The 56,988-nt window shown below is 64.1% G+C and carries 52 protein-coding genes (1 of these 52 only partly in view); 19 read left to right on the top strand and 33 right to left on the bottom strand.

Annotated elements, in window-relative coordinates; all coding sequences use genetic code 11:
- The 3 genes from recA to H2052_RS02025 all read right to left on the bottom strand — a co-directional run.
- Nucleotides 1-664 carry the 5' portion of a recombinase RecA gene (gene recA / locus H2052_RS02035; RefSeq protein ID WP_293777397.1) on the bottom strand. The gene continues 398 nt to the left of window position 1, outside the view, so only the first 664 of its 1,062 coding nucleotides appear in the window; the start codon lies at nt 662-664; its stop codon lies off the left edge, out of view.
- A 100-nt stretch (nt 665-764) separates the two neighbouring features.
- Nucleotides 765-3,233, bottom strand: a complete 2,469-nt coding sequence (locus H2052_RS02030; protein ID WP_293777395.1) for an ATP-binding protein — start codon at nt 3,231-3,233, stop codon at nt 765-767.
- Between the two features lie 90 nt (nt 3,234-3,323).
- Nucleotides 3,324-3,521, bottom strand: coding sequence for a hypothetical protein (locus H2052_RS02025; protein WP_293777393.1), 198 nt, complete (start codon nt 3,519-3,521; stop codon nt 3,324-3,326).
- A gap of 118 nt (nt 3,522-3,639) precedes the next feature.
- Between H2052_RS02025 and H2052_RS02020 the strand changes: the two genes are divergently transcribed.
- The gene (locus H2052_RS02020) at nt 3,640-4,917 is read left to right on the top strand and encodes an MFS transporter (protein ID WP_293777390.1); all 1,278 of its coding nucleotides are present in this window, start codon (nt 3,640-3,642) and stop codon (nt 4,915-4,917) included.
- Nucleotides 4,914-5,828 (top strand): cysteine synthase A, encoded by a 915-nt coding sequence (gene cysK / locus H2052_RS02015; protein WP_293777388.1) that lies wholly within the window; start codon nt 4,914-4,916, stop codon nt 5,826-5,828. The genes H2052_RS02020 and cysK overlap by 4 nt, the downstream gene beginning before the upstream one ends.
- On the opposite strand, the gene H2052_RS02010 is transcribed toward cysK, so the two are convergent.
- The 6 genes from H2052_RS02010 to hisI form a co-directional block, all read right to left on the bottom strand.
- On the bottom strand, nt 5,795-6,814 hold the full coding sequence (locus H2052_RS02010; RefSeq protein WP_293777386.1) for a D-alanyl-D-alanine carboxypeptidase family protein: 1,020 nt from the start codon (nt 6,812-6,814) through the stop codon (nt 5,795-5,797). The genes cysK and H2052_RS02010 overlap by 34 nt on opposite strands.
- A 278-nt stretch (nt 6,815-7,092) precedes the next feature.
- Nucleotides 7,093-9,270, bottom strand: a complete 2,178-nt coding sequence (locus H2052_RS02005; protein ID WP_293777937.1) for a 3-hydroxyacyl-CoA dehydrogenase NAD-binding domain-containing protein — start codon at nt 9,268-9,270, stop codon at nt 7,093-7,095.
- A gap of 25 nt (nt 9,271-9,295) precedes the next feature.
- Nucleotides 9,296-10,507, bottom strand: a complete 1,212-nt coding sequence (locus H2052_RS02000) for an acetyl-CoA C-acetyltransferase (RefSeq protein ID WP_293777384.1) — start codon at nt 10,505-10,507, stop codon at nt 9,296-9,298.
- 20 nt (nt 10,508-10,527) lie between these two features.
- On the bottom strand, nt 10,528-12,330 hold the full coding sequence (locus H2052_RS01995; RefSeq protein ID WP_293777382.1) for an acyl-CoA dehydrogenase C-terminal domain-containing protein: 1,803 nt from the start codon (nt 12,328-12,330) through the stop codon (nt 10,528-10,530).
- Nucleotide 12,331: 1 nt separating this feature from the next.
- Nucleotides 12,332-12,754, bottom strand: a complete 423-nt coding sequence (locus tag H2052_RS01990; protein WP_293777379.1) for a MerR family DNA-binding transcriptional regulator — start codon at nt 12,752-12,754, stop codon at nt 12,332-12,334.
- 32 nt (nt 12,755-12,786) lie between these two features.
- The gene (gene hisI / locus H2052_RS01985) at nt 12,787-13,095 is read right to left on the bottom strand and encodes a phosphoribosyl-AMP cyclohydrolase (protein ID WP_293777377.1); all 309 of its coding nucleotides are present in this window, start codon (nt 13,093-13,095) and stop codon (nt 12,787-12,789) included.
- An 81-nt stretch (nt 13,096-13,176) separates the two neighbouring features.
- Between hisI and H2052_RS01980 the strand changes: the two genes are divergently transcribed.
- The 5 genes from H2052_RS01980 (at nt 13,177) to H2052_RS01960 (ending at nt 19,486) form a co-directional block, all read left to right on the top strand.
- Complete coding sequence (locus tag H2052_RS01980) at nt 13,177-14,400, top strand: mechanosensitive ion channel family protein (RefSeq protein WP_293777374.1); 1,224 nt, start codon at nt 13,177-13,179, stop codon at nt 14,398-14,400.
- A 117-nt stretch (nt 14,401-14,517) separates the two neighbouring features.
- On the top strand, nt 14,518-15,972 hold the full coding sequence (gene purF, locus H2052_RS01975; protein WP_293777935.1) for an amidophosphoribosyltransferase: 1,455 nt from the start codon (nt 14,518-14,520) through the stop codon (nt 15,970-15,972).
- A 1-nt stretch (nt 15,973) separates the two neighbouring features.
- Nucleotides 15,974-16,645 (top strand): SDR family NAD(P)-dependent oxidoreductase, encoded by a 672-nt coding sequence (locus H2052_RS01970; RefSeq protein WP_293777339.1) that lies wholly within the window; start codon nt 15,974-15,976, stop codon nt 16,643-16,645.
- Between the two features lie 88 nt (nt 16,646-16,733).
- Nucleotides 16,734-18,659 carry a CocE/NonD family hydrolase gene (locus H2052_RS01965; protein ID WP_293777336.1) on the top strand — a complete coding sequence of 642 codons (1,926 nt, stop codon included), beginning with the start codon at nt 16,734-16,736 and terminating at the stop codon, nt 18,657-18,659.
- A gap of 134 nt (nt 18,660-18,793) precedes the next feature.
- Nucleotides 18,794-19,486 (top strand): hypothetical protein, encoded by a 693-nt coding sequence (locus tag H2052_RS01960; protein ID WP_293777333.1) that lies wholly within the window; start codon nt 18,794-18,796, stop codon nt 19,484-19,486.
- A 15-nt stretch (nt 19,487-19,501) separates the two neighbouring features.
- Here the strand turns inward: H2052_RS01960 and H2052_RS01955 are convergent, their stop codons facing one another.
- The 3 genes from H2052_RS01955 to recR form a co-directional block, all read right to left on the bottom strand.
- Nucleotides 19,502-19,897, bottom strand: a complete 396-nt coding sequence (locus H2052_RS01955) for a DUF983 domain-containing protein (protein WP_293777330.1) — start codon at nt 19,895-19,897, stop codon at nt 19,502-19,504.
- Entirely contained in the window at nt 19,897-20,442 is a 546-nt protein-coding gene (gene def / locus H2052_RS01950; protein ID WP_293777328.1) for a peptide deformylase, read from the bottom strand. The genes H2052_RS01955 and def overlap by 1 nt, the downstream gene beginning before the upstream one ends.
- 69 nt (nt 20,443-20,511) lie before the next feature.
- Complete coding sequence (recR, locus tag H2052_RS01945; protein ID WP_293777326.1) at nt 20,512-21,108, bottom strand: recombination mediator RecR; 597 nt, start codon at nt 21,106-21,108, stop codon at nt 20,512-20,514.
- A gap of 68 nt (nt 21,109-21,176) precedes the next feature.
- On the opposite strand from recR, the gene fmt reads away from it, so the two are divergent.
- The 3 genes from fmt (at nt 21,177) to H2052_RS01930 (ending at nt 23,413) form a co-directional block, all read left to right on the top strand.
- Nucleotides 21,177-22,079: a methionyl-tRNA formyltransferase gene (gene fmt, locus H2052_RS01940; RefSeq protein WP_293777324.1), complete on the top strand. Its 903-nt coding sequence runs from the start codon at nt 21,177-21,179 to the stop codon at nt 22,077-22,079.
- Nucleotides 22,079-22,819 (top strand): tRNA pseudouridine(38-40) synthase TruA, encoded by a 741-nt coding sequence (truA, locus tag H2052_RS01935; RefSeq protein WP_293777322.1) that lies wholly within the window; start codon nt 22,079-22,081, stop codon nt 22,817-22,819. The genes fmt and truA overlap by 1 nt, the downstream gene beginning before the upstream one ends.
- A gap of 231 nt (nt 22,820-23,050) precedes the next feature.
- Nucleotides 23,051-23,413: a hypothetical protein gene (locus H2052_RS01930; RefSeq protein WP_293777320.1), complete on the top strand. Its 363-nt coding sequence runs from the start codon at nt 23,051-23,053 to the stop codon at nt 23,411-23,413.
- A 4-nt stretch (nt 23,414-23,417) separates the two neighbouring features.
- On the opposite strand, the gene H2052_RS01925 is transcribed toward H2052_RS01930, so the two are convergent.
- From H2052_RS01925 to H2052_RS01865, 13 genes are all read right to left on the bottom strand, one after another.
- Entirely contained in the window at nt 23,418-25,337 is a 1,920-nt protein-coding gene (locus H2052_RS01925) for an XrtA/PEP-CTERM system amidotransferase (RefSeq protein WP_293777318.1), read from the bottom strand.
- A 3-nt stretch (nt 25,338-25,340) separates the two neighbouring features.
- Nucleotides 25,341-26,876, bottom strand: a complete 1,536-nt coding sequence (gene xrtA, locus H2052_RS01920) for an exosortase A (protein ID WP_293777315.1) — start codon at nt 26,874-26,876, stop codon at nt 25,341-25,343.
- Entirely contained in the window at nt 26,873-28,105 is a 1,233-nt protein-coding gene (locus H2052_RS01915) for a TIGR03087 family PEP-CTERM/XrtA system glycosyltransferase (RefSeq protein WP_293777312.1), read from the bottom strand. Before H2052_RS01915 ends, xrtA begins: the two co-directional genes overlap by 4 nt.
- A gap of 4 nt (nt 28,106-28,109) precedes the next feature.
- Complete coding sequence (locus tag H2052_RS01910) at nt 28,110-29,162, bottom strand: FemAB family XrtA/PEP-CTERM system-associated protein (RefSeq protein ID WP_293777309.1); 1,053 nt, start codon at nt 29,160-29,162, stop codon at nt 28,110-28,112.
- Nucleotides 29,159-30,037 (bottom strand): XrtA system polysaccharide deacetylase, encoded by an 879-nt coding sequence (locus tag H2052_RS01905; protein ID WP_293777307.1) that lies wholly within the window; start codon nt 30,035-30,037, stop codon nt 29,159-29,161. The genes H2052_RS01910 and H2052_RS01905 overlap by 4 nt, the downstream gene beginning before the upstream one ends.
- Complete coding sequence (locus tag H2052_RS01900; RefSeq protein WP_293777305.1) at nt 30,034-31,113, bottom strand: XrtA/PEP-CTERM system-associated ATPase; 1,080 nt, start codon at nt 31,111-31,113, stop codon at nt 30,034-30,036. Before H2052_RS01900 ends, H2052_RS01905 begins: the two co-directional genes overlap by 4 nt.
- A gap of 71 nt (nt 31,114-31,184) precedes the next feature.
- Nucleotides 31,185-32,798, bottom strand: a complete 1,614-nt coding sequence (locus tag H2052_RS01895) for a hypothetical protein (protein ID WP_293777303.1) — start codon at nt 32,796-32,798, stop codon at nt 31,185-31,187.
- 79 nt (nt 32,799-32,877) lie between these two features.
- Entirely contained in the window at nt 32,878-33,861 is a 984-nt protein-coding gene (locus tag H2052_RS01890; RefSeq protein ID WP_293777301.1) for an XrtA-associated tyrosine autokinase, read from the bottom strand.
- A gap of 38 nt (nt 33,862-33,899) precedes the next feature.
- Nucleotides 33,900-35,420: an XrtA system polysaccharide chain length determinant gene (locus H2052_RS01885; RefSeq protein ID WP_293777298.1), complete on the bottom strand. Its 1,521-nt coding sequence runs from the start codon at nt 35,418-35,420 to the stop codon at nt 33,900-33,902.
- Between the two features lie 95 nt (nt 35,421-35,515).
- Entirely contained in the window at nt 35,516-36,154 is a 639-nt protein-coding gene (locus H2052_RS01880; RefSeq protein ID WP_293777295.1) for an XrtA/PEP-CTERM system exopolysaccharide export protein, read from the bottom strand.
- Nucleotides 36,155-36,319: 165 nt separating this feature from the next.
- Nucleotides 36,320-37,549, bottom strand: a complete 1,230-nt coding sequence (locus tag H2052_RS01875; protein WP_293777292.1) for a pyridoxal-dependent decarboxylase, exosortase A system-associated — start codon at nt 37,547-37,549, stop codon at nt 36,320-36,322.
- Nucleotides 37,546-39,036: an acyl-CoA ligase (AMP-forming), exosortase A system-associated gene (locus H2052_RS01870; RefSeq protein ID WP_293777289.1), complete on the bottom strand. Its 1,491-nt coding sequence runs from the start codon at nt 39,034-39,036 to the stop codon at nt 37,546-37,548. Before H2052_RS01870 ends, H2052_RS01875 begins: the two co-directional genes overlap by 4 nt.
- A 3-nt stretch (nt 39,037-39,039) precedes the next feature.
- The gene (locus H2052_RS01865) at nt 39,040-39,690 is read right to left on the bottom strand and encodes a hypothetical protein (RefSeq protein WP_293777286.1); all 651 of its coding nucleotides are present in this window, start codon (nt 39,688-39,690) and stop codon (nt 39,040-39,042) included.
- Between the two features lie 106 nt (nt 39,691-39,796).
- On the opposite strand from H2052_RS01865, the gene H2052_RS01860 reads away from it, so the two are divergent.
- From H2052_RS01860 to H2052_RS01850, 3 genes are read left to right on the top strand one after another with little or no spacing between them, the layout of a single operon-like run.
- Complete coding sequence (locus H2052_RS01860; protein WP_293777283.1) at nt 39,797-40,066, top strand: acyl carrier protein; 270 nt, start codon at nt 39,797-39,799, stop codon at nt 40,064-40,066.
- Nucleotides 40,067-40,744: a hypothetical protein gene (locus H2052_RS01855; RefSeq protein WP_293777280.1), complete on the top strand. Its 678-nt coding sequence runs from the start codon at nt 40,067-40,069 to the stop codon at nt 40,742-40,744.
- Nucleotides 40,741-41,508 carry a hydrolase 1, exosortase A system-associated gene (locus tag H2052_RS01850; protein ID WP_293777932.1) on the top strand — a complete coding sequence of 256 codons (768 nt, stop codon included), beginning with the start codon at nt 40,741-40,743 and terminating at the stop codon, nt 41,506-41,508. The genes H2052_RS01855 and H2052_RS01850 overlap by 4 nt, the downstream gene beginning before the upstream one ends.
- 39 nt (nt 41,509-41,547) lie before the next feature.
- On the opposite strand, the gene H2052_RS01845 is transcribed toward H2052_RS01850, so the two are convergent.
- From H2052_RS01845 to H2052_RS01830, 4 genes are all read right to left on the bottom strand, one after another.
- The gene (locus H2052_RS01845) at nt 41,548-42,576 is read right to left on the bottom strand and encodes an alpha/beta hydrolase (protein WP_293777277.1); all 1,029 of its coding nucleotides are present in this window, start codon (nt 42,574-42,576) and stop codon (nt 41,548-41,550) included.
- A gap of 234 nt (nt 42,577-42,810) precedes the next feature.
- Nucleotides 42,811-45,168 (bottom strand): TonB-dependent receptor, encoded by a 2,358-nt coding sequence (locus H2052_RS01840; protein ID WP_293777275.1) that lies wholly within the window; start codon nt 45,166-45,168, stop codon nt 42,811-42,813.
- A 272-nt stretch (nt 45,169-45,440) separates the two neighbouring features.
- On the bottom strand, nt 45,441-46,277 hold the full coding sequence (locus H2052_RS01835; RefSeq protein ID WP_293777273.1) for a hypothetical protein: 837 nt from the start codon (nt 46,275-46,277) through the stop codon (nt 45,441-45,443).
- A gap of 45 nt (nt 46,278-46,322) precedes the next feature.
- Nucleotides 46,323-46,688 (bottom strand): DUF6152 family protein, encoded by a 366-nt coding sequence (locus H2052_RS01830; RefSeq protein WP_293777271.1) that lies wholly within the window; start codon nt 46,686-46,688, stop codon nt 46,323-46,325.
- A 542-nt stretch (nt 46,689-47,230) separates the two neighbouring features.
- Between H2052_RS01830 and H2052_RS01825 the strand changes: the two genes are divergently transcribed.
- Together H2052_RS01825 and H2052_RS01820 are read left to right on the top strand one after the other, a co-directional pair.
- Nucleotides 47,231-48,565 (top strand): DUF4185 domain-containing protein, encoded by a 1,335-nt coding sequence (locus tag H2052_RS01825; RefSeq protein WP_293777269.1) that lies wholly within the window; start codon nt 47,231-47,233, stop codon nt 48,563-48,565.
- 161 nt (nt 48,566-48,726) lie between these two features.
- The gene (locus H2052_RS01820; protein WP_293777267.1) at nt 48,727-50,037 is read left to right on the top strand and encodes a hypothetical protein; all 1,311 of its coding nucleotides are present in this window, start codon (nt 48,727-48,729) and stop codon (nt 50,035-50,037) included.
- Here the strand turns inward: H2052_RS01820 and H2052_RS01815 are convergent.
- Entirely contained in the window at nt 50,034-51,386 is a 1,353-nt protein-coding gene (locus H2052_RS01815; protein WP_293777265.1) for a hypothetical protein, read from the bottom strand. The two genes, H2052_RS01820 and H2052_RS01815, sit on opposite strands and share 4 nt — an antisense overlap.
- A 199-nt stretch (nt 51,387-51,585) precedes the next feature.
- A complete protein-coding gene (locus tag H2052_RS01810; RefSeq protein WP_293777263.1) occupies nt 51,586-53,658 on the bottom strand; it encodes an FAD-dependent oxidoreductase in 2,073 nt (690 codons plus the stop codon).
- Between the two features lie 141 nt (nt 53,659-53,799).
- Here H2052_RS01810 and H2052_RS01805 point away from each other — a divergent pair, with 141 nt between their 5' ends.
- The 4 genes from H2052_RS01805 to H2052_RS01790 all read left to right on the top strand — a co-directional run bounded on the left by H2052_RS01805 (nt 53,800) and on the right by H2052_RS01790 (nt 56,198).
- Entirely contained in the window at nt 53,800-54,201 is a 402-nt protein-coding gene (locus H2052_RS01805) for a RidA family protein (RefSeq protein ID WP_293777260.1), read from the top strand.
- A gap of 208 nt (nt 54,202-54,409) precedes the next feature.
- A complete protein-coding gene (locus H2052_RS01800; RefSeq protein WP_293777257.1) occupies nt 54,410-54,898 on the top strand; it encodes a hypothetical protein in 489 nt (162 codons plus the stop codon).
- On the top strand, nt 54,895-55,584 hold the full coding sequence (locus H2052_RS01795; RefSeq protein ID WP_293777255.1) for a HupE/UreJ family protein: 690 nt from the start codon (nt 54,895-54,897) through the stop codon (nt 55,582-55,584). The genes H2052_RS01800 and H2052_RS01795 overlap by 4 nt, the downstream gene beginning before the upstream one ends.
- The gene (locus tag H2052_RS01790) at nt 55,581-56,198 is read left to right on the top strand and encodes a hypothetical protein (protein ID WP_293777253.1); all 618 of its coding nucleotides are present in this window, start codon (nt 55,581-55,583) and stop codon (nt 56,196-56,198) included. The genes H2052_RS01795 and H2052_RS01790 overlap by 4 nt, the downstream gene beginning before the upstream one ends.
- Before the next feature lie 340 nt (nt 56,199-56,538).
- Here H2052_RS01790 and H2052_RS01785 read toward each other — a convergent pair whose 3' ends face one another.
- Both H2052_RS01785 and H2052_RS01780 read right to left on the bottom strand, forming a co-directional pair.
- On the bottom strand, nt 56,539-56,772 hold the full coding sequence (locus H2052_RS01785; protein ID WP_051035681.1) for a helix-turn-helix domain-containing protein: 234 nt from the start codon (nt 56,770-56,772) through the stop codon (nt 56,539-56,541).
- Between the two features lie 4 nt (nt 56,773-56,776).
- Nucleotides 56,777-56,988 (bottom strand): DUF2274 domain-containing protein (locus H2052_RS01780; protein ID WP_293777250.1); only part of this gene is annotated, 212 nt, incomplete at its 5' end.

Raw genomic sequence — 56,988 nt, 5'->3', positions numbered from 1 at the left:
CGTTACCGCCCGTCGTCGTCTCCGGGTTGCCGTACATAACGCCGATCTTCATGCGCACCTGATTGATGAAGATGACGATGCAGCGCGAACGACTGATCGAACCCGTGAGTTTCCTGAGCGCCTGGCTCATCAGGCGCGCTTGAAGGCCGACGTGGCTGTCGCCCATCTCGCCCTCGATTTCCGCCCGCGGCACCAGAGCGGCAACGGAGTCGACGACGAGGATGTCGATGGCGTTCGAGCGTACCAGCGTGTCGGTGATCTCCAGCGCCTGCTCACCCGTATCGGGCTGCGAGACGATAAGGTTCTCGATATCCACACCGAGCTTCTTGGCGTAAACGGGATCGAGGGCATGTTCAGCGTCGATGAACGCCGCCGTACCGCCGCCCTTCTGCGCTTCGGCGATCGCATGAAGCGCCAGCGTCGTTTTGCCCGAGCTTTCCGGGCCGTAGATCTCGATGACGCGGCCGCGCGGAAAACCCCCGACACCGAGCGCAAGATCGAGCCCGAGCGAACCGGTCGAGATGGAATCGATTTCCATGGCATCGCGCTGGCCGAGTTTCATTGCCGAGCCCTTGCCGAATGCCCGGTCGATCTGCGCCAGAGCCGCGTCGAGAGCCTTTTGCTTGTCCATGCCTGATTCCACCACCCGAAGCGCTGATGCCATTGTCTGGTCCCTCCTAGTGGGCTGACGAAGCCGTTTCAATGAGGGATCGTGTACGTGTTTTGTTCCAAGCGCGCAAGCACTTTTGTTCTATTTTCGTTCTTTACTTGGCAGCGACCGTCTCAGGGTTCGTGCGCGCCTTGCCGCGGGCGATCTCGTGCCGCACCTTGTCGGAAAGTTCCTGCACAGAGAACGGCTTGGCGAGAAATGCCACGTCGGGGACGTCGATCGACTTCCTCAGCTGTTCCTCGGCGTAGCCGGACATGAAGATGATCTTGAGGTCCGGGAAGGTTTTTCGCGCGTGCTGGACAAGCGTAGGCCCGTCCATCGTGGGCATCACCACGTCGGAAATCAGCAGATCCACCCCCTCGGGCATTCGTTCCAGAATCTCCAGCGCCTCTTCGCCGTGCCCGGCGGTCAGCACCTCGTAGCCCTTGCGCGTCAGCGCGCGCTCGGCGACGGCGCGGACCATCGCCTCGTCCTCCACGAGCAGGATCTTGCCCTGCCCCCACGGATCGCCGCCGTCCGCGCCCGCGGCGGCGGCCGCGGCCTCCGGCAGCGCTTCCTGCGCGGGCAGGTAGATCGTGAACGTGGTGCCGCCGGCGACGACGCTGTCTGCAAAGATGTAGCCGCCCGACTGCTTGACGATGCCGTACACCGTGGAAAGGCCGAGGCCGGTGCCGCGCCCGACTTCCTTGGTGGTGAAGAATGGCTCGAAGATCTTGCCGAGAATCTCGGGCGAGATGCCGGTGCCCGTGTCCTTCACAGCGATCGCGACATATTCCCCCGAAGGCATTCCCTCGCGGTCGAGCTTCTTCGCCTCGCGCGCCGAAACCGCGAAGGTCGAGATCGTGAGCTCGCCGCCTTCGGGCATCGCATCGCGCGCGTTCACGGCGAGGTTGACGATCACCTGCTCCATCTGGCCGGGGTCGGCGCGCACCGGCGCGAGGCTGCGGCCGTGCTTCACGGTCAGCGTCACCGTCTCGCCGAGCAGGCGCTTCAGGAGATGGCTGAGTTCACCGACGATGTCCGACACGTGGATGAGCTGTGGGCGCAGCGTCTGCTGGCGCGAGAAAGCGAGCAGCTGGCGCACGAGGTTCGCGGCGCGGTTCGCGTTCTGGCGGATCTGGTTGATGTCGTCGAAATCGCTGTCGCCCGGCGTGTGGCGGAGCAGCATCAGGTCGCAGTAGCCGATGACGGCGGTGAGGATGTTGTTGAAGTCGTGCGCGACGCCGCCCGCGAGCTGGCCCACGGCCTGCATCTTGGTGGCTTGCGCGATCTGTTTTTCGAGTTTCAGCTGTTCCTGATTGTCCTTGAGCGACAGGACGACGGCCGGGCCACCCGCGCCCGGCGCCTTGCCCACGGTGAGCGCCACAGGCTCCTCGGGCTTGTGCTTCAGCCGGACGCGCAGGTCGCGCGCCCGCTCGATGGAGGCGGCCGCGCGGCGCACCGCGTCCGACACCATCGTCTTGTCCTCATCGACGACAAGATCGCTCGGGTAGCGCAGTTCGCTCCCCTCCTCGACCCCCGCGATGGCGGCGAAACTCTCGTTCATGAACGTGAAGCGGCCGTCGCGATCGGCGAGCGCGAGCCCGATGGGCAGCACCGAAAGCAACGCAGGCAGGCTGTCTGGCACAGGCGTCACGGCCTCCGCCGCCGCGCTGCCTTCGCGCAGGATCAGGAACACGTAGGCGCTTGTACCCGCCTCTTTCTGGTTGCCGAGCGGGAGTTCGATGAGGCGCACGGGAATGCTCGCGCCGCCGCCGGTCTTCATGCGCCGTGCGCCGTCCTCCCCCGCCTCCAGAATATCGACGAGGTTGGTCGGCACGCGCCCTGCGGTGCCGGTGATGGCGTTCTTGAAGGCGCCGTTCGCCGCGATGATCTCGCCGGAGGGGTCGGCCATAACAACCATTAGCCCGGCGCTGCCGAGCCAGATGCCCGCCGGACCTTCGAGCAGCGCGACCGTGTCGTCCATTGCCTTCTCGGCAGTGCCGCGCCTGAGCGTCCACAAGAGATAGTTCCGCGCGGTATCGGCGGGCCGCACCGACACGCGCAGTTTGCGACGCGCACCGCTGACGGCCTGTTCGATCTCGGCAAAGCCGTTTCCGTCGCGCCGTGCCTGCTCGGCAATGTTGGTTAGGCGGCGGCGGCTCGCCTCGTCCTCGCCCGCAAGGTCGAAGGGCGAAGGATAACCGTCGCAGCGTGTGCCGTAAGCGGCATTCGCGCAGACGAGCTTGCCCTCCGCATCGGTCACGGCGAGCGCATCGCTGCGCGAATCGAGCGCGGTGCGCATCATCGTCCAGTCGATGCCCCCCGCGCCCCGCCGCGCCCTGCCCAGCGCCGAGAAATAGGCGACGACCGCTGATGCAAGGATCATCGCACCGTAGAGAGAGGCGATTTCCCACGAATCCATCGCCCATCCCACGAGCACGGTGGAAACGAGGCCGAGCAGCACCGCGCCCGCTATCACCAGGGCCATGTGGCGCTGCGCACCGGGCAGGCGCGGCCATTCGATCGGATCGGGAAGATCCTCGCTGCTGGCTGGAAACCGGGAGTCGGTACGCATCGTCATCGTGTCGTGGTCATCCGCGCAAGGCCGCTTCCGGTCAAGCCCGCTCGCGCGGAACGGATGCTGGGCCGGGCCGGCCACACGATCGACACTTCAGACGGGCATCCGCAGCAGGTCGCGGTAGGCCGCGATCAGCCTGTCGTCTGCAACGCAGGGCGCGGCGGCAGGCATGGCGCGCAAAGCGGGCTGCACGAGCACGGGCGGCAATGCCCTGCGCGACGTCTGGGGGTGAAACGCACCCGCCAGCTTCGCGACGATGATTTCCGCAAGAGAGGGCCCGCGCTCTGTCATGCCTCACCTTCGCCGGTTCATGGATAATTTCGGGTTAACCTCTGGATGAAGTTTTTCCCGTGGCTCCAGCAGTTTCTCTGCTTTGCACAAAGCCGTGCAGCCGTCTAAGCGCATCGCCATGACCCCCGCCGACGCCGAGGATAGAACGTCCGTCTTCGCGATACCCGATTATCGCTATTTCTGGATCACCAAGCTCGCCTCGACGACGTCGCAGATGATCCTCGTCATTGTGATCGGCTGGATGGTCTACGACATCGCGCGCGAGACGATGCCGGAGCGCGAGGCCGCATTCCTGCTCGGCATGGTGGGCCTTGCTCAGTTCCTGCCGCTGTTCGTGCTGTCACTCGTCGTCGGCTACATCGCCGACCGGGTGGACCGCCGCTACATCGTGCGCGGGGCGCTCGCACTTGAAATGCTGTGCGCGGCGGGCCTCGGCGCGCTGGAACTCACGGGCGACATCACGATTCCCGCGCTCTTCATCGTGGCGGCATTGCTCGGTGTCGGGCGGGCGTTCGCGTCGCCGGCGCTTTCGGCGCTCGCGCCCAACCTCGTCCCGGTGCGGATGCTGCCGACCGCGATCGCGTGGAACTCGATCGGCTGGCAGGTGGGCGCGATCGGCGGTCCGGCGATGGGCGGCTATCTGTATGCAGCGAACCCTGCCGCGCCGCTCGTCGTCTCGGCGGCGATGCTGACGATCAGCCTCATCGCCATGTTCCTCATTTCGCGCGTGCCGCTGCCGACAGCCGAAGCCACGGCGAGCCCGATCGAATCGGTGATGAACGGGCTTCGCTACGTGCGCGACAACAAGGTGGTGCTGGGCGCGATCTCGCTCGATCTCTTCGCCGTGCTGCTCGGCGGCGTCACAGCGCTGCTGCCTGTATACGCGCGCGACATTCTCGCCGTCGGCCCCGAAGGTCTCGGCCACCTGCGTGCCGCGCCTGCCGTGGGCGCGGCCATTGTGGCGCTCTGGCTCTCGCGGCGGCCGCTCGCGCGGCATGTCGGCATCAAGATGTTCGTGTGCGTCGCCATCTTCGGCATCGCGATTGTCGTCTTCGGCCTGTCGCGCGACCTCTGGCTGTCGCTCGGCGCCCTCGGCGTGCTCGGCGCGGCGGACATGGTGAGCGTCTACGTGCGCTCCTCGCTGATCCAGATCTACACGCCGGACGCGATGCGCGGCCGGGTGTCGTCGGTCTCGATGCTGTTCATCTCCGCGTCGAATGAGCTGGGCGAGGCCCGATCCGGCCTCACCGCCGCGTGGTTCGGCCCTGTCGAGGCGGTGGTGATCGGGGGCATCGGCACCATCGTCGTTACCGCACTCTGGGCTTGGCGCTTTCCAGAGCTTCGCCGAGCCGATAGTTTTGATGTTCCGGGCGCACTCAAGGAGAGATCGACATGAAGGCAGCAAGCATACTGGAAACGATCGGCGGCACGCCGCACATCCGGGTGAACCGCCTGTTCGGACCGGACGCATCGGTGTGGGTGAAGTCGGAGCGGTCCAACCCGGGCGGCTCGATCAAGGACCGCATCGCGCTCGCGATGATCGAGGACGCTGAAGCTTCCGGCGCACTCAAACCCGGCGGCACGATCGTGGAGCCCACCTCGGGCAACACGGGCATCGGCCTTGCGATGGTCGCTGCCGTCAAAGGCTACCGCCTCGTGCTGGTGATGCCCGAATCGATGTCGCTGGAACGTCGCCGCCTCATGCTCGCTTACGGCGCGACCTTCGACCTGACGCCGCGCGAGAAGGGCATGAAGGGTGCCATCGAGCGCGCCGTGGAAATCGTCGGCTCGACCCCCGACGCATGGATGCCGCAGCAGTTCGAAAACCCCGCGAACGTCACCGCGCACGTGAAGACGACGACGCAGGAAATCCTCGCCGATTTCCCGGACGGGCTCGACGCGATCATCACCGGTGTCGGCACCGGCGGGCACATCACCGCCTGCGCCAAGGTGCTGAAGCCGAAGATGCCCGGCCTCAAGGTTTATGCCGTGGAACCGACGCTCTCCCCCGTACTCTCGGGCGGCCAGCCGGGTCCGCACCCGATTCAGGGCATCGGCGCGGGCTTCGTGCCAGGCGTGATGGATACGGCGCTGCTTGACGGCATCATCCAGGTCGCGCCGGACGACGCCAAGGAAATGGCCCGCCGCTCCGCGCGCGAGGAAGGAACGCTTGTTGGGATTTCATCGGGCGCGACACTCGCCGCGATCCGCCAGCACCTCGAAAAGAATCCGAAGCACCGCGTGCTCGGCTTCAACTACGACACCGGCGAGCGCTACTTGTCGGTGCCGGACTTCTTGCCGGAGTGAGCTGACGCCGACGGCGTCGGCGTCTGGTCGCTGCGGATCGCGCTACGCCAGACGCTGACGTCGTCGGACGAACCCTGCTCCGTCACCGCCTGCTGGAAGTCCAGCATCTGCGGTACTTCGTTCATCGACATGGCGACCGTCAGGTGCTCGCCCTGGCGCCGTTTCTTCAGCACGTCGAAGCCGGAGGCGAGCAGTGCTTCGATATTGTTGTTCCGCGCAGCCGACGTCGGCGCGCCGAGCACGACCGCGATCAGCCGGCGCCCATCGCGCACCGCTGACGCGGCAAGCGTGAAGCCGGAGGCATTTGTGTAGCCGGTCTTGATCCCGTCGAGACCGACGAACTTGCCGAGCAGCTTGTTATGATTGGGCATCACCGTGCCCTGGAAGTTGAACTGCTGCTCCGAAAAATACGGATAATACTGCGGGAAATCGCGGATCAGCGCCTTCGAAAGCGTGGCGAGGTCGCGCGCAGTCGTGTGGTGCGCGGCGTTCGGCAGGCCCGAAGCATTGAAGAAGGCACTGCTGTTCATGCCGAGCGCCTTCGCCTTCTCGGTCATGGCGCGCGCGAAAATGACCTCAGAGCCATCGAGCCTTTCGGCAAGCGCGACCGCGACGTCGTTTGCCGACTTGGTGGTGAGCGCGCGAACCGCCTGTTCCACGGTAATCCATCCGCCACGCGGCACACCAAGCTTGGAGGGCGGCTGCGCCGCGGCGTTGGCCGAGAAATAGACCTTGTCGCTCATCTTCAGCTCTTTGCGCTCGAGCGCATCGAACGTCAGGTAGAGCGTCATCACCTTGGTGATCGAGGCGGGGTGGCGGGCTTCATCGGGATTGCGCGCGTAGAGCACCTCGCCGCTGTCCGCATCGACAAGGATGGCTGCATACTTGGAAACGGAAACAAGGCTGGCGGCTGTGGCCGGCTGGGGCGCGATTGGCACACCCACAAAAATGGAAACAATGAACGCGACGATCAAATGCAGACGCATGATCGCTAGTCTCCCACCCGCCGCCCGCGCCCCCGCGCAGGCTACTCAAACTCCACTACCGTGCCAGAATGAGGCAAATGCGCCATTCTGAAAAGCCCTTTAAACGAACGGAGCCGAAACGTGCGACGACCTGAGTCAAATCTGCGCCGTTCCGAATCTCGTTAAGCGCCTTTGACGTCAAACATGCGGATTCAAACTTAAGAAGCGCTGAACATATTTTCCAAAGCAAAAGGGGCCGCCGTTTCCGGCAGCCCCGCGCAAATCTGAAAGCCTGTTGCTTAGGCCGCCTGTTTCAGCTTCGCATTGCCGTAGAAGGTCTCACCCTTCGCCGCCATGTCGCGCAACAGCTGCGGCGGCGCGAAGCGTTCACCGTATTGCTGCGTCAGGCGATCGAGCGTGCGGACAACCTCGTCGAGGCCGATCGTATCCATCATGCTGAACGGTCCGCCGGTATGCGGCATGAAGCCCCAGCCGAAGATCGCGCCAAGATCGCCGTCCTCGGGCGTCTCCAGCACGCCTTCCGCGAAGCAGCGTGCGCATTCCACGAGCTGGCGGTAGGTGAGCCGGGTTTTGACCTCCTCCGGCGCAGGCTGTTCGCCACCAGCCTTCTGGCCGAAGGTCTTGCCCAGGTCAGCCCACAGCACCTTCTTGCCGTCTTCGGGATAATCGTAGTAGCCCTTGCCCGCCTTGCGACCGAGACGGCCGAGCGCGACCATCTTCTCGATGACGTCATCGGCCGCGGTGCCCTTGTAGGCATCGCCGAGGTCTTTCTTCGTCTGCAGCATGACCTTATGGCCAAGTTCGATCGAAACCTCGTCGAACACCGCGAGCGGCCCCACCGGCATACCCATCTGCTTGCCGATATTCTCGACGAGCGCTGGGTTCACGCCCTCGCCGACCATCACCGAACCTTCGGCCGTGTACGTTCCGAAGCAGCGCGACGTGTAGAAGCCGCGGCTGTCGTTGACGACGATCGGCGTCTTCTTGATCTGCGCGACGTAATCCAGCGCCTTTGCAATGGCTTCCGGTCCGGTCTTCTCGCCGACGATGATCTCCACGAGCGGCATTTTCTCAACCGGCGAAAAGAAGTGTACGCCGATGAAGTTTTCAGGTCGCGTCCACGCCTTGGCGAGGCTGGTGATCGGCAGCGTCGAGGTGTTGGAGCCGAAGATCGTGTCGGCACCGACGACAGCTTCCGTCTTCTGCGTCGTCTCCGCCTTGATGGCGCGATCCTCGAACACCGCCTCGATGATGAAGTCGCAGCCCTTCAGGTCCGCGAAGTCGGTCGTCGGGAGGATGCGGGCAAGGATTTCGTCCAGCTTCTCCTTCGGCAGCCGCTTCAGCTTGTCCGCGGTGTAGGCTTTACCCTTCTCCGCCGCTTCGATGCTGCGGTCGAGCAGCACGACCTCAATGCCCGCGCGCGCTGAAACAAGCGCGATGCCCGCCCCCATCATGCCTGCGCCGAGCATACCGAGCTTCTTCGTCGGCATCCTCGCGACACCTTTCGGACGCCGCGCGCCTTTCTCGGCCGCCTGCTTGTTGACGAACAGGCTGCGGACCATGTTCATCGCCTGCGGATCAGCGGCGACCTTGGCGAAATACTTGCTCTCGATGCGGATGGCGAGGTCCATGGGCACCTGCGATCCTTCATAGACCGCCGACATGATCGCGCGCGGCGCGTTCATGTTGCCGTTGGTCATCTTGAGCACCATGGCGTTCCCGCCCACGAACGTCTGGATGAAGGCCGGGTTGAACTGGCCCACGCCGCCGGGGAACTTGAAGCCCTTCTGGTCCCACGGCTGCTCACCCTTCGTCGGGTTCGCCTTCACCCAGGCCTTGGCCTTAGCGACAACCTCGTCGGCGGGGGCAAGCTCGTTTGCGACGCCGAAGCCGAGGGCTTCCTGTGGCGACATGGATTTGCCCTGAAGCAGATACATCGAAGCCGCCTGAATCCCCATCAGGCGCGGCAGGCGCTGCGTGCCGCCCGCGCCGGGGAACAGGCCGACCATCACTTCGGGCAGACCCAGTTGCAGCTTCGGATTGTCGGCAACGACGCGGTAGTGGCAGGCGAGGCAAAGCTCGAGACCGCCCCCGAGCGCGATGCCGTTGATCGCCGCCGCCACGGGCTTGCCGCTCGTTTCCAGACGGCGGAACAGGCGGTTCAGCGTGAACACGCCATCGAACAGCTTCGCCATATTCGGTTTGCCGCCGACGCCTTCACTACCTCCGGAGAGCGCGCCGCCCATGCCCTTGAGGTCGGCGCCAGCCATGAAGCCGCTCGGCTTGCCGCTGGTGATGACGGCGCCCTTGATGGCTTCGTCCTTCTCGATCATCCCGATCATGGTGTCGAAGTCGCGCGTCAACTCGGCGGTGATGACATTCATCGATTGGCCGGGCACATCGATCGTGAACAGCGCGACACCGTCGGCGTCGAGGTCGTACTTGATGGTTTCCATGGTCATTCTCGTCCCCTCCGCTCGCTCAGATACGCTCGATGATCGTGCCGGTGCCCATGCCCGCGCCGACGCACAGGTTGATGAGAGCAGTGCCCTTGCCCGTGCGTTCCAGCTCGTCGAGCACGGTGCCGAGGATCATGGCGCCGGTGGCGCCCAGCGGATGGCCCATCGCGATCGCGCCACCGTTCACGTTGATCTTGTCATGCGGGATATTCAGTGCCTGCATGTAGCGTAGCACGACGCTGGCAAAGGCCTCGTTCAGCTCGAAAAGGTCGATGTCCGAGGTGTCCATGCCCGCGCGCTTCAGCACCTTCCGCGCGACGAACTCGGGGCCGGTGAGCATGATCGTCGGCTCTGAGCCGACCGAGCCCATGGCGCGGATGCGCGCACGTGGCTTGAGGCCGTACTTCTCGCCCATCGCCTTGCTGCCGACGAGCACCGCGGCGGCGCCGTCAACGATGCCGGAGCTGTTGCCGGCGTGGTGCACGTGGTTGATGCGCTCGACCTCCGGGTACTTCATCAGCGCGATGGCATCGAAGCCCGGCATCGTCTCGCCCATGTCGGCGAAACTGGCCTTCAGGCTGCCCAGCGACTGCATGTCGGCTTCGGGGCGCATATGTTCGTCGCGGTCGAGAACGACCTCGCCGATCACGTCGCGCACCGGCACGATGGAACGCGCAAAGCGGCCTTCGTCCCACGAGCGTTTCGCGCGCTTCTGGCTCTCAACCGCATAGGCGTCCACATCGTCGCGCGAGAAGCCGTATTTGGTCGCGATGAGGTCGGCGCCGATGCCCTGCGGCGCGAAGTAAAGTTTGTGCGCCACGGCAGGGTCCATCGCCCACGCGCCGCCGTCGGCGCCCATCGGGATGCGGGACATGGATTCGACGCCGCCGCCGATCGCGAACTCGGCCTCGCCCGCCATTACCTTGGCGGCGGCCATGTTCGTCGCTTCAAGGCCGGAGGCGCAGAAGCGGTTGATCTGCACGCCTGCGGTCGTCTGCGCATAGTCAGCGTTCAGCACGGCAACGCGCGCGATGTCCGATCCCTGCTCACCGATCGGCGCGACGCAGCCGAGCACGACGTCGTCGACATCGGCGGTGTCGATGGGGTTGCGGTCGCGCACGGCCTGCAACACCTGCGTCGCAAGCTGGATCGGCGTGATTTCGTGCAGGCTGCCGTTCGATTTGCCGCGTCCGCGCGGTGTCCTGACGGCATCGTAGATATAGGCTTCGGCCATTGGGTTTGCTCCTTTGTCTGTCAGGCGCGCGCGAATGCGTCGGCCGGAAGTGCCATGAGTGTCTCGGCGCCGGTTTCCAGCTTGCGGCGCAGGGCGCCCGCATCCGGCAGGTAGCGAGCACTATAGTAGCGGGCGGTCGTCAATTTAGCCTCGTAGAAAGAGGAGTCGGACGCGCCCGCTGCCAGCGCCGCCTGCGCCGCGCGCGCCATCTTCAGCCACATCCAGCCGAGCACGACGACGCCCATCAGATGCATGTAGGGCACGGCAGCCGCACCGGCATTGTTGGGATCTGCCATGCCGTTCTGCATCAGCCACATCGTCGCCGTCTGCAGCTCGTTCCCGGCCTTCTCCAACGCTTCGGCCATTGGCGCCAGCGCGGCGTCCGCCTTCGCGGCGGCAACCTCCTCGCCGATCGCGGCAGCGAGCAGCATCAGCCCCTTGCCGCCGTGGCGACCGAGCTTGCGGCCCACAAGGTCCATCGCCTGAACGCCGTTGGTGCCTTCATATATCTGGGCAATGCGCGCATCGCGGACGAACTGCTCCATGCCCCATTCGCCGACATAGCCGTGGCCCCCATACACCTGCTGCGCGTTCACCGCCGTCTCGAAGCCCTTGTCAGTCGTGTAGCCCTTGATGACGGGGGTGAGCAGGCTGATCAGCTCGTCGGCGTTGGCGCGTTCCTCCTCGGTCTGCGCCTTTTTCGAAAGGTCGACCTGCAGCGCCCCCCACAGCAGCAGCGCGCGGGCGCCCTCGGTAAACGCCTTGCCGTCCATCAGCATACGCCGCACGTCCGGGTGAACGATGATCGGATCGGCTTTCTCGCCGGGCTCGGCCGGGCCGGTCAGCGCCCGCCCCTGTCGCCGCTCCAGCGCGTAGGTGACGGCGTTCTGATAGGCGACCTCGCCCTGCGAAAGCCCCTGCAGCCCGACGCCGAGCCGCGCCACGTTCATCATGATGAACATGGCTTCCAGCCCGCGCTCCGGCTCGCCGACGAGATAGCCGGTCGCCTCGTCGTAGTTGAGCACGCAGGTCGCATTGCCGTGAATGCCCATCTTATGCTCGATGGCGCCGCAGGAAACGCCGTTGCGTGCGCCGAGGCTGCCGTCGTCGTTCACTAGAAACTTCGGCACGATGAACAGCGAAATGCCCTTCACGGTGTCGGGCGCACCCTCGCGCTTCGCCAGCACGAGGTGGATGATGTTCTCCGCAAGGTCGTGCTCGCCCGCCGAGATGAAGATCTTAGTGCCGGTGATCCTGTAGCTGCCGTCGCCTGCGTCCACCGCCTTGGTCCGGATCAGACCGAGGTCGGTGCCGCAGTGCGGCTCGGTCAGGTTCATGGTGCCGGTCCACTTGCCGGAAACCATGTTGGGCAGGTACTTCTGCTTCTGTTCGTCCGAACCCTTCACCTCGATGGAGGCGATCGCGCCGGCAGTGAGACCGGGGTACATCGCGAACGCCATGCCGGCGGAGCTCAGATACTCCTCGAACGCCATGCTGATCGTGTACGGCAGGCCCTGCCCCCCGAACTCCGGGCTCATGTGCAGCGTGCCCCAGCCGCCCTCGACGAAGGCCTGATAAGCTTCCTTGTAGCCCTTCGGCGTCGTCACCGAGCCGTCCTCATGGCGCTTGCACCCCTCACGGTCGCCCGAGAAGTTGATCGGCTGCACGGCGCCTTCCACGAATTTTGCGCCTTCCTCAAGGATTGCGGCCACCATGTCGGGCGTCGCTTCCGAAAAGGTCGGCAGATTCGAATAGCGGTCGAGGCCGATCACCTCGTCGAGGATGAATTTGGTGTCGCGAACGGGCGCGCGGTAGGTGGGCATGTCAGGACTCCCCGGATTTGGCATTCGAGGGCAACAGGCCCTCCACAACGGCTACAAACTCCTGAAGCTCGGTGATCGTAGCATCGATATCGTTACGCTGGTTGGTCAAAACGCCGATCTGGCGGCGGCAAAGCTCCAGCGTGCGCTCCCGCTGACGGACGCGCCCGTCCCCCGCGTGGTAAAGGTCGAGGATTTCCTTGATCTCGGCAAGGCTGAAGCCGACGTTCTTGCCGCGCAGGATCCACGCCAGCCGGGCGCGGTCGCCGCGTGAATAGACGCGGCTCTGCCCCTGCCGCGCAGGCTCGATCAGCCCCTCACCCTCATAGAAGCGGATCGCGCGCGGCGTCACGCCGAACTCGGCGGCGAGATCGGTGATGGTGAAGGTTTCGTCCTCGCGAACGGCTTCCATCGGGCGCTGCGGCATGAGCGCCTGATTAGTTGACGTTTACGTAAACGTCAACCTACCTGCGTAAAGAAGCAGGTCCGTGCTCCGGTGTGGCAGGCAGGTCCGGCGGGCTCCACCTTCAGCCAGACCGCATCCTTGTCGCAATCGACATGGACCTCCACGACCCGCATCGTGTTCCCGCTCGTCGCGCCCTTGTGCCAGAGTTCCTGCCGCGAGCGCGACCAAAAGTGCGCCTCGCGCGTCTCCAGCGTCTTCGCATAGGCTTCGGCGTTCATGTGCGCGACCATCAGCAGTTCGCCGGTGGTGCTGTCGGTCACAATGGCCGTTACCAGCCCTTTATCGTCGAATTTCAGGTCCATCTGCTCCGCTTAGCGCGGGACCCGGCGGGTGGCCATAGCCGCCGCACTATGAAATAACGCCTGCTCAACCGACAGGAGGATATGATTTTCGGGTTAGACTTCGCTTTCACCGACCAGCCCTGGCTGCAGACCCTCACCGCGCTCGCCATTCTCGGCATCGTCGCTGCAGCCGCCAACTGGCTTTCCAAGGTCATCGTTCTTCAAGGTCTCAGTCGCGCACTGGCGCTCAGCCGGTTCGGGCAGGAGAAGCAGGCGCTTTCGCGCATCGCGTGGCGACTATCCTACCTGGTGCCGTCGATCATCGTGCAGATGGGCATTGCGGGCGTCCCCCACCTTTCGGAAACCACGCTCACCATCGTCCGCAATGTCGCGGTGGCCTTTTCGATCGTCACTATCGCGATGGCGATCAGCGCGGCGCTCACGCTGCTGAATGACGTCTACCAGCGCCGCGAGGATGCCGCCCAGCGCCCGATCAAGGGCTATGTGCAGGTGGGCAAGATTCTCATTTATTGCGCAGCAGCCGTGCTCGTCGTGTCGGCGCTGATGGACCGGTCACCGCTCATTCTGCTCTCCGGCCTCGGCGCGCTCGCCGCGGTGCTGATGCTGGTGTTTCAGGATACGATCCTTTCGCTCGTCGCCTCCATCCAGATCGCCTCGAACGACATGCTGCGCGTCGGCGACTGGATCGAGATGCCCGGTCAGAACGCGGACGGCGACGTCATCGATATTGCGCTTCATACCGTAAAAGTTCGCAATTGGGACAAGACCATCACCACCATCCCGACCAGCCGCCTCATCAAGGATGCGTTCAAGAACTGGCGCGGCATGTCCGAATCCGGCGTGCGCCGTATCAAGCGCGCCGTGCTGATCGATCAAACGAGCGTGGGTTTTCTGGACGAAGAGCAGATCGGCCGCCTGAAGCGTTTTGCGCTCATTGACGCCTATCTTGCCGAAAAGACGGAGGAAATCGGACGCTGGAACCGGAAGCGGGTTGCCGCCGAGCCCGTGAACACGCGGCGGCTTACCAATCTCGGCACGTTCCGGAACTATGTAGAGGCCTATCTACACGCGCATCCGCGCATCGAAACCGGGCAGACCACGATGGTGCGCCAGCTTTCGCCAACGCCGACCGGACTGCCGCTGGAACTTTACTGCTTCACCAACACGACCGCGTGGACGGAATACGAGGCGATCCAGTCCGACATCTTCGATCACCTGATCGCGATCCTGCCGGAATTCGGCCTGCGTCTATTCCAGGAACCCGCGGGGTACGACCTTGTCGGAGCCTTCGATCGCGCGGCCTGACCATGTCGCTGGCAACATGGCAGCCATGCATATGTGACAACCCCGCGACAAACCGGGCAAGGCACCCTATATGGACGCTCGAATCGCCCGCCCGCCACGGAGCGCCAAATGTTTGACATGATTTCGCACCCCTTCGACGACGACAAGCTGAAGGAAGAATGCGGCGTTTTCGGCGTCTGGGGCGCCGAGGGCGCAGCCGCGCTCACGGCGCTCGGTCTCCATGCGCTCCAACACCGGGGCCAGGAGGCCGCCGGTATCACGAGCTACGACGGCAAAACCTTCCACAGCCACCGCGCGATGGGCCACGTGGCGGGCAACTTCGACCGCGACGAGGTGATCCGCGAGCTGCCCGGGGAGGCCGCCATCGGCCACGTCCGCTACTCAACCACCGGCGCCTCGGCGCTGAGGAACGTGCAGCCGCTGTTCGCCGAACTGTCCACTGGCGGCTTCGCGGTCGCGCACAACGGCAACATCTCGAACGCCTCGCACGTCCGCCGCGAGCTCAACCGCCGCGGCTCGATCTTCCAGTCGACGAGCGACACCGAGGTCATCATCCACCTCGTCGCCACCTCCACCTACCGGCCCCTGCTCGACCGCGTCATCGACGCGCTGAAGCAGGTGGAAGGCGCCTACAGCCTCGTGATGTTGACCGACGAGGGCCTCATCGCCTGCCGCGATCCGCTCGGCATCCGCCCGCTCGTGATCGGCCGCCGCGAGGATTCGTATATCCTCGCCTCCGAAACCGTCGCGCTCGATGTCTGCGGCGCGACGTACCTCCGCCAGATCGAGCCCGGCGAGATGGTGGTCATCAACGACAAGGGCTTGCGTTCGCTGCGCCCATTCCAGGCGATGCGCCCCCGCCCCTGTATCTTCGAGCACGTCTACTTCTCGCGCCCCGATTCGCTGCTTGATGGCCTCTCGGTCTATCAGGTCCGCAAAAACATCGGCGCGCAGCTCGCGATCGAAAGTCCGGTCGACGCCGACGTGGTGATCCCGGTGCCCGATAGCGGCAACCCCGCCGCCATCGGCTACGCGCAGCAATCGGGCCTCCCATTCGAACTCGGCATCATCCGCTCGCACTATGTGGGCCGCACCTTCATCCAGCCCGGTGATGCCATCCGCAACCTCGGCGTCAAGCTGAAGCACAACGCCAACCGCGCCGTCATCCAGGGCAAGCGCGTCGTCCTCATCGACGATTCGATCGTGCGTGGCACTACCTCGGTGAAGATCGTGCAGATGATGCGCGAGGCTGGCGCTGCGGAGGTCCACATGCGCGTCGCCTCCCCGCCCACGCGGCACAGCTGTTTCTACGGCGTCGATACGCCCGAGCGCGCGAAGCTCCTCGCCGCGCAGATGGATGTCCAGCGCATGCGCGACTACATCAAGGTAGACAGTCTCGCGTTCCTGTCGATCGACGGCCTTTACCGCGCACTCGGCGAGGACATGCGCGTCGAGGAGACGCCGCAATATTGCGATGCGTGCTTCACCGGCGAGTACCCGACGCGCCTCACCGACTATGAGGAGTCGGGCGCCGACGACCAACTCACCCTGCTGACGGAACGCGCGGGCTGACATGACCGATATCGAAAAACCCGTCGCGCTCGTCACGGGCGCCAGCCGCGGCATCGGCGCGGCGACGGCGAAGGCGCTTGCCGCCGCAGGCTATCACGTGCTCCTCACAGCGCGCACCGAAGGCGGGCTCGAAGCAACCGAAACCGCAATCCACGAGGCGGGCGGCACCGCCACGATAGCGCCCTTCGACATCACCGACGGTGATGCGATCGATCGGCTCGCGCAGGCGGTCGGCGGGCGCTGGCAGCGGCTCGACGCGCTGGTGCTGAACGCGGCCATCCTCGGCGATCTCATGCCCGTCAGCCATATGGAGCCGAAGGACTTCGAGAAGCTGTTCAAGACGAACGTCACGGCGAACTACCGCCTGATCCGTGCCTTCGATCCCCTGCTCCGCGCCAGCAAGGACGCCCACGTCGTCGCGGTGACATCCGGCGTTGCGTCAACGCCCCGCGCCTATTGGGGCGCCTACGCCGCCAGCAAGGCCGCGCTTGCGAACCTCGTTCAAACCTACGGCCTCGAAGTTGCCGCGATCAGCAGGATCAAGACGCACATCTACAATCCCGGCGGCACCGCCACCGCGATGCGTGCGAAGGCCTTCCCCGGCGAAGACCCGGCCACGCTGAAAACCGCCGAAACGGCTGCGGCGGAGATCGTGTCGCTCTTCACCGCCTGAATCCCAGGCTCATATTTTCCAAACAGAGAATAACTTGCCCGATGAGGAATCGGCTTTATGGTTGCGCCAAGACCATAGGGGGATTCACATGCTCGCACGCCGCTGCCTTGCCGCCCTGCTCGCGACCACGCTCGCCGCCACCGCGCTTCCGTCCGCCGCCGCCGAGCCCCTGCCAAAGAGTGACATTCCCGCCGATTTCAAGCCGTCGGACGCCCACAAGGACTTCACGATCCGCGAGGTCCAGATCCCGATGCGCGATGGCGTGAAGCTGCACGTGAACCTCGTTATCCCGAATGGCGCGAAGGACGCTCCGATCATCTTCTCGCGCACGCCTTATTCGGCGGACCGCGCGATCACCGGCCTTGCCTCCAACACCTACAAGCTGGCGCTTCCCGTCACCTATGCGGAGCTTGCGGACGCCGGCTACATCATCGCGGTGCAGGACGTGCGCGGGCGTTATCGCTCCGAAGGCGACTATGTCGTCGCCCGGCCGCTCGTCGGCCCGCTCAACCCCGCGGACACCGATCATTCGACCGACACCTGGGACAGCATCGAATGGCTGGTGAAGAACGTGCCCGAGACGAACGGCAAGGTCGGCACGATCGGCGTCAGCTACGGCGGCTTCACCACGCTGATGAGCCTTGTGAACCCGCACCCCGCGCTGGGAGCCGCGGTTCCGATCAATCCGCTCGTCGACGGCTGGATCGGCGACGACTGGTTCCACAACGGCGCCTACCGCCAGAGCTTCCTCGACTGGGTCTACCGGATGACCGCCGACAAGTCCTCGAAGTACGGCCTCCAGTTCGATCGCTACGACACGTATGAAAGCTGGCTGAGCGCGGGTTCGGCGAGCGACATGGCGAAAAAGCTCGGCATCGAGGAGTTTCCCGTCTTCAAGAAGGTCGCCGCGCACCCGGCCTACGACGCCTACTGGCAGGGGCAGGCGCTCGACAGGATCCTCGCCAAGGAACCGCTCAAGGTCCCCACGCTCCACGTGCACAGCCTGTGGGATCAGGAAGACATCTACGGCGCCCCCGCCGTCTACAAGGCGATGGAGCCGAAGGACGCGGGCAATGCCCGGAATTACATGATCATCGGCCCGTGGCAGCACGGCCAGAGCAACATGCCGAGCGGCACGAAGCTCGGCGCCATCGATTTCGGCAGCAACACCTCGGCCTGGTACCGCAGCGAGGTGCTGATCCCCTTCTTCGACGCGCACCTGAAGTCCGACGCGCCGAAGGCCGATCTCGCGCCCGTCACTGCGTTCGAAACCGGCGCCAACGTCTGGCACCGCTACGATCGCTGGCCGATGTCCTGCGCGAGCGGCTGCCCGTCGCAGTCGAAGCCGATCTATTTGCAGGCAGACGGCGCGCTCGGCTGGAAGGCGCCCACCGTGCGCGCCGCCTTCGCCGAATATGTCTCAGATCCCGCGCGCCCGGTGACATACCGCGAGCGGCCGATCCTCTCCACGTACAACCCCAACACCTCATGGGGCCGCTGGCTGGTGGACGACCAGCGCTTCGCCGAGGCGCGGCCCGACGTTGTCACCTTCGTCAGCGAGGTGCTCACCGAAGACGTGCGCCTCGCCGGCCAGCCGATCGCGAAATTCTTCGCCTCCACGAGCGGCACGGACAGCGACTGGGTGGTGAAGCTCATCGACGTCTACCCGGCCGAATACGCCCCCGCGCCGGAAATGGGCGGGTACGAACTCGCCGTCTCGATGGACATCCTGCGCGGCCGCTACCGCGACGACCCGACGAAGCCGAGCGCAATCCCGGCGAACAAGGTCGTCTCCTACGAAATCAAGCTGCCGGACGTCAGCCACAGGTTCCTGAAGGGCCACCGCATCATGGTGCAGATCCAGTCCAGCTGGTTCCCCCTCTACGACCGCAACCCGCAGACTTACGTGCCCAACATCTTCTTCGCGAAGCCTGAGGACTACAAAAAGGCCACGCAGCGGATTTATACGTCAGCGCAGTACCCCAGCCGCATCGAACTGCCGGTGGTGGAATAAGCCCACCCGACGCCCGCCAGCTCCATCTCCTCGCCCTTAAAGGGAGAGGATACAAAGCCTTGCTGGCGAGCCGGCTAGGCGAAGTTGGAGAGGGTGCGGGGGCGTGCGCTCAGCCACTTTAAGCATCATCTTAATTGTCCGGCGCCCATGTTGGCGAAATGAGCAAAGGACCTGGGCCGATCGACAGTCGCCGCTGGACGGGTGACATTGATTACAGGCCGAAACCAGCATTGGTGCCAGCCCTGCCATCACGCTTTGTCGGGCCAGTCGTGCTGGTGCTTGTGGCGAGCGGTTTGATGTTCGCCGCCTCCAGCCTGATTTGGGTTGTCTCAGGATCGCCTATGGTCGTTGCCCCGCCAATGAAGGTCGCGACGCTCAAGTTTCCGCTGTTTGCGGCGCTCAGCACGCTGTTTCTTCTTCGTTCGCGGCGCCGTCAGGCGTTCGTCTGGGCAATAATCGTCTTCAGCTTCAGCCTCTTTCTGGCGCACCAGTTTGGCTACCTGCACGATCTCAACAACCGGCGCACGGAGAAGCAGGCCACTTACTTTGTCGAGAACATCTCACGGCCGGGGTATGGGGGGCGCAGAGAGTCCCGTATCTTTCCGGAACTCCGATTGTCGACGGAACGCGGCGCTCACATTTCCGTCTCCACGACGCAGGCCTTCGCAAAAAGGCTCACCAGTGGGGACAGTTGCCTAAAAGCGAGGATTTCACGCGGTCGCTACGGCTTCACTTTTATGGAGCCCGTTGCCCTATTGTCGTCTGGTGATGGCACAGCGTCATTCCTCGTCGTAGCTGAAAATCGCAAACGTTGTTTCAGGCTTTGACGGGACAGCCGTCCTCTACTCCGCCACCTCATCCCCAAACCCGTGCAGCCGCTTGGCCCATTGATACCCGATCACCGCGCCCTTCACGGGTTGCAGCATCGCGAGCGCGAGCACGGCGGTGAGGGTGATCCAGATCGGGATCTGCCATTCGTAGGGCACGTCAAACGCCGCGTTCACCTCGTACATCGTCGGCACGAGGATGTGGCCGAGCAGGAGGATGACGATGTAAGGCGGGAAGTCATCGGCCTGGTGGTGGTGCCATGCCACGCCGCATTTGGGGCAGTCGTCCACGGGTTTCAGGAAGCTGCGGAACAGTTTCGCCTCGCCACAGGCCGGGCATTTGCCCGCGAGCGCGCGCGGCAGGAAGGTCCGGAAGCTCCGGTTTGCGTCTTCAGCGGTTTCAATGGTCATCAGGCGGCCTTCGCACCCTTGCGGAGCTTCGCAAGCTTTTTCAGGAGCATGTCGCGCTTCAGCTTGGAAAGATGGTCCACGAAGAGGATGCCTTCGAGGTGGTCCATTTCGTGCTGCAGGCAGGTGGCGAGCAGGCCGTCGATTTCTTCGTCATGCGCCTTGCCTTCATAATCCAGCCACGTGGCGCGGATGCGCGCGGGGCGGTCTACGTCCGCATATTGCTCGGGCACCGAAAGGCAGCCCTCGTTATAGGTCGCCAGCTCCTCGGATTCCCACGTGATTTCCGGGTTCACGAAATAGAGCGGCTTTTTCACGCGGTTCGCCGGCACGTCTTCCGCGCCCTCGGCCGGTTCCTGCAGGTCGATCACCAGCACGCGCTTCGCCACGCCCACCTGAATGGCGGCAAGGCCGATGCCGGGCGCTTCGTACATCGTCTCCAGCATGTCGTCCATCAGGCGGCGGAGGTCGTCGTCCACGCGCTCCACGGGCTCGGAAATCTGCCGCAGCCGCGCGTCCGGCGCCTCGAGAATGGGTAGAATGGCCATGAATGCTAGCTAGGTATGCGGGTGCGCGGGGTCAAGATGCCGGAGTGTCACACGCGGGCGCGGGGTGCGCTACCCGATCGGCCGCCGCGCGCGCAGCGCCTGCGCGATCGTGCCTTCGTCGAGATAGTCCAGCTCCCCGCCCACCGGCACGCCGTGCGCGAGCTGCGTCACCGAAACGCCGCAGTCCGCCAGCCGCTCGGCGAGGTAGTGCATCGTCGTCGCGCCTTCCATCGTGGCGTTCATCGCGAGCACGACCTCCTCGATGCCGCCCGCGTTCACGCGCGCCATCAGCGGCGCGATGCTGAGGTCGCCCGGCCCGACGCCTTCGAGCGCGGAGAGACGCCCACCGAGTACGTGAAAGCGGCCCGGAAACAGCCGCGCGCGGTCCATCGCCCACAGGTCCGCCACTTCCTCCACCACGCACAGCAGCTTCGCGTCGCGGCGCGGATCGGTGCAAACGCCGCAGGGGTTCGCCGTGTCCACATTGCCGCAGATGGCGCAGGTGGCGAGGTTTTCCTCCACCGATTGCAGCGCCGCGATCAGCGGTTTCAGCGCGATTTCGCGGCGTTTCAGCAGGTGCAGCACCGCGCGGCGGGCCGAGCGGGGGCCGAGACCGGGAAGCCGGGAGAGCGCTTGGCTGAGCGCGTCGATTTCGGGGGACGACATACGGTGCCCATCTATCGGCGTGCGCGGGCGTCTTGCAAGTGCCCCGCGCGGCGGCTAGCGGATCGGGGATGCGGATTGTCTTCATGGGAACCCCGGCCTTCGCGGTGCCGGCGCTCGAGGCGCTTGTTGCTGCGGGGCACGATGTCGCCGCCGTCTACACGCAGCCGCCGCGCCCCGCGCAGCGCGGCAAGCAGCCGCAGGCGTCGGTGGTGCAGCAGGCGGCGGAGCGGCTGGGGCTGCCCGTGCGCTTTCCGGTGAACTTCAAGGACGAGGCGGATCGGGAGGCCTTCGCGGCGCTCGGCGCGGATGTTGCCGTGGTCGCGGCGTACGGGCTCATCCTGCCGCAAGCGATTCTGGATGCGCCGCGTCGTGGGTGCCTCAACATCCATGCGTCGCTTCTTCCGCGCTGGCGCGGCGCCGCGCCGATCCAGCGCGCGATCCTTGCTGGGGATGCGGTGACGGGCGTCACCATCATGCAGATGGAACGCGGCCTCGATACCGGCCCGATGCTGCTCACCGCAGAAACGCCCGTGGACGCCAAGACCGCCGGAGCGCTGACCGACGAACTGGCCGCGATGGGCGCGAAGCTGATCGTTGAAGCGCTCTCCCGCGATACGCTGGTTGCCAAGGCCCAGCCCGCCGAAGGCGTCACCTACGCGCACAAGGTCGACAAGGCCGAATCCGCGCTCGATTTCACCCAGAGCGCCATCGAGGTCGAACGCGCCGTCCGCGCCTTCAACCCCGCCCCCGGCGCCTTCACGCTGCTTGGGCAGGAACGCCTGCGCATCCTCGCCTGCGATGTGACGGATGCCAGCGGCGAACCCGGCGTCACCATCGACGACCAGCTCACCATCGCCTGCGGCACCGGCGCGATCCGCCCCACGCTCGTTCAGCGCCCCGGCAAGCGCGCGATGGACGTCGCCGAGGTGCTGCGCGGATTCCCGGTTCCGGCGGGCACACGGCTCGGCTGATGCAGCGTTTCAAGCTGACCATCGAATACGACGGCCGACCCTTCGTGGGCTGGCAGCGTCAGGACAATGGCCCCAGCGTGCAGCAGACGCTGGAGCAGGCGGTCTTCGCCGTGACACAGGCGGAAACCATCGTCTACGGCTGCGGCCGCACCGACGCGGGCGTCCACGCCGAAGGCCAGGTCGCGCATGTCGACATCGGCAAGCCACTCGCCGCGTTCCGGCTGCAGGAGGCGCTGAACGCGCACCTCCGCCCTGCCCCGGTCGCGGTCGTAGCCTGCGAACCCGCCGCGCCCGATTTCCACGCCCGTTTCGACTGCACGGGCCGCCGCTACCGCTACGACATCATAAACCGCCGCGCGCCGCTCACGTGGCAGTCCGGCCTTGCGTGGCACGTCGCGCGCCCGCTCGATGCAGACGCGATGCATGAGGCCGCGCAAATCCTCGTCGGGCGCCACGACTTCACGACCTTCCGTTCAGTGCACTGTCAGTCCACGAGCCCGGTGAAGACACTCGATCGCCTTGAGGTCGTTCGAAGCGGCGACCGAATTGCGATTCACGCCGCCGCCCGCTCGTTCCTCCATCATCAGGTTCGCTCGATGGTCGGCTGCCTGAAACTGATCGGCGACGGCAGCTGGAGCGCGGACGATCTTCGCCATGCCCTCGACGCGGCAGATCGCACGGCGCTTGGGCTCAACGCCCCACCCGATGGTCTTTTTTTCGCTGCCGCTCATTACGGGTAAGTGTCGAAATCCTTTACGTTTTCGCACGCTTTATTCCGGTTCTGTCACGAGCTCTGACGTAACACCCTTGAAATACGCATTTTTCCCATTTTGGCACAGTCCATGCATTTGTTCCGCCAGAAATTGAAGAGTAACAAACTCTCAAGTCCTAAGTCTTAGGGAAAGAAACCGGTGGCGCCTGTCGCAGCTTCGAAAACGGAGCCATGGCAGCCGCCGGATGAAGGGTTGAAAATGGCGTCACACGTCCGCACGGAACGGCACACAGCCGCGCGTAACACGATTCTGCTCTGGCTCGCCGGAGTCATTCTCTTTGCCGGAATCGGGCTTCTGCTCACCTATCACGCGCTGCGTGACAGCTCGATCTATGCCAGCACGATGACCCCTCTGATGTCGGAGCGGGATCAGACGCGCCCGGCCCCGATGCTGAAGACCGTGAAGGTCCGCCAGACCGATGCAGCCGCCGATATCGCGCGCGCGCATTCAAGCGCGGTCGCTTCGGCGAAGAGCGGCACGGCACCGGAAGCGGCTACACAGCCTGCGGAAGCCGAGACTGTCGAAGCTTCGGCCGACGTACCCGCAGCGCCGGCTCAGTAAACCATCAGGCTGCGAGCGCTGCCGCCGGCGTGGCGGTGAGCGCGGCAAGCGAACCTTCCAGCATCAGCATCTGCCACAAGAGCCGGCTGTGATCCGCGCGGCCGCTGCGATGTGCCGCGGCGCAGGCCGCAAAATAGTTCATGTCGAACCAGCCGCTGCCGGCGACATGGGAACCGCTGGCGAGCGCGGCGACACGATCGGCGAGCGCGCCGCGGAACCAGCGATCGATCGGCACCGAAAAGCCCATCTTGCGCCGGTAAAGGATGTCCTTGGGCAGATAGGGCTCCATCGCCTTCTTCAGCAGCCACTTGCCCTCTCCGCCGTGCAGACGGAAGTCACTCGGCAATCCGGCCATCCAGCCGACGAGCTCGTGGTCGAGAAGCGGCTCACGCGCCTCCAGGCTCACGGCCATGCTGGTGCGGTCCACCTTGGTGAGAATATCGCCGGGCAGCCAGATCATCATGTCGGCGTACTGCGCGCGGCCGAGCATGTCGTCGGCGGGCGCGTTCCGCATCGTGTCCGTGTAGAGCGTTCCTGCCCAGTAGCCGCCGATCTCACGTTTCAGCGCATCCGAGAACAGGCGGGAGCGCATGCGGTCCGGCGTCACGCTCACGGCGTGGAAATAGGCCTCGGCGCTGTCCATCGCGATGGCCTCGAATGTCGATTTCGCGCGCAGCACGCGCGGCGCCCAGTCGAGCTTCGGCCAGGCCCGGCCGAGCCGCCCGAAGACGGTCTGGCGCAACCCCGGCGAAAGCGCCCCGCGCACCCGCTCCTCGTTCATGTAGAGCCGGTAGCGGCGATAGCCCGCCATCGCCTCATCGGCGCCGTCCCCTGAAAGCGCTACCGTCACGGTCTCGCGCGCGAGTTCGCTGACGCGGTAGGTCGGCAGCGCGGAGGCGTCAGCAAACGGCTCGTCAAAGGCACGCACAAGCGTGTCGATGAGGCCGTAATCGTCAGTCGTGACCGTTCGCGCGCGGTGGTGCGTCGCGTAACGCTTGGCAATCGCTTCGGCGTGGCCTGTCTCGTCGTAAGCCGGATCGTCGAAGCCGATCGAGCAGCTGTTGACCGGCGTATCGATCAGCCCCGCCATCAGCGCGACGACCGCGCTTGAATCGACGCCGCCCGAAAGGAACGCGCCCACCGGCACGTCCGCGACCAGCCGCAGCGCCACCGCCTCGCGCATCCGCGCGGTGAGTTCCTCGGCCAGCGCCTCGGGCGAGCCCTTCACGCGGCCGTCGAACGCAATGTCCCAATAGCGGCGCGGGCGTGCGGGCGCCGCGTTGCCCCAGCGCAGCGTCAGCGTATGCCCGGCGGGAAGCTTCTTCACCGCGCCGAGCAGGCACTTGTCGTCTGGCACGTAGCCGTAAGCGAAATAGTCCTCGATCGCGCGCGGATCGATGGCGCGGGACAGCCCCGGCCACATCAGCAGCACCTTCATCTCCGATCCGAAGATGAACCGTCCATCACCGAGATCGGCATAATAGAGCGGCTTCACGCCGAGCCGGTCCCGCGCGAGGAACAGCGTACGTGCGGTCTCGTCCCAGATCGCGAAAACGAACATGCCGCGCAGCTTGTCAACGCAGGCCTCGCCCCATGCGCGCCACGCCTCGATGATCACCTCGGTGTCGCTGTCGCGCCTGAACGTGTGGCCGAGCGCCTGCAGTTCCTTCCGCACCTCGCGAAAATTATAGATTTCGCCGTTGAAGGTGATCTGGATCTTGCCGTCCGCGCTCGGCATCGGCTGCACGCCGCCCGCGATGTCGATGATCGAGAGCCGCCGATGGCCGAGCCCCACACCCGGGGCGCGGTAAAAGCCGCTGCCATCGGGACCACGGTGCGCGATCACATCGGTCATGGCGCGCAGCACCGGCTCCGGGATCGTGCGATGCTCGCGTTGATCGAAATATCCGGCGATGCCGCACATGGCCTAGCGCTCCACCGTGGCGGTCTCGATCGCGGTATCGACCGGTCCGAGCGCCGCCGCAAAGCGTTCGATCGCCGGCATGGCGCTCACCAGTTCGTCACGCCGATCGGCGGATATGACGAGCGTGCCCGCCATCGTCTCACCGCCGAGCAGCCGCGACTTCAGCCCCTCGATCTTGGCCACGTAGTCGCTTCCGGTCAGTTTGCCGTTCACAAGGAAGAACTGCCAGTTGTCGCGCACCGTGCTGCCGTTCTTGATCTGCTGCGCGCGGCCGTTCGCCGGCCCCTTTTCATTGCGCGCCCACGACCATTCGGTCTCGGGCGGAAGCAGGCCCTGCTTGTAGCCGATGAGCTCGCCGTCCTCGGTCTGCCGGTCGAACACGCCGATGTAGAGGTCGATCGGCTGGCCCTCCCCATCGACGTAGCGCGCGATGGCTTCGGCGGAAATGCCTTTGTAATGCGGCTGCCAATCCGGCTGCCCTTCGATGCGCTGCCAGCCCGGCACGTCGGGAAGCACGACCGCGGCAGTCTGGGTATCAGGTGCACGGTTCGCGACGACGAGGCCGTAGACGGGGCCCGCCGCCATCGCGGCAATGCCAAGCGCCGCCGCAACAACGGCCGCGCGTGGCGCGGACGGTGCCGGTGGCGCAGGCTGCAGCCGCGCCGGATCGAACGCCGGATCGTCAACTGGGCGGTCGAAGAAGCGCCAGCCGATAGCGACCAGCAGGAACATCACGATCGCGAAAAATATCCAGCCGTAGATGATATGATCGACGCCCGCCGCGAAGCCCGGCGTCGTCAGGTGCGAGATGTAGATCGTGCCGAAGGCGCGGATGCCGTTCGCAAGGATCGACAGCGCGATTGCCGAGAGAACGAACAGGATGCGCCGCGTCCAGCTCTTGAAGCAGAGGTTCGCGACAAGCACGCTGAATGCGATCATCGCGATCAGGAAGCGCACGCCAGAGCATGCCTCAGCGACCTCGAAATTGCCGTTGGGGATGGCGATGAACACGCCGTCGATGAAGGCGGGAATGCCCGACCATTCGAGCAGCTTGATGCAGATCGCCGCCGTGACCGTCTGCAGGATCGGCACGAGCTGCTCGCCGGCCGGGATCATGAACAACGCGAAGAACAGCACGAACGCAAGGCCGCGCGACACTGTGAGCCCGAATACGAGCGGAACGCTGACGATGAGCAGCCCGACGACCGCCATATGGCGCAGCAAAGCGACGCCTGACGCCTCGCCCACCAGCCAGCCCGCGCCGCCGATCACCATCAGGATCGCCGCCGGATACCAGGGCTTCGGCGTCAGTGCGGAAAGTTCGCAGCGACGCTGCCAAACCAGGTAGCCAAGGATCGGCGGGATCAGCAGGCAGTGCCCGAACGTATCGGTGTTCCACCAGAGGTCGAAGATGTGCGCGACATCGTTGCGAAGCAGCAGCAGGATCGCCGCCGCTACCGCCACCCACGCGATGATCGCCGGGCGCCAGCCCTTCCCGGTCGCACCCGTCCGGGCTTCGAACTCGCTCATATCGTTCATGCCGCTTCCACTTTCGAGTCTGCCGCGCCGAGCCCGAGCCACGCGTCGAGCTTCCCGAGCTGCGCCGGCCAGGCGTAGCGGCTTTCGACTTGCCGCCGTCCGTTTTCGGCAAGGCGCGCGCCGAGCGCCGGGTCGTCCAGCACGGCGCAAACACCAGCAGCGAAGGCTGCCGCGTTGTCGCGCACGAGGAGATCGCGTTCCGGCTCGGCATCGATGCCGGACCAAGCCGCCTCGGTGGCCACCACGGGCCGCGCCATCGCCATCGCTTCCAGCACCTTGTTTTGCACGCCGCGCGCGATGCGGACAGGCGCCACCGTCACGTCGGCGGCCGCGACATAGGGCCGGACATCGGGCACGCGGCCGGTCACGACAATGCCTTCGCGGCCGGCGAGCGCCTGCACCTCAGACATCGGCTTGCCGCCCACGATGAAGAACCGCGCTTGCGGATAACGCTTGCGGACAAGCGGCAGGATGACGTCGGCGAACCAGTAGACGGCATCGACATTAGGCCGGTAATCCATCGCGCCCGTGAACACGAGTTTCGGCCCGGCCTCTTCGCCGAGCGGCGCGAAATCCGCATTGGGCGAGAAATAGGCAAGGTCGACGCCGTTGTGCAGCGTGTCGACCGTGTGCGCGTAGGAACCGGCGATGCGCTTGAACATCGCGGTTTCAGCCTCCGAAACGAACAGGCTGACGTCGACATGACGTGCCACCTGCTTCTCGAATGCCTGCAGCAGCTTCGCCTCACGCGCATAGAGCCAGGATTTCGGCCAACGGCTCTCCTTCGCGTACTGCGCGAACTTGTCTGAATCGATATCGACAAAGTCCATCACCGTGCGGCGGCCCTGCGACGTATGCCCGAGCGCATAGGGGGCCATCTGGCTCGAAAACACGAACATGCGGTCGATGTTGTGTTGCTTTACGCGGTCCCACACCCAGCGCTTCATGGCACGGTCGTCGAACAGCGCGATGCTGAGCGCCTCGCCCTTGCGCCAGCCCGCCCATGCGCGCTTCAGCCTGTCCTTGGGGTCCAGCGGGATCAGCTTCACGGACTTGCAGACGCTCGCCAGGAAATCGGCGTGCTTCATGTCCTCGGGATCGTCGACGAACGCCCCGAGATGCACGGGCGCGCGCTCAGCGATGTATTTCAGGATATTCCACGACCGGATCTTGTCGCCCTTGTCGGGCGGATAGGGAATGCGGTGTGCAAGGAACAGAAGGTCGCCCATCGCTCTAGCCCAGCGACCGCGAGACGAGCGGCCCCATCCGGTTCGCAAGCCACAGCGGCAGGCGGCTCCACACCTCGGTCATCAGCTTGTATTTGGGGTTGTTCGGATTGACGTCAGGCATCGTGCGCCCTTCTGCCAGCCGGTATTCGTAGACGAGCGGTTGCGGCTCGAAGCCCCAGTTCTTCTTGAAGGCGAACGCACCGGTATCGTACTTCGAACGCCCGAAATCGAATGCCCGCCGTCCGCGCGCCACGGCGTGCTCCATCAGCATCCAGTACATGTGATCGTTGGCACGCAGCGCTCGCGCCGCCGCCGTCCCGCCGCCGTAATAGGGATAGACCGTCTCCGCGTCGTAGAGCGACAGCACGGAAGCGACAGGCTCATCCTGATGGTAGACGGTAAGAATGTCCGCATCCGCACCGAAATGACGGATAATCTCGGCAAACAGCCGCGCCGGAAACACCGGCGTGCCGAGGTTGCGGACGCTTTCCGAATAGACGGCGAAATGGTCCTTAAGCGCCTTGGCGTCAGACGCCACGCGCACACTAAGGTCCATCGTCAGCGAGCGGCGCACTTCGGCGCGCTGCTTCCTCGGGATCGCTTTCAGGTTCGCCTCGCTGTCGGCCTCGAGCGGACGCGCGAAGTTCGCGTAGGTCTCCGTCTTCACCGCCCAGTCCGGATGCAGCGCCTCGGTGCCGCGATATTCGAGCACGCCGATGCCTGCAGCCTCGGCGATCGCCCACGCCGCCTTGTCGAGCGCCGCAAGCGCGCGCGGATCGCCCGCGAGTGGCCCGCCCCGCACGGCAAAGGCATTCGAGATCAGCGCGGAGCCGAACAGACCGGATTTGAGCGCGATCAGCGGCAGCACCGCATCCCCGGCCATCAGGTAGTGCGGCGTGTGCCCAAGCGCGTCGCGGATCGCCCTGCCCCATGCCGCGCGGTGAAACGGCGTCGCGCCCGGATGCTTAAGAGCAGCGGCGTCGAACGCCTCGGCCGCCCCGGCATCGTCGAGGTCGATTTCCGTCACGGTCGGCGCGATCGGGCTTTCCGCGTTCATGCCGCCGCCTTCAGCGTCTCGCGGCCGAGGAATACGCGGTCCATGCGGTCCCAGCGGAACCGGTCCAGCAGGCGCGCGAGCTTGGCCTCCATCACGTCAAGGTTGGTATAATGGCGGATACGCGATTTGAGCGGCGCGCCCGGCACCACGGGCTGCTCAGGGTCGATCTCCCACGGGTGGAAGTAGAACACCGTGGCTTCGCCCTCGACGCGGTTCACACGGTCGATCGCCCATTCGGAAAGACCGTAAGGCAGCAGACGGAAAAAGCCGCCGCCTCCGCACGCCATGCGGCGACCAGCATATTCCACCGTCGTCACCGGCACCTCGATCATGTCGGACCCCGCAACCGGCCGGTGCGGGAAGCGCGGCGCTTCCGGCCAGCCGTAATGATCGTGACGGATCGGCGCGACCGAAGAACTGTACGCGTACCCCTCTTCGGCGAGCACCTCGAGCGCCCAGCGGTTGCCGCTGCCGATCGAGAAACTCGGCGCGCGGTAGCCCTTCACCTCGGCACCTGCGGCATCTTCGATCAGCGCGCGCGCCTTGCGGATGTCGGCGCGGAAGCTCTCCGGCGTGAATGTGTGCACCCGGTCGTGTGCGTAGCCGTGGTTGGCGATCTCGTGACCGTTCTCGACGATACGGCGCATCAGCGCCGGCTCACGCTCCGCGACCCAGCCGAGCGTGAAGAACGTCGCCGAGACACCCTTGTCGGCGAAGAGCTGGAGCGCGCGTTCGGTATTGCGGACCACGCGGCTATCCCAGTGCGGCCAATCCTCGCGGCGGATGGTCGTTTCAAACGCGCCGACCTGAAAGTGCTCTTCCACGTCGACCGACATCGCATTGCAGACGCCGCGGTTCGCCACCGCGCAGCTCATGCGCTTCGGCTGACGCCGTACGGGCCGCGCTCGACCTCGTTCTGTTCGACGAGATCGGAAAGAATCCGAAGCACTTGCCGAAGATTACGGTCGTTTTCTGAAGCATAATGTTCAAGGCGATCAATACGCGCGAGCAAACGATCGTCGAGCGCTCCGGCAGCGCCGCCACCCATCGCGACCACGGGCTGCATTTGCTGCGCCGGAGGCACGGCGGCGAGCGAACCGCTGTTCGGCTGGATGATCTTTTCGCGGTCTCGGGGTGCATTGTCGCGCTGCAGGTCGTCGGTCACTTCGCGCACGATCGATTCGTCGATCTCGTGCTTTTCTTCAAGCGCACCGAACAGCAGAACGCGCGCGCACAGATTGTTCAGCTTGCGCGGGACGCCGCCCGAATAGTCGAAAAGCGCGTCATAAGCATCCTCGGTGAAGGCCGGATCCCCGGCCCAGCCGCACAGCGCCAGCCGGTTCTCGACATAGGCCGGAATTTCGTCGCGGCGCATCGGCTCCAGATGGTGCGAGGCGATCACACGTTGGCGAAGCTGTTCAAGCTCGGAGGAACTGGCGAGTTTTTCGCGGAATTCCGGCTGCCCGAGCAGGATCGTCTGGCTGAGCGGCTGCGCGCCCGCGCTGAAGTTGGAGAGCATTCGCAACTGTTCGAGCGAGCCGATCGGCAGGTTCTGCGCCTCGTCGACGATCAGCAGCACGCGGCGGCCCTGCTGGTGCTGCACGCGCAGGAAATTCTCGATGCGCGTGAGCAGCGTTGCGACATCAAGGTTCTCGGCGTTGATACCAAGGCCCGTCGCGATCATCTTCAAAAGGTTGTCGGCATCGACGAGCGAAGTGACGATGTTGGCGACGACCAGCTTCGAGCGGTCGATGGTCTGCAGCAGACGGCCGACAAGCGTCGTCTTGCCCGCGCCGACATCGCCGGTGATGATGATGAAGCCCTCGCCCTGGCCAAGGCCATAGGTGAGGTAGGCCATCGCCTTTCGGTGCGTCTGCGTATCGACGTAGAAGCGCGGATCAGGCGTCAACTGGAACGGGCGTCCGTTCAGATTATAGAACTCGGTGTACATGCTTTTGCCTGTGTTCCTCGAAAACGCCCCTCAGCTTAACTCGAAGTCGTGACGTTTCAGTCAATCCGCCGTCAGAAATTGTATCTCACGCCCACGGATGCCGTGAAGGTTGACGAATCCCGGCGTGATTCCGTGATGCGGTGCGTCCCGTAAAGCGAGGCATTGCCCCGCAGATTCTTGCTCAGGCGGCGCGAATACTGCGTGCCGAGCGTGAACTGCGTGTCCTTGCGCTGGGCCGAGAGCGCATAGCTATTGCGAGCCAGCAGTGCATCAAAGCCGAGGGATTGAAGTTCGCCAAGACGGAGCACAACACGACCGCGCGTGCCGAAGGACACATCATTGCCGAAGAGACCGGTGGGAAGCTCCATCTCGGTCGGCGCCTGCAACTGCTGCGAATCCACATAACGCCGCTTGTCGTAGTAGACCGTCGCCGACCAGGTCAGCGCCTCAAGCTTGCGAGAAACCATGAGCAGCCCACGATCCGATTTGAAGGTCGCGGGGGTCAGCGACTGCGTGAAGCCGCCGAGGCAGCCGCCATCCTCCGAATCCGGATCGACACCGATGACGCAGAACGGAACGCCGAGCTGATCAAGCCCCCCCACACGCACCACATTATACGGAATGCCGTTGAAGGACTGCGTCAGCAGACGACTGAAGCTGTTCAGCGTCTGCTGGAAATTGGCGCGAACGTTCAAGCCCCCGCGCGAGCGGTGATTGAAATCGAGGAAAAAGTTTGCGGAGCCATAACGTTCACCGGCCCGGAATTCGAACGACGTCCGGCGAGACGGCGTGTAGCGGAACCCCGCATTCCAGTAAGCGCCGCTGAAGTCATAGGCTGAGCGGCGCGGCATCGTCGGATCGACCTGGAATTGCCCATCCTCATCAAGAACGGGCAGCCCTGTCTCTTCATCGAAAAGAATGGAGTCCTGAGTATTTTCAATATCTTCGTAGCCACCGCTGCCAATAAGCTCGAGCTTGCGAGACAGGCGGAAACTGAGTTCGCCGCCCGCGCTGTAGCCACGGTATTTCTGGTTGAGCTGATCGACGTCCTCGTGCGTGCCCTGCGCATTCAGCGACCAGTTGATGGTGTTGGTCGCGCGCGTGGATGCAAGCGTCACGCTCGCTGTTTGCGAAATGGAATCACTCAGCCGTGATCCGATACCGTCGCTGGGATCAAGGCCGATACTGCCGGGGTTGCTAAGCCCCTCGCGCGGCGAGTCAGCGGAAACGGCGCCCAGGCGATAGCGGCCCTGGAACGTTGCGAGGTCGCCGATCCGCTGCTGAATGCTCGGCTCGACATAGCCCGAGAAGATTTGCGTCTGGTTGCCGCTCTCGTCGTCGGGGTTGATCGCGTTGAAGCCGCGCACGTCGGTCGCGTATTGCGACGCCGTGCCTCCGGCGTTGAGCAGAAGGAAATCGTCAATCAGCTCCGCGCGCACGTTGGCGTTCGCGTTATGACGATCTTTCTGGCTGATATTCCCGAATTCCTCGAACCGCCGCGTATAGCGATAACTGATGTTGCCATCGACGCGGTTGGTATTGAGCAGAGCGGCAAAGCCCGCACCGGCTTCCAGCCATCCCCGCGCATCGCGGTCCGAGCCATCCGACAGGACCTGCCGGAGCGATACGAACGGATTGACCTCAACGTCGGCGTATGCGGACGACGGCACCATCGCCGTCAGCATGGATACGACCACGCCTGTCGCTGCCAGCGTCCGGCAGCGTCCTGCCTCCCGGCCCCCACCGCTCATTGTTGTGCCCATATCAGCTTCCATAGCCGTAATAGGTGCCAAAGCGCCTGCCGACACCGGCATAGCGCACCTTGTTGAGAAGCATCTGAACGTGCTCACAGCCATTCATCATCGAAAGACCGTCGCGAAGCTCGGTCTCGCGCGTGTTTTCGGCTTCGACCACGAACATCACCTGACCCACGTGCATGGCAAGCACCGAAGCCGCGGAAGACGCGAGCGCCGGCGGGGAATCGAAGATCACGATGCGGTCGCTGTAGCGCTTGGCGATTTCCTCGACCATGTCGCCCATGCGTTCAGACGCGAGCAGCTCGGTCGTCAGGTTATGCTGGCGTCCGGCCGGCAGTACCGAGAGATTTTCGATGTTGGTGCGGATCAGGCAGTCCGAGAGGTCGAGTGACGGATCGGCGATCACATCGACGAGCCCTTTGCCGCCTTCAAGGCCGAGCGTCGAGAGAATCTCGGGCTTTGCGAAGTCGGCATCGACGAGCAGAACGGTGAGATCCCGCTCCGAAGCGATCGAAAGTGCAAGATTGGTCGCGCAGAACGTCTTGCCTTCATTCGGCTGAGCCGAGCACACGAGGATGAGATTGCCGTTGCGGATTGCGTTCTCGCCGCGTGCCATGGCGTTGATGAGGAGTTGCCGCTTCACGATGCGGAACTCTTCGGCGGTGGCCGTTGCGGGCGCGTCAGGCACCACGTAGCCAAGATCGCGGAGTTCAGCGAGATCGATAACGCCGCGGCGGCTGGTGCGATTGCCGTCGTCCGCCGGCAGGTGCACCACTGGTGTTTCCGGCGTGGCGAATTGCGGCTGCGGGGCAATCGCCGCCGCCGCAGGCGCTGCCGGTGCAGGCGCGCGCGGCGCAGGAGCCGCTGCCGCAGCCGGCGTTACTGTGGAACGCGGCGTCGCGGGCTTCGCAGCCACACCCTGATCAAGCCGTCCGGCGGCCCGCTCAAGCAGCGAGGCGCGCGGCGTTCCGGACGGTTTCTCTTCACTCATCGTCATTACCTTCCGCGCACACAGCCAGGGCCAGGGCGTTAAACGAGTTCATACAGCAGCAGTGCAAGATAGATCACGATGAGCCCAAGGCTGAGCACGCCGAACCCCCACAGCCACACCCTGTTCTGGGCGCGCTGGTTGTCCGAAACGATCTCCGTGACCGAACCCAGCACCGGATAGTCGAAGCGCTTTTCGAGCTGTGCCGCCGTGATGTAGGTCGTGTGCAGCTGGCTCAGCAGGAACGAGAGCGCAGCGCCCGCACCGAGACCGACCAGCAGCACCAGGCTGAGGTAGAGCGGACGGTTCGGCGCGATCGGCTCACGCGGCTGCGAGGGCGGATCGACGACGCGGAACTTCACCTGCTGCGTCTTGGTCTCGACGTCGCTGCGAAGGCGGATTTCCTCGCGCGATTTGAGCAGCTGATTGTACTGCGATTGCAGCACCTCGTAATCACGGTTCAGCTTGGCCTGCTCGGCAACGATGCCGGGCTGCTGGACCTGCCGTGACGACATCTGGGAGATCGCGTTCTGCAGCTGCGCACGCCGCGCTTCCAGCGCTGCAACGGCGGACTGGCGTTCGAAAACCATGCTTCTGAGGTTGACGTAGACCGGATTCGCCTGCGCCGCCTGCTGGCGGAGCGCAGGGTCTTTCGCCTCGCGCGCAGCCTGCTGTTCGAGACGGCGGACCTGCGCCTTCGTGGCGATCACGTCAGGGTGCTGATCGGTCCAGCCGCGCGCATACATGTCGCTGAGGCTGCGACCCAGCGCCGCGATCTGCTGCTGCGTCGGGCTGGAGCCCATCGAGGCCCCTTCGATCACGAACGACGGCGCATTGATCGTTGAAGGCGTGCCTCCGATCTGGCGCTGCAAGGCCTGAAGCGAGTTCCGCGCCTGGGCAAGCTCGATCTCGACATTGTCCAGATTGTTGCGCGACTGCGCCAGGCGCGTCGAGATGTTCCCCTCGCCCGGGAGCATTCCGAGGTATTTCTCCTCGAACTCCGCCTTGCGACGCTCCGCCTCCTCGAGCTGACGCTCACGCTCGGCGAGCTGATCCTCGAAGAAGCGGATCGCCTCGTTGATGTCGTCACGGTCTGACGCGACATTCTCTTCCATGAAGATCTGGATGAGATTGTCGACGACGCGCCGCGCGAGATTGGCGTTCTGGGCGTTGCTGCGCGAGGGGTCATCCGACTTGTAGACAATGGTGAACAGGTCAGCCTGCTGGCTCTGCACGGAGATGTTGTTCGTCATCCGCGTGATGAGCTCGTCCAGCTCCTGATCGCTGTCGAGACCGACATCGAGTTCGGTGCGGCGAACGACCTTCTCCATGTTCACGCGCGACGTCAGCGTGCGCCGAACCACGTCCACTTGCCGAAGCAGGTTGGTCCCCTGATAGCCCAGTTTTTCGGGGATCAGCGATGCCCAGTCGACATAAACGCGCGCTTGCGATTCATAGGTGTTGGGAATCGTCGCCACGAACACCCAGCCGATGAGGCAAACGGCCCACATCAGCGCAAGCCCGTACCAGCGTTTGCGCCAGACCCCGTAAAGGGTCGTCATCACTTCTTCCTGGATCGAATTCATGGCTTTCGCGGACCGCCTGCCTGACAAGGATGAATGGCCTGGGGCCGATCTCCGTACCTATTCCGGAAAGCTTAGAAAAAGCTTTCCGGGATGATGATGACGTCACCGGGCTGCACGGCGATGTTCGCGTTCGTCTTGCCGCCTTTCAGCAGGCTTTCGATCTTGACCGCATATTCCTTCTGCGTGTTGCTCGCCTTGTCGTAGCGGATCAGGCGTGCGCTGTCGCCGGCGGCATATTCGGTCAGACCACCGACTGCGATCATCACGTCGAGCAGCGTCATGTTCGAACGGAACGGAATCGCCTGCGGGCGCGCCGCTTCGCCAACGACGCGGACCTGCTGCGAAAGCGGTCCGTTGAAGTTGTTCACGATCACCGAAACGATCGGTTCCTGAATGTAGGTCGCGAGCTTCTGCTCGACTTCGCGGGCGAGCGCCGAGGGCGTCTTGCCCGTCGCCACCATGTCCTCGATCAGCGGCGTCGTGAAGCGGCCGTCAGGACGCACCGTCACCGATGTCGACAGCTCCGGGTTACGCCACACGAAGATGCTGAGGGAATCGAGCGGGCCGACGACGTACTCGGCGCCAGGGCCATCCTCGGAGGCCTGGAATTGCGCGGGCGGCAAGGTCGGCAGCCCGCTGTTCGAAGCGCAGGCGGACAGCGCAAGGGCTACCGCCAGGGCCGGAACGACCACATTAAAAGATTTCGCCATCTGAGATGAGTCCCCTCTTCAAACGCCCCCGCGTCCGCGGGAGACAAAATCAGGCCGACACGCCCTATGCGTGCCGGCTGGCCGCCTTTCCGCCCCTGAACCGATACCGCCTAAAGGTTACGGCATCGTTCGTTTCCCTGCCTTTCCAATAGCAAATTTTGCAATTTATGCAAGCATTTCGGCGGGAGGGTCGTGGCTCAGGAAGGCTGTCGGGCTAGCGGTAAGGCCATAGGCGCCTGCCATGAAAACCGCAATGACGTCACCAACCTCGGTGGCAGGAAGCATGACCTTGTCGCCGAGTCTGTCGAGCGGCGTGCAGAGGCACCCGACAACGTTGAGGCTTTCGGCGTCCGGCGCACCGAAACGGCTTGCGTTTGCAAGGGGATAGTTGCGCCGGATGACCGTTCCGAAGTTGCCGCTGGCCGCCAGCTGATGGTGCAGGCCGCCGTCGGTAATGATGAAGACCTCGTCCTGGCTCATCTTCCGGTCGATGGCGCGTGTCAGATAGACGCCACTTTCGCCGACCAGATAACGCCCGAGTTCCACGACGAACCGTGTTTCCGTCAGGATGGGATCGCGCGCCGCAAGCGTATTGCCGAGCGCGCGCCCCACGGCGGCGAGATCGAGCGGCTGATCGCCCGGAAAATACGGCAGGCCGAAGCCGCCGCCGAGATTGACGAGCGGCGGCGGCACGGCCGCGTGCTCCGCAAGGTCGGCCACCAGATCGAGCGTCTTCCCCTGCGCGTCGATGATCGCCTCCGCAGAGAGGTTCTGCGACCCGGCGAATACGTGAAACCCACAAAAATCCGCACCTTCCGCCGCGATTTCGGCGAGCAGCGCCGGCACCTTGTCAGCATCGACGCCAAACGGCTTCGCCCCGCCGCCCATACGCATCCCGGAGGCCTTGAGGTCGAACGGCGGATTGACGCGCACGGCGGCGCGCACCTGTTTTCCGAGCCGCTGACCGATCGCAGCAGCGCGCGCGAACTCCCGCGCGGATTCGATGTTGAGCGTCACCCCCGCACCGACCGCCAGCTCAAGCTCGAAGTCGCGCTTGCCCGGTCCCGCGAAGCTGATGTGCACCGGTTCGCCGCCTGCCGCGAGCGCGACGCGCAGCTCGCCCGCCGAGGCGACATCGAGCCCGTCCACCTGCCCCGCCATCCACGCGACGAGCGCGGGCATCGGATTCGCCTTCATCGCGTAGTGAATGCCAACCTCTGCGGGCAGCGCGGCGCGCAGGTCCGCGATTTTCGCGGCGATCACCGCACGGTCGTAAACGAACAGCGGCGTGCGCCCGCCCGCGGCCGAAACCCACTCGCTCACTGTCCGGCCTGCGATCGCGAGTTCGCCGTCCTTCTCGCGGAACAGCGGGTGGATCCGGTGATCGCGGCTCACTGGACGTGCCTTGCGCGCAGCACGGCACGGTCGATCTTGCCGTTCGGATTGCGCGGCAGCTCGGTCTCCCAGATGAAGTGGCGCGGCACCATGTAGGCAGGCACTAGCCCCGCAAGCTCCCGCCGCGCAAGCGCCTCCGCTTCCATCTCGCCGAGCCCGGCGGCCCGCACACCGACGGCCACGATCGCCTGCCCGAGCCGATCGTCCGCCACGCCGAACACCGCGACCGCGCTCACCGCACCGGTCGCAAAGATCGCCTCCTCAACCTCGGTGGGGCTCACGCGGTTGCCCGAAATCTTCATCATCTCGTCGTCGCGGCCGACGAAATAGAGCAGGCCTTCGTCGTCTCGCATCACCGTGTCACCCGACCACACGGCCATACCCGAATGCGCGAAAAACGCGGGCGCTGGACGAAAGCGCACCGCGGTCCGCTCGGGATCGTTCCAGTAGCCCTTCGCGACGAGGGGCCCGGCATGGACAAGCTCGCCCGGCTCGCCGGCCATCGCAGGCGTGCCATCGGCGCGCAGGACGTGAAGCTCCGCGCGCGGGATCGCCCGCCCGATCGAATCCGGGCGCGTGTCGACGAGCGCCGGATCGAGGTACGTCGAGCGGAACGCCTCGGTGAGGCCGTACATCAGGTATATTTTCGTGTTCGGCAGCAACTCGCGCAGCCGTTTGGTGAGGGCCGCAGGCATCCGCCCGCCGGAATTGGTGATGTAGCGCAGACCGCGCGCCTCGGCGGGCCAGTCCACTTCGGCAAGCTGCATCCACAGCGGCGGCACACCTGCAAGGCCCGTCGCCTTGTGGCGGACGACCGCCTTCACGACATCGCGGGGGAGCAGATAGTCGAGCAGGATAGCCGCCCCGCCCTGCCTCAGCGCTGTCAGCACCTGGTTGAGGCCGTAGTCGAACGCGAGAGGCAGCACGCACAGGATGCGATCCTCCGGCCCGATGTCGAGATATTCCGAAACGCTCTCCGCACCCAGCGCAAGATTCGCGTGCGAGAGCATCACGCCCTTGGGGCGCCCGGTGCTGCCCGACGTGTAGAGAATCGCGGCAAGATCGTCCGGCGCGCGATCCACAGTCACTGGCGCGCCCGTCATCAGCGCCCCCCAGTCCTTTTCCGCACGTAGCACGCGGCACGTGCGCGGCGTATTGCGCAGTGTTTCGGCACGCGCATTGTTGGTCAGCAGCGCCGACGCACCGCTGTCGGTAAGGATGTGTTCGACCTGCGGCGCCTTCAGCACGGGATTGACCGGAATCGCGATCGCGCCCGCGCGCATCGCGCCGAGCAGCGCGGCGATGTTACCTGTGGTCTTGCTGAGCCATACCGCCACCCGGTCGCCCGGGCGCACGCCGATTGCGGCAAGCCCGCTCGCCATCCGGCTGACGAGCGCCTCGAGTTCGGCGTAGGTCGTGGTGTGTGCACCCTCGACAAGCGCAGGGCGCGCGCCGTCGTGGCCAAGATGAAGCGCATCGACCCGCATGGTTCAGCAGCCCCTCAGATCGCAGAGAGCCGGCGTCCCCGCGCCCACGCGCACGATCGTGGGCCGCACGCCCGCCGCGATCTGCCAAGCCCCGAGCCGCGCCGCCGCGAGGCGGCCGAGCGTCCTGCCGCCCATGCGCTCATGCGGGCGCAGCGAGCCGAGGTTGTAGTCGGCAATGCGGCTCAGCGAGCGCGCGAGGCCATGCGCCGCCAGCCACGCGCCCGTCCCCGCCCACAGCGCCGCGAATGCGCGGCCGAGCCGCCGGTCCTCGCGTATCCAGAGCCCCGTATCCCAGGCCGCGTCATCGGGGAGCAGAAACCGCACATTCACCTCGTCTTCGTCGTATTGACCCCGCGCCAGCCAGTTGACCCCGACCAGCACCTCGCCGTCGAACGCCCCGAGGCAGATGAGCCCGCGCGCGAAACGATCCTGCTGCACATCTAGGGGCGCATCGATGACCAAAGTCTTGAGCGCATCGGCTGAAAGTTCGCGCACGACATGGCCGCGCGGCATTTTCGGCATACCCGAAAGCGGCACTGCGATCAGCCGGTAGCGATGCCAGGAAACCCCCGGAATCCGCGCCGCCACGCGCCCGATCGCGTAGGACAGCGTCGTCGTCGTACCCAGCGCTCGCCATGTTTCACGAAACGACATCCGCCCCTTTGCCTGTCCCTGTCCGCCTTGCCGTCTCGCCTGCATTTACCTCTGCAGACGGCGCCAGTATACCGCCCGCGGCAACGACAGTGCATACAGGGTGGAGATGACCGCAGACACCGATTCCCGCGCCGATCAGATGCGGCGCATTCTCGTCGAGGTTCTGGGCGTTCCCGAAGGCACCGCTGCCGGGCTCGATGCGGCCTCGCCGCTGTTCGGCGCCCTGCCCGAGATCGATTCTATGGCGGTCGCGGGTCTCCTCACCGAGATGGAAGACCGCTTCGGCATCGTGATCGACGACGACGAGGTGGATGCGGACCTGTTTGCGACCTTCGGCAATCTCGTCGACTTCATCGCGCGGAAGGCTGCCGCCTAGGTGGAGCCCTTCCGGTTCACGCTGCTCAGCGCCGGGCCATACGACCTGCCGACCATCCTGCGCGGCCCCGAAACCGGTCCGTGCGTGCTCGTCCTGCCGCCGCTGTTCGAGGAAATGAACCGCGCGCGGCGGCTGCTGGCCGATCTCGGCCGCGCGCTCGCGGCGAAAGGTGTCGGCAGCGCCCTTGCCGATCTTCCCGGTACCGGGGATGCTTCAGGCTTGCCTGATGTCGCTGCGTGGCGGGATGCGACGGCACATCTGATCGAAACGCTGGCGGGGCGCCCGCTTCGCGTGCTCGCCGTGCGCGGCGGCGCGCTGCTCACGGACGGTTCCGGGAGTGAAGGCCTTTACCGCATCTCTCCCGCCTCCTCCGGCGCAAGTCTCCTGCGCGAAATGATGCGCGCGCAGGCGATCGCGGATCAGGAGCGCGATGGGACGCGTGTCTCGCCGTCGGTCTACGAAGCCCGCTTCGCCCGCGGCGAAACGGTGGCGCTCACGGGCTACGACGTCACGCCCGGAACTGCCGTTGACCTCGGCGCCCTGACGCTCCCGGAAGCTGCCGTGCCGCTGCGCGTGTCCGCAGTGGAAGGCCCACCCGTGTGGCGGCAGGCCGAACCCGCCCCCGCCCCGGCGTTCGCCGCCGCGCTCGCCGAAGATATTGCCGCGTGGATGCAATGATCCGCCCGCTCGCCATCCCTTGCGGGGAAACCCTTCTCGCCGCCACGCTGCACCCCGGCGAAGCGCCACGCGCCGCGCTCATCGTCTCGGGCGGCGTGCAGACCCGGGCCGGGCCGCATCGGCTGTTCACAGCGCTTGCCGAGACGCTCGGCGCTCAGGGCATCGCCGCGCTGCGCTTCGACCGACGCGGCGTCGGAGACAGCGAGGGCGAGGACACAGGCTTTCTCGGCAGCGCGGACGACATCGCCGCCGCCGCCTCGGCACTTCGCCATGAAGGCGGCACGGACATCGTCGGCATCGGGCTTTGCGACGGCGCGGCGGCGCTCGCTCTGTTCGGTGCGGCAAGCGGCATTCAGCGGCTCGTTCTGCTCAATCCGTGGAGCTTCGACAGCGACGTCGCCGAAATGCCGGCTGCCGCGCAGCGCGACCGCACGCTGAAACGCCTTCTCAATCCACGCAACTGGCTGCGTATCCTCGCCGGCAGGATCGATGTAAAGGGTGCGCTGAAAACCCTGTTCAGCAAAGGTGCTGTGGCGGAAAGCGCCCTCTCCGCGCGCCTCGTCGCGGCGATCAATGCGTTTCCGGGCCCCGTCCTCATCCCGCTCTCCCGCGGCGACGCAACCGCAGAGGCTTTCGCGGCGCTGCTTCCCGCGCTCGGCGCGCATGTTCGTCCGCTATGGCTCGAAAACGCTGATCACACGCTAACCCGCCCGGAGGCGCGGCAGGCGCTGTTTGACGCCATTACAAACTGGCTCGCCAAATAGGATCGCGCCGGGAAGGACCAGCAACCTCGGCGCGAGATGCTATTCCCCGGGGTTGCTGCGGACCTGATCGACCACAGCGGTCACCGCCTTGATCACTGCATCGGGGCGATCGAGCTGAACATAGTGGCCTGCGTCGGGGAGGATTTCGTGCGTCGACCGCGTCGACCAGCGCGCCTTATCGCGGTGCAGATCGAGCCATTTCGTCATTTGAACGCGGCCTTCGGCCTCAGTCATTTCCTGCGCCGCCAGAATTTTCTTCGAATAGGGTTTCGAACCGGTAAGGACCACGATCGGCCGATCGCCGAGGGTTCTGAGAGCGCCGCCCTGATCAAGTGTCGTTTCCAGCGATTCGAGTTCGTCGAGCATGGCGGGGAGGCTTCTCGGCGTATACGCCTCGCGCAGGGGCGCGATCGGGCTGTCCTCGTCCGGGGACAACACGCCGGAAAGCGCGCGCGGCAATCCTGTCCAGCCGAGCGTACTCATCACCTCCACGGCAAGCGGCAGCTCCACTTTCAGTTTTTTCTCGCCGGGCTTCGCCAGTGTTTCGAGCTGGTCGGGGTGCGATGCGTCGACGAACACGAGCCCGTGGACCGATGCGCCAAACTGCCGCGTGTAGTTCATGATGTAGGGGCCGCCGAGCGAATGGCCGACCAGAACGAGCGGCCCGTCGATGCCCGCGGCGGTCAGCGCCGCATGAAGATCACGCGCGACATGATCGCCGTCGCGCACGTCCGGCGAGGGGTCGCTCCACATGATCCCGGCGCGATCATAGGCGCACGTGCGCGTGGTTTTCGCCAGCGTATCGTGTACCTTGTGCCAAGCGAGCGAGCCGTTCATGTCGAGCCCGGATTCGAGCACTACGGTCGGCGCTCCCTCGCCCCGGCAATCCAGATGGATGCTGCGCCCGCCGATGTCGACCAGCACGCCCGGCGCGGGATATTGCGAAGCCGAGCCGCGCCGCGCGAAAAATTCGTAAACGGCCCCCACGAGCACAAGGAGAAGAAGGAGCGCGAGAAACCCGATGGCGATCCGGCGAACCCACAACCACATCTTCGATCCGAGCGTCATCGATTTTCTCTTCAGGACAGATTTTTCTCAAACTGCCATCTTCGACATGACGACGCAAGGCGGAGACGCCTCAGTGTACCCGTGGGGTGGTTGGTAGCGCGCGGGTGGAATCGCTTTACGGCTATCGCTCCGCAATTCTCGAGTGGCGCAGGGCCGACCCGCACGGACGCGTAACCCTATCGTTTCAGGAGAGGCGTTGCCTCCGACAGCCTCGTCGAAGGCAACGCCGAATGGTCAGAAATCAAGCTGGTATTGCACGCCGATCTGCCGCGGACGGCTCACGACACCACGCAGCAAGCGTTCATAGCTGCCGTCCTCGCGCAGTTCGCGGCGCTCGAACCCCGACATCGGCTGATCGCCATAAGTCAGGCGCTTGTCGAACAGGTTCTTGGCGAAGATCATCACCTGCGACCGGCCGAACTTCACGCCGACGTTGCCGTTGACGAGATTGATCGGCTGGCGGGTGAAGAAAACCGCCGTGCCGTCGGCCACGGACGGCACTTTTGTCGAGCTGGTGTAGCTGTAGTCCGCCGCAATGAACAAGTCGGCATTGGCGGCGATCGGGGTTTCGTAATAGCCCGAAATGCTGCCGGTCCACTTCGGGACCAAGCCCAGGCGGCTGTTGGCGGGTTGCGGCAGGAACCCGGGATCGAGCAGCGTGGCATCGAGATACCCGATGCCCAGGCTTACCGTCAGTGGGACGTCATCCATTGGACGACCGCTGATTTCAAACTCGCCGCCCTTGATGCGGGCCTTGCCGGCGTTGGTCAAGAACGTCAGCCCGCAAGTCGGCAGGGTGCCGACCTGCTGGATGTCCGACCAGTCCATGCGGAACGCGGCCGCCGAGATGTTCATGCGTCCCTCGGCGATCCGGCTCTTGGCCCCGACTTCGTAGCTCCACAGCGTGTCCGACTTGTATCGCCCCGCACCGTCGAGCGTGAGCCCCAGGTCTTCAAGGTCGCTGCCGCAGAACGAGGGCAGTCTTGAATTGCTGCCGCCCAGACGGAAGCCCTTCGACGCCGAAGCATAGATGTTGCCCCGATCGCCAATCTCATAGGACACGACCGCCTTTGGCACCAAACCGGATTCCTTGTTGTCCTTCGCGGCGTTATAGAACGGGTCGGGCCCGAACAGCGCACCGGTATCGACGCTGGGGTCCTGATGCTGATCGATCCAGTACTGTCGCAGCCCCAACGTGAAGGTCAGTTGGGAGACCGGTTCGTAATAGAGTTCGCCGAACAGGGCGGTGTTTTTCTCCCTTTCCCTGGTCAGGACGTCGGCAAGATACGACGGCAAGAGGCCCGCCTCGCCCAGTTCGGGGACGACGACCCCGGGATTGTAGTTCTTATTCTTGGTCGTCTTGTGAAACACCCCGACGATGCCGGAAAGTCCGGGAAGGAGCGTCCCCTGATCGAACGAGACGCGTGTCTCGTGGGTCAGCGCCTTTTCACGTGAATTGATGATCACGTAAAAGGGCACGCCTGTGAAATCGATACCGAACCCGCTCTGGAAAAAGTAGTTCGTGCCTTCGGTGTTGTCGTCGAGCTGCTCGATCTTGCGCTTGAAATAGCTGGTCGAGGAAACGGCTTCGAAACCATCCCCGTCATAGCGCAACACGAAAGCGCCAAGGCCCCACCGGTCCTTCGAATATTCCTGAACGTCCACGTCGTGATCGAGGGTATAGCTCAGCGGTTTATAGCCGGGCAGCGGCAGATAGGCGCCGGGGAATCCGCGAAGACGGGTGCTTTGACCCAGGAAGCTCAGATTTGCTTCCAGACTGTCCGTCAACTGCGCCCGCATACCGACCGAACCCGTCAGGCTGCGGTGGCGCCCTTCGCCGTCCTTCGTCACCCATTCGCCGGCACCGTCGCGGAACCGGCGCTTGATGAAGCCGGAGTCCTGCAAGTATCCCAGCGCGACGTTCAGGGCCAACTTATCGGGCACCAGTACGAAATTGTTCTGGACGTTGACGTCGTGATCGAACCCGCCGTCCTTCGTGTGCCCGGCCTGCAGGCTCAAGGTGCCTTCATTTTCGTCGAGCGACGGTTTCCGGGTGATATAGCGAACATTGCCGCCCATCGAACTGGCCCCGTAGAGGGTACCTTGCGGCCCCTTCAGGACTTCGATCCGTTCGAGGTTCAGAACCTGGGGGCTGACCGAGGACGGTACCGGTGTGTCGTCGATATAGAAGGCCGTCGTTCCAACACCCACGACGCCGCGTATTGTCGTTTCGCGGTCGCCGCTCCAAAGGAACGAGCCACCCTGGCCATACTGGAACGACAGGTTCGGCACCTTGGTCGCAAAGTCGACAAAGTTGGTGACGTTCTGCTTTTCCAGGAAATCCGATGAAATGCTCGTGATAGCCGCCGGAACTTCGGTGAGCGCTTCAGCCTTTCGTCGCGCGGTCACAAGGATGGCGTCGGAATCATCCACGACGGCCGCACCCTGACTGGCGGACTGTTCGTCCTGTGCCCACGCAACAGCCGGGCACAGGAGCGCCGCTCCACAGAGGAGGCCCGCGCGCCAGACCGGCGTGCTCCATTTCCCGGCACCGTGCCGCCGCGCCGAACGGTTCATGTCATCCGATGTCATATTTCCCACCCTTTTCACTTATCGTTTTCACTGCTCGTTCCAGTGAGACGGGTGGCCCTGCCCTCAGCTCACTCCCCATGCCTGAAGTCGCTTGACGAACGCGCTTTCCGGCATCCCGAAAAGCGCCCCGCTTGCACACCCTCCCAGGCGATGCGAGCGACAGGACGCTTTTGAGAAACAGTGAATGATTTTTGGCGCTAATCGTTACAACTAGTAAACGTGTGTAACTGCGCGTGAACTGTGCGCGAACGTTTCACACCACTCTGGTCAGACTATTTTCCCGGTTTTTCGTCAACATCGGTCATCAGGTCGACAGTACCGTCAGCGTTCACCACGTCGTGCATATTGTCGCACACATACTCGGGCACACGGTAGTCAGGAGCGGCCCGTTCGTAGACCCACCGGAATTCGTAAGGGGTCCTGAGGTAACCCGGATCCTCAATTGAAATATCCAGGTAGAGCCTGCCGTTCTCGGCCAGCCGATAGCGCTCGGTGATGGTCATCGCTTCGCTGTGGGGAATCTCGAAGAACTGGACATCCGTCTTGATCCCCTGCGTTTTTACCACCAGTGTGTCGCCGTCCCAATGGCCCGATGAAAATCCGTAGTAGCTGGGCGCGATGTCGTCCAGCGGAGGCATCGGCGCATCCATGTAGATGCGGCGAGTCTGCATGAAGAGTTCGGCCAGCACCGTGATCTGGCCGGGAGTCTGGAGGATCTGGATCGGGTAGATCGCCTGCATCACTGTCGGCATGCCTTCGGGGCGGCACAATGTGCTGGAGTCAAGCAGCGGCTTGCCGCTGGCGAACGCGCGACGCCGCTTCAAGGTTTGTTCCCGCCATTGCGTCGCGTAGGGCTCTTCCAGATCGGGCCCCTGATCCGGCGGCGGCACATCGTCGAAGTCGGCCAGATAGGTGGGCCAGGGAAGCGGGTATCGCTGCCACACGCCAGTGAGGTCGCGAGCTCCCTTGGTGGCCGCGGCCGGTACCGGCTTGTCAGCGCTGGCTTTCGTGCCCCCAGCGGCGGGCTTTGCCGCCAAGGCAGGACCGGCTGACCACGTCAGTGCGGCAGCGACCACGACCGCAATCACCCTGGGTATTTTGTATTTCATAACCTTCCCCTCAATTCACGGCACCTGCTGTTCAGAGTGCAGGCCTCAAGCCTCTCCCAGCACCTTGCCGTTGGGGAGCGTGGCAGCCTTGAGCGCGCCGCCGGGCTTGCCGCTGCGCAAGGGGAACATCGTGACATCGATCGTGTCGCCAGCCTTCAGGGTGTTGTGCTTCCACCCGATCGAGTTCATCGCCGATGGGCTGGCACATTCCAGCGCGTAGCGGATATTTTCGCTCTCCACGACGACGAAGACGTGGGGATTGCCCCACTTGAACTGGACGACCTTGACCCCCTTGAGGCTGACCACCTTGTCCTGATCGAACATCGCGAAGGAGTGATGCGCGATGGCGGGTGCAGCGCTTGCGGCCAGTCCCAGCGAAAGTATCACCGCACCCTTGCTGACAAACTTCATTTCCATCTCCATCCAGTTGTCGTCTGCGACGATCGGGCAGCGCGGCGCGCTCACCGCCGACACCGACTTGTCGACCTGTCGGGCTTCCGGATCCCCGCCTGTTGCTTGAAGATGAGCGGTCGGGACAGCGACGTCATGTATTGAGCAGTCGCGAAACCGTCGCCCTGCAAAGGTAACGCGCGGCAGCTTGGCGTGAGCGGCATGTGTCCGCAGACCCCCTCATTCGATCCGTGGACCTCGTTTTTCGCGGAATTCCGGCATTGGGGCGAGGTCTGGCCGATTTTTGCGGGTTACGCACATAAGGCAAACGGTTTCAACACCGCTTTCCGGCTTCTCTTTCGCCGCCATGGAAGGGATAGACAGGCAAAGTATCTCTAGCCGCCCGCTGCGGCGGCATGGCCACCGCTCTCCGCCCGGGCAAAGAGCCGTCAGCGGCCGACGATGTCCGGTGTGCATGTCGATCTTTCCGCCCGTCGGATGCGGACACAATTTGCGCCGTGCAATTCTGCCGACCGCACCACTCTCCATAGGGAGCCAGCCGCATGTCACAGCGACGGGACATACTGCAGTCGATCGCGTTCGGCCTGCTTGCGGCCTTGAGCCAGCCAGCCAGAGCCGCCATTTCACGAACGGTCGGGATGGCTTCCGTCCGGTCCTTGCGACGCCGCGACGACACCATCGTGCGCTTGCCCACGATCGGTGACGGTTACAAGATGACGTGGACCGCCGCCGACCGACAACTGGTCGTCGTCAACGACGGGGCAGGCTGGGCGGATCCGCCCGATCGGTTCTTCAAACGGTCGCTATGGTCGATCGCGGGCAGCGATCCGCGACGGGCCAAAGCGCGTCTGGTGGAGAATTATCCCGCAGTCGATGAATCGCAGGAGCCGGCTGACGCACCGCACTACCACGGGCACGGCCTGCTGGCCGTGCGGGGCCGGATCTATCAGTTCCTCTCCGCGCTGGACCAAGCCCAGGATAGGCCGCGCCATTGGACGACGGCAAAGCTGATCTATTCCGACGATGGAGGCTCAACCTGGCGAAACCAGGATGGCAGCTCGCCGGTCCGCTACGAAAGCTGGACAGAACAGGCGAAGGACAAGCTTGTTTTCTTCAACGAACCCGAAGGATGCCTGTCGCTGCTGACGATCCTGCAGATGGGCCAGGACTACCGAGACAACGCGGACGGCTATATATACGTCTACGGCCCGAACGGTAATGTCGACGGGCAGATGAACCAGCTCATGCTCTTCCGTGTCAGGATCGAAAAGATGCTCGACCGGCGCGCCTATTCCTTTTTCGCCGGTTTCGATGCGGACGGGCAGCCAAGGTGGAGCACAGCCCTTGCCGACCGCCATCCCGTCCATGTCTTCCCCACTGGATGGGTCAATTCGACGAACCTGTTTCCGGGCGATCTCGTGGTCGAGACCTGGTTGCCAAGCGTCGTCTTCAACGCGGCGCTTGGCGTCTACATGATGGTGGCATCCGGCAACGGCCGCGCCGAGGATGGTACGGAATTCGGCAAGCAGAGCTATCTCGGCTTCTGGATTTCGCACACGCCTTGGGGGCCTTGGCGCCAGGTCCACGAGGACATGGCATGGATGCCAGGCGGCGATCCCGAGGCGCGCGCCTATTCCCCGCAGATCGCGCCCAAATGGATCTCGGCCGATGGGAAGCGCTTTTGGTTGGTGTGGACCGACCTGAAGGGCATCCGGAACATCGCCCAGGCGATGGACGAGCCTGGGGAGGAAGAAGAGACGGACAGCCCCCCGCCCGACAATGCTCGCGAATCCGCCTTGGAGGCGAACAGGACGATGCACTCATTCATGCCGGGCTATGGCTTCAATGCACAGTTGATCGAATTGGACGTGGAGTGACCGCCCTGGATGACGGGGCTCGGGCCGCTCCTTGTGACCCTATGCGGTTGTCGCTAGAAATGGTGCTTTGGGGGCATGACCAAATCCATGGCTGACCGCGACAAAGGTCCACGGGGGCGCAACTGTCGATATTCGTTTCTAGCTGGGTGCTCGCATAGCGCATGAACCGCTTGATCGCCCCTGCTGATGATGCCCGTGCCCTGGCCGAGGAAGGGCGCGCGGTGCGCGACTTCATCAAGTCCAATCAATCCGACACTCTGCTTCGACTGTTCGATTTCCTGCTGCAGCAATCCCTGGAAGGCCGTCGCCCCAAGGAAATAGAGGTTGCCGAGGAAGTCTTCCAGAGCAGCGCTGAACCGGCGAACGCACAAGGGTCGCGCGTTCGAGTGGGCATTCACCGCCTGCGCAGGAAGCTCGAGCTCTACTATGCCGACAGAACCGGTCCCCGGATCGTCATCCCGCGCGGCGAATACGGCCTGCTGCTCGAGCTGCCGGGCGAACGCGACGGGCACGAGAGAACTGCGCCCTCGGAGCCGCGTCCGAGGGAACGCCGCAAGTCATCCGTATGGATCTTGGCGACGGCGCTTCTCCTGGCGAACGTCGCGCTGGCCTGCCTCTATTTCAGGGATGAGATTGGCCTTGGGGACAATGCGCTCGGCTCGACCCTGTGGCGAGGCTTCGACGACAAAGGCACGAAGATCGTTGCTGGCGATTACTTCATGTATCTGAGCAAAAGCCTCGATACCGGCGTGGACGAGCCGACACAGGATTTGTCCATCGCCGATCTGGGTCAATTTTATGATCGTGTTTCAAAGGATCCTTCATCCAGCTACTATATCATGGATGGTGATCCCCGCCCCGTCGCCATGATGGATGACGATGCGAGCACGGTCAGTGTCGACATTCTGGAATCGGTCGGCAACCTCTGGCCGGTGATCGGAAAATTCCGACCCAGTCCGGCAACGTCGTCGGAACTCGACGCGGCGATGATGAAGTCATCCAACATCATTTATGTCGGTACCCTCGATGCCTTGAGCCCCTTGATTGGCGCCCCATTGTTCGAAGTGTCGCGATTTCGCTGTGCAGACACGTGCTACGAACTCGTCGACAAGAAGACGGGACGGCATTTCCTGTCGGGGAGCCCCTATGTCCTGGCGGACCAGATCATCCCTCGCCACGATTACGGTTATATCGCCAGCTTTCCGGGCCCTTCGGGAAAGCGGATCCTGGTCATTTCGGGAACCAGCGACGCAGGCGTAAGGCAGATGGTGAACCTTGCCATGGATCCCAAGCGGCTGCAGCAGCTCGGCCGCCGCATTCAGGGCGCCTTCGATTCCTTCGAAGCACTCTATCAAGTACGCACGATGTTTTCGGAAAACTACCAGAGTTCGTTGTTGGTTGCCCACCCGATCGATATGAAAGGGGTGTGGGATCAGACCAAGCCGCTGAACTGGAGCCCCGCCCCTCGTTAACGAATCTCGCGCCCCCCGGCTTGGGCCGCATCAGTCTTTAATGGTCGCGCGATCAGCAGCTTCGTCTCGAAGACGAGCCCGCCCATCGTCCGGACCTCGTAAAGCGCCTCAAACGCCTCCTCTCCACCGATCCGCTCGGCAAGAGTATCGAGTTGCCGCTTGTCGCCGACGATCTTGATTATCTGGGTCAGGCCGGCGTCGCCGGCTCCGGAGATGAGCAGATTGCGGCTGCCGGATGCTCCGGGAAAACTGGCGAGATAGCCGTAGTCGACACCATCGGACTTTGTGGTCGCATCGCTGCCCTGGTCCGGGTTGCCCACCGCTGTGGAATGGCGGACCCGGTATACCTTGCCCGATGCAACGTCCACGATCTCCTCGAATTCGTCGCCCGGCGCAAATCCCGATAGGTGAAGGATGGGAGAACGCAGCATAGCCAGCTGCGCAAAATACTGGATATACAGGAAGTTGCTGGAATCTATCCGCTCCTGGGAAATGCGCGAGACCGGGGTGATTTCCACCTTGCCCGAGCCGCGGTGCATGGCTGACACCTGATTGAGAACGGCCATAGCGGCTCGCGCCACACTGCCCGGCACTCGATAAATGTCGCGGGCGTGCATCTTGCCCCGTTGCTGGGGGTTCGACATCAGGTAATTGGAAAGCTCGGCTTCCGACTGGATCCTCGAGTTGAGGGCAACACGTTCCATCCGCCCGTCGTCGCCACTTTCGGCGATCATGTAAAAGTCGCCCACCGCGATCACGGGCGTTCGTCCATTGGCCATGATCGGTCGCCAAAGTTCTGTCTGGGCAAGAGGCGTCGGCATGGGCCAATAGTTCGCGAACAGAAACGCGAGCGACCACAGGACGGCATTGCCGCCGACAAGGATGGCGATCGCCCCTCTCGCTCGCAGGCGCTCCCAAATGGACTTCGCCGCCTGCACCGCTTCCGCCACGTCATCGTCCGGTCCTTCCGTCCGGACCAGACGGTACTCGCCCTTGGGTATGATCAGCCGAGGACCAGTCTTCCCCGCATTGAACCTGTCGAGCCTTTGACGCAGTCGATGGATATGGCTACGGACCATAGAGTCCTGCGACGTGTCGAAGTTCCCGCTTTTGCCGAAAACCTCGATGGCGATCTCGATTTCCTTGGGGGCGCGTTCGTCATTGGCCCGCTCGACAAGATAGTCGAACAGGTTGACCAGGGTCGACGAGCGGCTGCTTTCCAGCAAGGACGCGCGGAAGCGGGACGCTTCCATAGCAATCACGGCCCCAGCGTCGTGCGCCCCATCGGCAGCGGACGCGCCTTGCAAAGAGTCGGAATCTTGCGTGCCTTTCCCCTCGCCCGTTACCATCTCAGCGCCCACCCCTCCACGACATATCGCGCACACGGCCTACGCCCGCCGAAGGACGCCCGCTGCCCCGCCCCCGGCCCGGCTGTTCCAGGCCAGAGTGCGTCAACAGCATCGACCGCGCAATTCCGGCTTTGGATATTTTGCCGCAGAATGGATTTGCCTCATGTTCCCATCGCCCCCCGGGTCAGGACCCAGCCGATCACGACCAGGGGCCCAATTGGGCATTTTCGCGAAGAAAGGGCACCTCGTCGCCCCAGGGCTGACTATCGAGCTCGCGCGCATAACGGTGCCCGCCGAAAACCGCTGCGGCAATCGTGCCGGGCGCAAGAACGTCACCGATACGCTCGACCGTCGTGATGCCTGCTTCCGGCCACTCCCCGGACCGTGCCAGCAGTTCCTCATAGACGGCGTCGTTCTGCCGGCGCGCCGTCACCATGACAACGGACTGCGCCACCTCGGTCCGGGCCTTGCCGGTAAAGACGCATTCCAGCGTCGCCGTTCCGTTCTCGAAGGCAATAAGCGCCTCATTGGCGCACACCCGCACGCCCAGATCGAGCAGCTGGCGCTGGATCTTGGGCTGCTCCAACGTGTTCACGGACCAGGCAGACACCAGCGGCGCCGGTGTGACGAGCGTGACGTCGAGACCTTGCGAGCGCAGCTTTTCCGCGATCACCCCGCCCATGTAGTAGTGATCGTCATCGAAGACGATCACCGGTCCTGAGACGTCCTTCCCGTCCATGACATCGTCCGGGGTGAGGACGCCGGACTGGTCGAGATTGGTGATGGGCGTGCGGTGATACCGGCCCACGCCATCGCGGCGCCAATGCGATCCGGTGGCGAACACGATGCGGTTCGCGCCGGTATCGAGGATATCCTGGGCCGTCAGTTCGCTCGCCAGGTAGACCTGCACGTTCGGCAACTGGTGCAGCTGCTCCACACGATATTCGCGCACGCGACCCCACATGGCGAGGCCGGGAAGACGAGGCTCGCGAGCGGCGCGGCCGCCCAGCTCCTCGGACGCTTCGGCCAACATCACGTCATAGCCGCGCTTGCCAAGGGCGACGGCGCATTCCAGCCCGGCCGGACCCGCGCCGACCACCAGCACCTGATCCTCACTCTCCGCCGCGGGAATCTGTTCGGGATGCCAGCCGCGCCGCCACTCCTCGCCCATCGTCGGGTTCTGGGTACAGCGTATCGGCGTGTAGGTATTGTCTGCCGCGACGCAGATGTTGCACCCGATGCACTCGCGAATATCGCCCATCCGGCCTTCTTCGATCTTGCGGGGCAGGAAGGGATCGGCGATCGATGGGCGTGCAGCACCGATGAAGTCGAGCACGCCGCGGCGAACCTGCGACAGCATGGTGTCTGGCGACGTAAAGCGCCCGTTGCCGACCACCGGCCTGCCCGTCACCTGCTTGACGAAAGCGACATATTGTTCGTGCGCACCTTCCTGGCCAAAGCGGGAGGGGCGCGCGTCGTTGCTGTAGTCGCCGACGGTAAGGTCCCAGAGGTCGGGCAGATCGGCGAGCATCTCGATCACCTCGCGCCCCTCGCCGTCGCAGCACAGTCCGCCCGGGCCGAGCAGTTCGTCGACGCAAATGCGCACCGGCACGGCACAGGTATCGCCGACGGCGTCCTTGGTGACCTCGATCATCTGGCGCAGCAGCCGGACGCGATTTTCCAGCGAGCCGCCGTATTCGTCGCCGCGCTGGTTATAGCGCCGCGAGAGGAACTGCATCGCAGTGGTCAGGCCATGGGCGGCATAGACGTAGATCAGGTCGAAACCGGCGCGCTTGGCGCGAAGGGCGGCCGACTTCTGCCAGCGCAGCAGGTTGCGGATATCGTCCTTGTCCATCATCCGCGATTGCACGGGATCGTAGGAGACGACGGCGTGCGAAGACGGCCCCATTGGGATCTCCCTCGTCGTGCGGTTCTGCGCACGAAAACCGTGGTGGCCGAGTTCAACTCCCGCCAGAGCGCCGTACTGGTGGATGCCATCGGCAGCGCGGGCCAAGGCGGGAATATCGGCGTCGTCCCACAGCCGGGCTTCGGAGTGAGGCGACACATCGGCCGAAGGATGGATTTCGCATACTTCCGTGCAAACGACCGCCCAGCCGCCTTCCGCCTTCATACGACGCATACCCGCCATGCCCGATGGCGCACGATGGCCCATGCCGTTGCAATGCGGCACCTGGTAGAAGCGGTTCTTTGCCGTCACCGGTCCGATCCGCACAGGCTCGAACAGGATGTCGTAATGGGAGGGCCTCATCATCTCTCCTCCTGAGCCCGGGACCGGCACCGTATAGGGGTCAAGTTCGATTGTTGCAATATCGATACTATGATCGTAATATACGTCCGATTGTTACGCTAAACTTGTAAACAATCCTTTCCCCGAACATCTTGCGGAGACGACATGACCGATCTCGTCGAGTTCAATAGCCCGGATACCGTGATTCCGCCCTACGGAGCCTATTCGCACGCTGCAATCGTCTCGGCGCAGGCGCGCCTGCTCTTTACCTCGGGCCAGGTCGGCGAGACGCCCGATGGGGTTGTCCCGCCCACGGTCGAAGAGCAGTACAAGGTTGTCCTCACCAACATCGCCAATACTCTTGCCGCCAATGGCGCTTCGCCAGCCAATATCGTCAAGCTGACCACTTACCTGGTGACGCCGATCGCGCCGGCCCAGATGCGGGCCATTCGTGAAGAGGTCTTCGGCGACATCAAGCCTGCCGCGACGATGATCCCGGTCCCAAAGCTGGCGGCGCCCGAATATTTCGTCGAGATGGAAGCCGTCGCGGCGCTCGACCCCAGCTGATCGGCGCGGCCTGCGCACCTGACTGCGAGGCGACCGTATCAGAGACGCGATCGCCCACGACTTCAGGGTGAAATCACCTGTGTTGCGCGGTGTAACCTCGCTGCAACCTGTCCGTTACCGCAACCATGTTCCCGTTCGGTTGCGGGACTGACAGAAGGATTCAACCCGGTCGGAACTAAGCGGTCGGGCATTTCGAAAAGGACAGCAGATGCGACACCGTTTGATTTTTGGCAGCGCCTTGCTTCTGGCCCTTGCGGGCTGCGGGCAGAAGGAAGCGCCCGTACAATCGGCGGACGTCAAGGCCATGATGGCCCAAAAGGTCCAGCCCGCGTCGCAAACCTACTGGAACGCGGTCCAGTTCGTCAGCGACGAAAACGGCACTGGGGAAGTCGTCCCCCAGAACGAAGCGGAATGGGCTGCGGTCGTGCAGGGCGCAGCGCAGTTGAAGCAATTGGGCGAAGACCTGAAGCGGCCGGAATACGCGGCCAACCGCGGTTCGGATTGGCTGGACTTCGCGCAAGGGCTGGTCGATGTTGCCGGACAGGCTGAACTGGCGGCCAAATCGAAGGATCCAGACCAGGTTCTCGAAGTGGGCGGCACGCTCTATAACGTCTGCAGCGCCTGCCACGAAGTCTACATGCCCGGGCCGATCAGCCTGGCGCCCACGGGCCCGGCCGAAGACGCGCCCGCCCAGTGACGTCGCCGATCCGCCTCGCATTGATCGTGGTGGCGCTGGCCGGGCTGGTCTGGCCGGATTTCGCATTCGCACATGATGTTGCCAGAAGCGACCGTGCGTTCGTGGAGGCGACCCATGGGCTGGCAATCCTGCCGTTCATGTACCTCGGCGCCAAGCATATGGTCACGGGTTACGACCACATCCTGTTCCTTTTGGGTGTGGTCATGTTCCTGTACCGTATGCGGGATGTCGTGCTTTACGTGTCGATGTTCACGATCGGTCACTCGCTCACCTTGATGCTGGGTGTGCTATTCAAGACCGGTGCGAGCAGTTACGTGGTCGACGCCATCATCGGCCTGTCGATTGTCTACAAGGGCGCGGAGAATCTCGGGTTTCTGCGCCGGATGGGGCTGTCGATCGACACGCGGGTGGCGGTTCTCATCTTCGGGCTTTGCCACGGCCTGGGCCTGGCGACGAAACTGTTGAGCTTGTCGATCGCGCCCGATGGGCTGATCGGCAATCTCGTCAGCTTCAACGTCGGCGTCGAACTGGGACAGATCATCGTCCTGTTCCTCGTCATCAGCCTACTCAACATCTGGCGCACGAGCCCGCACTTTCCCCGAACCGCGGTGGTGACAAACTGGATCCTGATGGGATGCGGCACCGCAATCATGATCGATCAGACACTGGGATACCTCGCAACATGACGGACGAACAAACCAACCCCTCAGCCAGCCGCCGCAAGACCGTTCTGGCCGCCACAGCCGCCGTCGTGGTCCTGGGCGCCATTGGCATCTTCTTCGTGCTTCCGGCAGAAACCGGCATCGACCCAACCGGTTTTGGCGAAACCAGCGGCCTGTCCGAAATGGCCAATCCTCAGGCCGGCGAATTCCTCGAGCGCGGGCGCAACCGCAAGGGCGCCTTTACGCCCACGGCCACCCCGCCAGAGGCCGAGCCCGGCAAGACCGACCACTGGACGTTCGAGTTGCACCCGTACCAGGAAATCGAGCTGAAGTACGTGCTCGACAAGGATGCGCCCATCACGTTCGCGTGGCGCGCCGACGGGCCGCTTAACTTCGACATGCATGCCCACCCCTTCGCTGGCGGCGAGGCGCTGACCGAAAGCTATGCCGTCGACAAGGCTGACCGCCAGAGCGGGCGATACGTGGCTCCTTTCGCGGGCATCCACGGCTGGCACTGGCAGAACCGCACGATGAACACGGTGAAGCTGACTCTCGACGCATCGGGCAAGATCACCGGTTCGAAATTGCTCGACGGACGCGGCGAGAAGGACCGCGAACTGATGCCGGAACCACAGTAGGGGATCGTTGGAGCGAATCCTGGTCTACCGAAAACGCTCTGTCGGCAAGAAACAGCCGCGCGAAAAATGCGGGGCAGCTGGACGAATCACGCAAGATCACCAACGCGCCGCTCGAACGCCGCGCTCATCGCCCCCGCCAGCCGCGAACCGGCACCATCAGAGGCCGACACTAGATTTTGTGGTGGTAGCGGAGGAGGGATTCACACGAAAAACATAAGATACTGATTTATAACAACGTTCTTGATCGTCGTGCCGATAATTCCGCTCAATCCACCCCCAATTTTACCCCTTCGCGACAGGCCGTGCCGAAATATCGACAGGCCGACATGCGCGATCCCTGCTACGCCCGAGAACGCGGCTGTTTACAGTGTGATCGCAGAAAGGACCGCAGACTATCGACAAACACCACGGTTGCACGGCCGACCTTGGCTGCCTCGATGTCGCCGGAAGCGATGAGCTGGTAGATCTTGGATTTGCTGAGCCCCGTCATCCGTACTGCGTCGGGAATGCGAACGCTTATCGGCCCAATCGGGGGCGCGTCGTCGCCATTCGTTGCAGGCTGCCGGGCCGACATCGGACTATTTCTTACGTGCCCGGCTGAACGAGCGGTCGCTCGCCAGGAAGCCGCTAAGCATGAATGGAATGAGGTCCGGTACGGACTCGCGTCGGCCGTAGGCCGCCTCATAGGCCTCGGCGTAGTCGTTCAGCGCTTCGATGAGATCCGGCATGACGTTGATCGTGATCTTAGCCGGCGTCCGATCGGGCAGCCTTGGCAGCTTCAAATCAGCCA

Source organism: Sphingosinicella sp., from assembly GCF_013911755.1.
In the GTDB taxonomy this organism is placed as follows: domain Bacteria; phylum Pseudomonadota; class Alphaproteobacteria; order Sphingomonadales; family Sphingomonadaceae; genus Sphingosinicella.
The sequence above is the reverse complement of the archived record's forward strand: the minus strand, read 5'-3'. Positions and strand labels throughout refer to the sequence as shown.

Excerpts from the sequence above, each read along its gene's own strand:
- H2052_RS02030 (WP_293777395.1), bottom strand. The coding sequence starts at position 3,233 with ATGACGATGCGTACCGACTCCCGGTTTCCAGCCAGCAGCGAGGATCTT.
- H2052_RS02025 (WP_293777393.1), bottom strand. The coding sequence starts at position 3,521 with ATGACAGAGCGCGGGCCCTCTCTTGCGGAAATCATCGTCGCGAAGCTG.
- H2052_RS02020 (WP_293777390.1), top strand. The coding sequence starts at position 3,640 with ATGACCCCCGCCGACGCCGAGGATAGAACGTCCGTCTTCGCGATACCC.
- cysK (WP_293777388.1), top strand. The coding sequence starts at position 4,914 with ATGAAGGCAGCAAGCATACTGGAAACGATCGGCGGCACGCCGCACATC.
- H2052_RS02010 (WP_293777386.1), bottom strand. The coding sequence starts at position 6,814 with ATGCGTCTGCATTTGATCGTCGCGTTCATTGTTTCCATTTTTGTGGGT.
- H2052_RS02005 (WP_293777937.1), bottom strand. The coding sequence starts at position 9,270 with ATGGAAACCATCAAGTACGACCTCGACGCCGACGGTGTCGCGCTGTTC.
- H2052_RS02000 (WP_293777384.1), bottom strand. The coding sequence starts at position 10,507 with ATGGCCGAAGCCTATATCTACGATGCCGTCAGGACACCGCGCGGACGC.
- H2052_RS01995 (WP_293777382.1), bottom strand. The coding sequence starts at position 12,330 with ATGCCCACCTACCGCGCGCCCGTTCGCGACACCAAATTCATCCTCGAC.
- H2052_RS01990 (WP_293777379.1), bottom strand. The coding sequence starts at position 12,754 with ATGCCGCAGCGCCCGATGGAAGCCGTTCGCGAGGACGAAACCTTCACC.
- hisI (WP_293777377.1), bottom strand. The coding sequence starts at position 13,095 with ATGGACCTGAAATTCGACGATAAAGGGCTGGTAACGGCCATTGTGACC.
- H2052_RS01980 (WP_293777374.1), top strand. The coding sequence starts at position 13,177 with ATGATTTTCGGGTTAGACTTCGCTTTCACCGACCAGCCCTGGCTGCAG.
- purF (WP_293777935.1), top strand. The coding sequence starts at position 14,518 with ATGATTTCGCACCCCTTCGACGACGACAAGCTGAAGGAAGAATGCGGC.
- H2052_RS01970 (WP_293777339.1), top strand. The coding sequence starts at position 15,974 with ATGACCGATATCGAAAAACCCGTCGCGCTCGTCACGGGCGCCAGCCGC.
- H2052_RS01965 (WP_293777336.1), top strand. The coding sequence starts at position 16,734 with ATGCTCGCACGCCGCTGCCTTGCCGCCCTGCTCGCGACCACGCTCGCC.
- H2052_RS01955 (WP_293777330.1), bottom strand. The coding sequence starts at position 19,897 with ATGACCATTGAAACCGCTGAAGACGCAAACCGGAGCTTCCGGACCTTC.
- def (WP_293777328.1), bottom strand. The coding sequence starts at position 20,442 with ATGGCCATTCTACCCATTCTCGAGGCGCCGGACGCGCGGCTGCGGCAG.
- recR (WP_293777326.1), bottom strand. The coding sequence starts at position 21,108 with ATGTCGTCCCCCGAAATCGACGCGCTCAGCCAAGCGCTCTCCCGGCTT.
- fmt (WP_293777324.1), top strand. The coding sequence starts at position 21,177 with ATGCGGATTGTCTTCATGGGAACCCCGGCCTTCGCGGTGCCGGCGCTC.
- truA (WP_293777322.1), top strand. The coding sequence starts at position 22,079 with ATGCAGCGTTTCAAGCTGACCATCGAATACGACGGCCGACCCTTCGTG.
- H2052_RS01930 (WP_293777320.1), top strand. The coding sequence starts at position 23,051 with ATGGCGTCACACGTCCGCACGGAACGGCACACAGCCGCGCGTAACACG.
- H2052_RS01925 (WP_293777318.1), bottom strand. The coding sequence starts at position 25,337 with ATGTGCGGCATCGCCGGATATTTCGATCAACGCGAGCATCGCACGATC.
- xrtA (WP_293777315.1), bottom strand. The coding sequence starts at position 26,876 with ATGAACGATATGAGCGAGTTCGAAGCCCGGACGGGTGCGACCGGGAAG.
- H2052_RS01915 (WP_293777312.1), bottom strand. The coding sequence starts at position 28,105 with ATGGGCGACCTTCTGTTCCTTGCACACCGCATTCCCTATCCGCCCGAC.
- H2052_RS01910 (WP_293777309.1), bottom strand. The coding sequence starts at position 29,162 with ATGAACGCGGAAAGCCCGATCGCGCCGACCGTGACGGAAATCGACCTC.
- H2052_RS01905 (WP_293777307.1), bottom strand. The coding sequence starts at position 30,037 with ATGAGCTGCGCGGTGGCGAACCGCGGCGTCTGCAATGCGATGTCGGTC.
- H2052_RS01900 (WP_293777305.1), bottom strand. The coding sequence starts at position 31,113 with ATGTACACCGAGTTCTATAATCTGAACGGACGCCCGTTCCAGTTGACG.
- H2052_RS01895 (WP_293777303.1), bottom strand. The coding sequence starts at position 32,798 with ATGCTGACGGCGATGGTGCCGTCGTCCGCATACGCCGACGTTGAGGTC.
- H2052_RS01890 (WP_293777301.1), bottom strand. The coding sequence starts at position 33,861 with ATGAGTGAAGAGAAACCGTCCGGAACGCCGCGCGCCTCGCTGCTTGAG.
- H2052_RS01885 (WP_293777298.1), bottom strand. The coding sequence starts at position 35,420 with ATGACGACCCTTTACGGGGTCTGGCGCAAACGCTGGTACGGGCTTGCG.
- H2052_RS01880 (WP_293777295.1), bottom strand. The coding sequence starts at position 36,154 with ATGGCGAAATCTTTTAATGTGGTCGTTCCGGCCCTGGCGGTAGCCCTT.
- H2052_RS01870 (WP_293777289.1), bottom strand. The coding sequence starts at position 39,036 with ATGCGGGTCGATGCGCTTCATCTTGGCCACGACGGCGCGCGCCCTGCG.
- H2052_RS01865 (WP_293777286.1), bottom strand. The coding sequence starts at position 39,690 with ATGTCGTTTCGTGAAACATGGCGAGCGCTGGGTACGACGACGACGCTG.
- H2052_RS01860 (WP_293777283.1), top strand. The coding sequence starts at position 39,797 with ATGACCGCAGACACCGATTCCCGCGCCGATCAGATGCGGCGCATTCTC.
- H2052_RS01850 (WP_293777932.1), top strand. The coding sequence starts at position 40,741 with ATGATCCGCCCGCTCGCCATCCCTTGCGGGGAAACCCTTCTCGCCGCC.
- H2052_RS01845 (WP_293777277.1), bottom strand. The coding sequence starts at position 42,576 with ATGACGCTCGGATCGAAGATGTGGTTGTGGGTTCGCCGGATCGCCATC.
- H2052_RS01840 (WP_293777275.1), bottom strand. The coding sequence starts at position 45,168 with ATGACATCGGATGACATGAACCGTTCGGCGCGGCGGCACGGTGCCGGG.
- H2052_RS01835 (WP_293777273.1), bottom strand. The coding sequence starts at position 46,277 with ATGAAATACAAAATACCCAGGGTGATTGCGGTCGTGGTCGCTGCCGCA.
- H2052_RS01830 (WP_293777271.1), bottom strand. The coding sequence starts at position 46,688 with ATGAAGTTTGTCAGCAAGGGTGCGGTGATACTTTCGCTGGGACTGGCC.
- H2052_RS01825 (WP_293777269.1), top strand. The coding sequence starts at position 47,231 with ATGTCACAGCGACGGGACATACTGCAGTCGATCGCGTTCGGCCTGCTT.
- H2052_RS01820 (WP_293777267.1), top strand. The coding sequence starts at position 48,727 with ATGAACCGCTTGATCGCCCCTGCTGATGATGCCCGTGCCCTGGCCGAG.
- H2052_RS01815 (WP_293777265.1), bottom strand. The coding sequence starts at position 51,386 with ATGGTAACGGGCGAGGGGAAAGGCACGCAAGATTCCGACTCTTTGCAA.
- H2052_RS01810 (WP_293777263.1), bottom strand. The coding sequence starts at position 53,658 with ATGATGAGGCCCTCCCATTACGACATCCTGTTCGAGCCTGTGCGGATC.
- H2052_RS01805 (WP_293777260.1), top strand. The coding sequence starts at position 53,800 with ATGACCGATCTCGTCGAGTTCAATAGCCCGGATACCGTGATTCCGCCC.
- H2052_RS01800 (WP_293777257.1), top strand. The coding sequence starts at position 54,410 with ATGCGACACCGTTTGATTTTTGGCAGCGCCTTGCTTCTGGCCCTTGCG.
- H2052_RS01790 (WP_293777253.1), top strand. The coding sequence starts at position 55,581 with ATGACGGACGAACAAACCAACCCCTCAGCCAGCCGCCGCAAGACCGTT.
- H2052_RS01785 (WP_051035681.1), bottom strand. The coding sequence starts at position 56,772 with ATGTCGGCCCGGCAGCCTGCAACGAATGGCGACGACGCGCCCCCGATT.